Genomic DNA, 55,818 nt, shown 5'->3' on the forward strand with positions numbered 1-55,818 from the left:
GGTTCACGCACCCCGGGAGGTGTCCCGAACCACCAACTCGCCGGTTCCGAACCGTGGACTCGCGGGTTCCGAACCGTGGACTCGCGGGTTTTGAATCGGGGGGCGGGCCGGGGGGTTGGTTCGACCGGTAGTCGGAGCCGTCGGCGGGTTCTCGACATCCCCGCGAGGGATCGTTGAGCCGGTGGCGGGACTCGAACCCGGAACCTTTCGCTTACAAGGCGAATGCTCTGCCAATTGAGCTACACCGGCGGTCGGCCGCGACGCGGCCACGGCAATCCTAGGACACGGTCATTCGAGACGGCGCTTCGTGGGCCGAAGAGGTCCGGCCATTCTTGGTCCGGACAAGCGGCGCTCCAGCCTGCCGAGCCCGTAGCGCACCGGCTGCGCAAGGTACTCGCCCAGCACGACACCCGCGGCCAGCGCGAGCGCGATCGACGTCGCCACCATCAGCGTCGACATCCCGGTGTAGGTGCGCTCGACGGCCAGCTCGAACAGCGCCCGGTACACGGTGAGACCGGGCAGCAGCGGCACCATCCCGGCCACGGCGATCACGAGCGGCGGGATGCGCAGCCGCCGCGAGAGGACGCCACCGGAGAACCCGATCACGGTCGCGGCGACGGCGGACGACGCGATCGAGCCGATGTCGAAGAACCCGAGCAGGCCGTACCCGGCGGCCCCTGCCGCACCCGCGGCCCCGGCCACCACCACGGCACGCGGCGTCGCGTAGCTCGCCAGTGCGAAGCACGCCGCCGCCGCGCCACCGGCCAGGGCCTGCAGCGGCAGCCTGGGCAGCGACGGGGGCAGTGGGTCGGCGAGCGGCACCGACGGCAGTCCCATCTTCACGGCGATGTTCAGCGCGATCACGACGCCGGCGATCAGTCCCGCGGTCATCAGCGACACCTCGACCGTGCGGCCTGCCGCGGTGACGTTGTAGCCGGTGATGGCGTCCTGCACGGTCGACACCAGGGACAGACCGGACAGCAGCACGGTGATCGCGGAGGCGACCATGAGCGTCGGCCGCACCGAGTCCGGCAGCACGTTCGACGCCACGATCGCCAGCGCGCAGCCGGTGGCCAGCGCGCCGCCGACGATCTGCTGGAAGAAGAACGGCAGCGCCCGCTTGTTCAGCAGCCTGCCGATCCGGTCGATGACGGCCGTGATGGCCGCCGCGAACACCGCGACGACCGCGTCACCGCCGATGAGGACCGTGACCGCGGCCGCCATGCCCGCGTAGGCGGCGGTGGCGAGCCAGCGCGGGTACGGGTGCGGCGCGCTCGTGAGCCGGTCCAGCTCGGCGTGCGCCTCGCGGGCGGTGATGCGGCCGAGGGTGATGTCCCTGACCAGCCGCTCGACCAGCGCGAGCCGCGTGTAGTCGAGGCTGCGGGAGCGGACAACGCGCAGTGACGTGACGGGTGGCAGGTCGACGCCGCGGTGGCAGGCGACCGTGATCGACGTGAAGATCACGTCGACCTCGCAGTGCGGCAGGCCGTACGCGTTGGTGACCGCGATGATCGTGGCCGTCACGTCGGACGCGCCCGCGCCGGAGGACATCTGCACCTCGCCGATCCGCAACGCGAGATCGAGTACGAAGTGGACGGTCGACTCCGAGGGAAGGGCGGGACCCTGGACCCCGCCCCCGGGACTTTCCAGGTGTTCCCACCTGCTGATCTCCGGAGTCCGCGCGGACCTGTTCCGCCACACCGTCGTGCCCACCTCCCACATCCTCTCCACGCTATCCCGGGGCGTATCGAACCGCTGAGGATCACCGTTAGGCGAAAGGCACGTGGCGTGCACCACTACCGTTGCCGCCATGGCGGACACCTTCAGGTCGGTGCGGATCGAGCGCGTCTCGACCGGTGAATACGTGGTGCACAACGCGCGGGGCGGCACGCTGCCCGTCGGTGGCGACGCGTTCAGTCCGGTGGAGCTGCTGCTCGCCGCGATCGGCACGTGCACGGCGATGGACACGGACACGGTGACGAGCAGGCGTGCCGAGCCGGAAGGGTTCACGATCACCGTCAGTGGCGACAAGGCCACCGATCCCGAGCAGGGCAACCGGATGACGAACCTCTCCGTGACGTTCGACGTGCGTTTCCCGGACGGGCCGGAAGGCGACGAGGCGCGAAAGGTGTTGCCGCGCACCGTGGCGCTGTCGCACGACAAGCTGTGCACGGTCAGCCGCACGGTCGAAATCGGCACCGAGGTGCGCACCACGATCGTCTGAACGGCGGAAATACCAGTGTGACCGCGCCCTTCCCATCACCCACACCGGCGCATTGCCGACTAACCTCGGAAGCCGATGGGATTCAAGGGAGGCACGCTCGGCGTGAGCAGTGACAGCACCGAGATCACCAACAGTGGCGGAGCCGATTTCATCGTGGTCGCCAACCGGCTGCCGGTCGACCTCGAGCGGCTGCCGGACGGCACAGAGCGGTGGAAGCACAGTCCTGGCGGGTTGGTGAGCTCGCTCGCCCCCTTCCTCCAGCGCAACAGCGGCGCCTGGGTCGGCTGGCCCGGCGTGCCCGACGTCGACGTCGACAAGTTCTCCGACGACGGCATCTGGCTACACCCCGTGCGCCTGTCCGCCGAAGAGGTGCGCGACTACTACGAGGGTTTCTCGAACGCGACGCTGTGGCCGCTGTACCACGACGTGGTCGCCACCCCGGTGTTCGACCGGGGGTGGTGGGACAGCTACGTCAAGGTGAACCGAAGATTCGCGGACGAGTGCGCGAAGATCGCCGCGGACGGCGCGATCGTGTGGGTGCAGGACTACCAGCTCCAGCTCGTGCCCGCGATGCTTCGCGAACAGCGACCCGACCTGCGCATCGGCTTCTTCCTCCACATCCCGTTCCCGCCGACCGAGCTGTTCATGCAGCTGCCGTGGCGCGCGGAGATCATCCGCGGCCTGCTCGGCGCGGACCTCGTCGGCTTCCACCGCCCCGGCGGCGCACAGAACTACCTGTGGCTCGCCCGGCGCCTCATCGGTCTCGAGCCGAGCCGAGGCGCGGTCGGTGTCCGCACCCGGCCCGGCGTGGTCCAGGTCGGCAACCGGTCGGTCCGGGTCGGCGCGTTCCCGATCTCCATCGACGCGTCCGGCCTCGACGCGACGGCCCGCAGCCGCGACGTCATCCAGCGGGCGCGGCAGATCCGCGCCGACCTCGGCAACCCGCGCAAGATCATCCTCGGCGTCGACCGGCTCGACTACACCAAGGGCATCGACGTCCGCCTGTACGCGCTGCAGGAGCTGCTGAGCGAGGGCCGGATCGACCCGTCCGAGGTCGTGATGGTGCAGCTCGCCACCCCGAGCAGGGAGCGGGTCGAGCACTACCAGCGGATGCGCGGTGAGATCGAGCAGGTGGTCAGCCGCATCAACGGCGAGTTCGCCCGCGTCGGCCACCCCGTCGTGCACTACCTGCACCAGTCGATCGACCGCAAGGAGCTGGCGGCGTTCTTCTCCGCCGCCGACGTCATGCTGGTCACGCCGGTCCGCGACGGCATGAACCTGGTCTGCAAGGAGTACGTGGCGTGCCGCCACGACCTTGGCGGCGCGCTGGTGCTGAGCGAGTTCGCCGGCGCGGCGTCGGAGCTGACCAGCGCGTTCCTGGTCAACCCGCACGACCTGGACGGGGTGAAGAACGCCATGGTGTCGGCACTGGAGCTCGACCCCGCCGAGGGCAGGCGCCGGATGCGGGCGCTGCGCAGGCAGGTACTCACCCACGACGTCGACCGCTGGGCCAGGTCCTTCCTCGACGCGCTCCAGCCCCGCCAGGAACAGATCAACTAGCGAACGGCGATCGAGGACACGAGGGGATCCCTCTGTTCGACGGGCGATACAGTTCGGCTCTGCCGCCGTGTGCCACCCTGACGCGAAAGCGCACGAACTCGCACACAACCCCACGCCAGAGAGTCGAAGACGACCGTGACCATGACCGTTGAAGCTCTGCCTGCCGAGCTGCGCAGGGCGATCGTGCAGATCGCGCGCACGCCCCGACTCCTGGTGGCCTGCGACTACGACGGAACGCTCGCGCCGATCGTGGAGAACCCCGACGAGGCACGTCCCATGACCGAGTCGGTCGGGGCGCTGCGCTCGCTCGCGGCACTGCACGAGACCACGACCGCCGTGATCTCGGGTCGAGCGCTGCGTGACCTCGCGACCCTGTCCCGCCTGCCCGCCGAGGTGCACCTGGTCGGCAGCCACGGGTCGGAGTTCGACATCGGGTTCGTGCACGCGCTCGACGGTCAGGCGAAGGCCCTGCACCGGCGCATCGAGGCCGAGCTGGAGCGGATCACCGACGGCACCGAGGGCGTCCAGTTGGAGAGCAAGCCGGCCAGCATCGCCGTGCACACCCGCCGCGCGGAGGCCGACGTGGCCGAGCGGGTCAACGAGCAGGTCCGCCAGGGGCCCTGCACCTGGGATGGGGTGCAGGTCACCGAGGGCAAGGCGGTCATCGAGCTGGCGGTCGTGCAGACCGACAAGGGCCGCGCGCTCGACGTGCTGCGCCACCAGGTCGGCGCCACGGCCGCGGTGTTCGTCGGCGACGACGTGACCGACGAGAAGGCGTTCGCCCGCCTGTCCGGCCCGGACCTCGGCGTCAAGGTCGGTGACGGCGACACGCTCGCCGGTTTCCGCATCAACGATCCGGTCCAGGTCGGCATGGTGCTGGCGTTCCTGCTGGAGGAGCGCCGCAACTGGCTGTACGGCGAGCAGGCGCCACCGATCGAGCGGCTGACCATGCTCGCGAGCGAGCGCTCGGTCGCGCTGCTCACCCCGGACGCACGCCTGACCTGGCTGTGCCACCCCGAGCCGGACTCGGCCGCGGTGTTCGCCGACCTGCTCGGCGGCCCGAACGCGGGCAACTTCTCGATCAACCCGGAGCGCGGTGGCCTGCCGCTCGGGCAGCGCTACCTGCCGGGCACGATGACCGTCGAGACCCGCTGGTCGGGCCTGCTGGTCACCGACTACCTCGACCACTACGCCGACGCGCACCGCACCGACCTGGTGCGTGTCATCTCCGGCACCGCGTCCGCCGTGATCGAGTTCGCGCCGCGGCCGGAGTTCGCGCAGGTGCAGGTGCGGCTGATCCCGTCGCCGGACGGCCTGCGGGTGCTCGGCACCTCCGACCCGGTGTCGCTGCGCGCGCCGGGCATCACGTGGGAGATCTCCTCCGACGGCATGCACGACACCGCCCGCGCGGTGGTCACGCCCACCGCAGAGGCACCGATCGTGCTGGAGCTGCGCTGCGGCACCAACGAGCTCGGCCCGCACGACGTGCCGGAGCAGGAGCGGGCCGTCCGCGCGTCCGCGTACTGGTCCGAGTGGCTGGACGGGCTGATCCTGCCCGCCGTGGAGAAGGACCTGGTGGCCAGGTCCGCGCTGACGCTGCGCGGCCTGTGCCACAGCGAGACCGGCGCGATCATGGCCGCGGCCACCACGTCGCTGCCGGAGGAGATCGGCGGCATCCGCAACTGGGACTACCGCTACTGCTGGCTCCGCGACGGCGCCATGACGGCCAAGGCACTGGTGTCGGTGGGTTCGACAGTCGAGGCGGAGAAGTTCCTCGGCTGGCTGCACGGCGTGCTCGGCACGCTGCCCGGCCCGGAGCTGCTGCACCCGCTGTACACGATCGCCGGGACCACGCTGCCCGCAGAGGCCGTGATCGACACGCTGCCCGGGTACGCGGGCTCGCGGCCGGTGCGCGTCGGCAACCTCGCGAACCAGCAGGTCCAGCTGGACGTGTTCGGCCCGGTCGTGGATCTCGTGGCGGCGCTGTCCGAGGCGCGCGGCAAGCTCACCGACGACGACTGGCGCATGGTGGGCGCGATGGCCGAGGCCGTCGCGCGCCGCTGGCACGAGCCGGACCACGGCATCTGGGAGGAGCGGCACCGGCCGCGCCACCACGTGTACTCGAAGGTCATGTGCTGGCTGACGATCGACCGGGCCGTGAAGCTCGCGGAGGCGTACGGCCGCGAGGTCGACCCCACGTGGCCGGGTCTGCGCGACGAGATCGCGAACGACGTGCTGACCAAGGGCTGGAACGACGAGGTCCGCTCCTTCACCACCGCCTACGACGGCACCGACCTGGACGCCGCGACGCTGCTGGTCGGCATGGTCGGCCTGCTCGACCCGAGCGACGAGCGGTTCCACGCGACGGTCACGGCCACCGAGGCGGAGCTGCGCAGCGGCTCGACCGTGTACCGCTACCACCGCGACGACGGCCTGCCCGGCGACGAGGGCGGCTTCCACATCTGCGCGGCGTGGATGATCGAGGCGTACCTGCTGACCGGCCGCCGCCCCGAGGCGGAGGACCTGTTCGCGCAGATCGTCGACGCCGCGGGCCCGACCGGGCTGCTGCCGGAGGAGTACGACCCGATCGCGGAGCGCTCGCTGGGCAACCACCCGCAGGCATACTCGCACCTCGGCCTGATCAGGTGCGCACAGCTGCTGGCCGCGTGAGCGAAGCGAACCAGCCGCGCTGAACGTCACGCGGGTCATCGGGCAACACGTGATGTGAGGATGATGACCCGGCAGGCCGACGAGCCACTGCCCTCGGACAAGGACCGCCCGTACCTGGGCGGTCCCGAGCCCGCCTTCGAGTTCGGCAGGCTTTTCGACGCCTACGCGCGGCCGCTGCACCGCTACCTCGCGCGCCGCGTCGGCCAGGACACCGCGCACGACCTCGTCAGCGAGACGTTCCTCGTCGCGCTGAACCAGCGGCACAGCTACGACCCGAGACGGGGCGCCGTGCGGCCGTGGCTGTACGGCATCGCCACGAACCTGCTGCGCAGACAGGTCCGCCAGGAGGTGCGGGCACTGCAGGCCACCGCAAGGTCGGCCGGGCACGCGCCCGGCCAGGAGGCGAGCCACGAGTCGCGGGTCGCGGACCGCCTCGACGCGGCCGCCATGGCCGGGCGGCTCGCGGGTGCGCTGGCACAGCTGTCCGAAGGCGACCGCGACGTGCTGCTCCTCACCTCATGGGCGGGCCTCGACTCGACCGAGGTCGCCGACGCGCTGGGCATCCCGGTGGGCACCGTGCGGTCGAGGCTGCACCGGGTCCGCAAGTGGCTGCGTGCCAACGCGCCAAAACCGACGACGAGGGAGGAGGACGGCAATGCCTGAGGACGACAACGTCCGCGACATGTGGTCGGAGGACGAACTGGACGGGGCACTGGCCGCCCTCCAGCCCGCACAGGACGCCGACGACCGGGCCTTCCGGCGCACGAAGGCGGATCTGCTGGTCGCGGCGGGTGCCCACGAACCGGTCCCGGCCCCGAGGCCCGCCGAACCACCACAGAGGCGCCGCCGCTGGGCATGGTGGGCCGCCTCGGTGGGCACGGTCGCGGCGATGGTCGCGAGCGTGCTGGTCGTGCAGACCGTGCAGTTCGACGACACCATCCCCGGCGCGGCGGCCGAGCAGCTGAACTCGGCGGCGGCGAAGATCGGTGCGGTCGACGAGCCGCTGGCCCCCGGCCAGTACCGCTACATCGCCACACACGCGTGGTGGATGGCGAGCATGGACGAGTACGCGTACCTGGCGGAGAACCTGCTCGAGACGTGGGTCCCGGCCGAGCAAGCGCAGGAATGGCTGTGGCGCCGGGACGTCACGGGCGCCCGCAAGTGGGTGTCGGGCACCGAGCAGGAGGCTCGGGAGGCGGGCTTCCCCGTCGACGAGTCGGGCTGGCCGGAAGGCGAATGGCGAGCCCCGTGCGGCGACTGGTTCGCGGAGGAGGAAGGCCGCGAACCCTGCGCGGCGAAAGGCGGCTGGCAGAACCCGACCGAGGAGTTCCTGGCGTCGCTGCCCCGCGACACCGACGCCCTCCACGACCGCCTGCGCACGGACACCGACGGCCGAGGCCATGACCCGGACCTCGAGATGGTCGTGTACGTGGCGGACGTGCTCCGCACCGGCCTGGTCCCGGCCGACCTGCGGGCGGCGCTCTACCGGGCGCTGGCGATGGTCCCGAGCCTGGAGATCACCGAACAGGTGGCGAACCTGGACGGCGTACAGGGCACGGCCTACGGCATCAGCGCGAAGGGCCAGCGCCACGACGTGATCGTCGACCCGATGACCGGCCAGTTCATCGGCGAACGCCAGGTGACGGAACAGAGCTTCGACGACATCCCGGCGGGCACGGTCACCGAGTACACCTCGGTCACCACCGCGGTGGTCCTGGAAATCGGAGTCCGCCCACCGGGCTGAGCGCGGGTGACCCCCGCGACGATCAGGACTTTCCGGCCGACACCGCCTCCATGATGTCCAGCGCCGTCCCGAGGTCCGGGCAGACGCGGGCCCGAACCCCTTCCGGCACCTCACAGTCCGGCGGAATCATCGCCTTGACGAACCCGAGCCGAGCGGCCTCGGCCAGCCGCGACTTGACCCCGTGCACCCGCCGCACCTCCCCGGCGAGCCCGACCTCGCCGAGCACCACGAGATCCGGCGGCAGCGGGCGCCCACTGACCGCGGAGGCGACCGCCAGCATCAGCGCGAGATCGGCGACCGGCTCCTTGATCCGCATCCCACCGACGGTCGCCACGAACACGTCCTGATCCGACAGCCGGATCCCACCGCGCCGCTCCAGCACGGCCAGCGCCATCGCCACCCGCGCCGAGTCGAGCCCGGACACCGCCCGCCGGGGTGTCGGCAGCGCGGACCGGGACACGAGTGCCTGCACCTCACCCACCAGCGGCCGCTTCCCTTCGACCGCGACCGTGACCGCGGTGCCCGGCACCCCTATCTCACGTTTGTTCAGGAACAGCCCGGACGGGTCGGCGACGCCGCGGATCCCGTCGTCGACGAGTTCGAAGCAGCCCACCTCGTCGGCAGGCCCGAACCGGTTCTTCACGCCACGCACCAGCCGCAGCGTCGAGTGCCGGTCGCCTTCGAAGTGCAGGACCACGTCCACGAGGTGCTCCAGCACGCGAGGCCCGGCGATCGAGCCGTCCTTGGTGACGTGACCGACGAGCACCACCGGCAGCCCGCGTTCCTTCGCCAACGCCACGAGCGCCGCCGTCACCGTGCGGACCTGCGTCACCCCGCCCGCCGACCCCTCGACGGCGGTCGTGGACAGCGTCTGCACGGAGTCGACCACCAGCAACCCCGGCTCCACCTGGTCCACGTGCGCGAGGATCGCCGAGACGTCGCTCTCGGCGGCCAGGTACATGGCCTCGTGCACGTTGCCGGTGCGCTCGGCACGCAGCCGCACCTGCCCCGCGGACTCCTCGCCCGTCACGTACAGCGCGGGTGACGACGCCCCGTCCCGCGCGGCCCACCGGAACGCGACCTCCAGCAAGAGCGTGGACTTGCCGACCCCCGGCTCACCGGCCAGCAGCACCACCGCGCCCGGCACCAGCCCGCCGCCGAGCACGCGGTCCAGCTCCGAGACCCCGGTCTTGCGCGCCCTGGCCGCCTCGACGTCCACCTCGCCGATGGGGCGGGCAGGCGCACTCGGCGTACCTGCCACGATCTTGGCCAGCGCGGCCTTGGGCACCCCGACCTCTTCCAAGGTGCCCCACGCCTGGCACTCGGGACAACGGCCATACCACTTGGCCGACTCGTTGCCGCACTCCGCGCAACGCCAGCCGGGTTTCGATCGTACGTTCTTCGCCACGGCACCAACCTAGAGGCAACCACCGACAGTCCCGCCGCTAGTCCGCCACCCCGACATCAAAAGTGTCGGTCCCGACCCAGCGACGCCTGCGGATCGCAGGCGGTTGGTGGCTGGGCGCCGTCGCTAGTCCGCCACCCCGACATCAAAAGTGTCGGTTCCGACCCAGCGACGCCTGCGGATCGCAGGCGGTTAGTGGCTGAGTGCCGTCCCTAGTCCGCCACCCCGACATCAAAAGTGTCGGTTCCGACCCAGCGACGCCTGCGGATCGCAGGCGGTTGGTGGCTGAGTGCCATCACGTTCCCCTGAGGTCACTGTTGGTCAGGTCCAGACCCTCGCGCAAAGATCCATTGGAAGGATCCATTGGTTCGGGGTTTGGGTTCGGGGGTCGGGTGGTGGAGCGGCCTCTAGTGTTCTTCTTCTACTGCTTCTGGTTGCGGGCGTGGGGTGGCCGGGGCGCCGATCGGGAGCTCGATGGTGATCTTGCCCGCGTTGGCGAACTCGAAGGTCACCGGCACCTTCTTGCCGAACGGCAGGTCCGCGGACAGCCCGGTGATCACCAGGCTCATGGTGCCGACCACCGGCGGCGCGACGGCCTCGGTCTCGGCGGGCACCTCGGACGTCACCGACGGCGCCTCGGCACCGGACGTCTCCGTGCCGGGCTCCTCGGCGCCCGAGGTCTCGGAAGCCCCGGTCGTGGTGGTCGTCGTCTCCGAGGAGGTCGCCGACTCGTTCTCGTCCGGCAGGACGATCCGCAGCGCGGTACCCGCCGGGATGGCCGGGTTGCCGATCGGCCTGACCTGGCCCGCCGGGCTCGTCACGTTCACCAGCTCGTCGTCCTCCATGCCGGAGTTGACGATCGAGAGCAGGAGCGGCGCGTCCTCGCCCTCCACGTAGGCCTCGCCGCTCTCCGGGAAGGCGACCTGGACGTTGCGCAGCGCGATCGTGCCGACCTGGCCGCTGTTGCCGTTCACCGCCGGCTCCATGTCGCCGGTCTGGGTGACCTGACCCGCGCTGCAGCCGATGATCCCGAGCAGCGCACTGACACCGATCGCCACCGCGGGCACGAGCTTGCGCAGCGGTCGGGTGGTCTGACGGCTCACCATCGCGCGGGTCCTTCCTCGGGCTTGCCTACCTCACGCGGAAGGGTAGCGGGACTGCTCACCACCGCGTCCGAGTGGTCGGGCCCGCGTGTTCGCACCATCCAATTCGGACCCAGGGAATTCCTGGTGATCGTTATTCGGCATCCGCCCGCCAGCACGTGCCAGTGAGATTTGTCAACCCCCCGCCCCACCCGCACGTGCCCGCTGACCTGCGGTAACCGATTCCGGGTCCGTTACGGGTCCAGCGCGGCTCGTGTTAAGATGGAGTCAGCGAAAGGGGCAGAGGACACATGGTTTTCAAGGTCGGAGAGACCGTCGTCTACCCGCACCACGGTGCCGCACTCATCGAAGCAATCGAGACCCGTGTGATCAAGGGCGAGGAAAAGAAGTACCTCGTGCTCAAGGTCGCGCAGGGTGACCTCACCGTACGCGTCCCCGCGGACAATGCCGAGATCGTGGGCGTTCGGGACGTCGTCGGCCAGGAGGGTCTCAACCGCGTCTTCGATGTTCTGCGTGCTCCTCACACCGAGGAGCCGACCAACTGGTCCCGGCGGTACAAGGCCAACCTCGAGAAGCTCGCCTCCGGCGATGTGAACAAGGTTGCCGAAGTGGTGCGCGACCTCTGGCGGCGCGAGAAGGATCGCGGGTTGTCCGCCGGTGAGAAGCGCATGCTCGCCAAGGCAAGGCAGATTCTGGTCAGCGAGCTGGCGCTGGCCGAGGGCACCGACGAGGGCAAGGCCGAGGTCATCCTCGACGAGGTCCTCGCCACGGCGTCGGTCTGATCGCCGCCTGAGCAGCAGCACACAACGAGATATCGAGTCCACTGTGACGGTCGCACTCGTCCCCGCTGCGGGGCGGGGTGAACGCCTCGGTTCAGCCGGACCCAAGGCCATGGTGTTCCTACATGGCTTGCCTTTGGTCGCACATGCCGTGCGTGGCCTGCTCGCTGCGGGCTGCGTGCGGCATGTCGTCGTCGCGGCTCCATCCAGCCATCAGGCGGAGATGATCGCCGCACTATCGGCGTTCGATCGGGTCTCCGTCGTCCCTGGCGGTGCGGACCGTACCGCCTCCGTGCGGCTGGCGTTGCACGCGGCCCTCGAACACGTGCCGGACGCGCGGATCGTGCTCGTGCACGACGCCGCCAGAGCCTTCACCCCGCCCGCCCTCGTGCGATCCGTGACCGAGGCGGTGGCCGCCGGCGCGCCCGCGGTGATCCCGGTGCTGCCGGTCACGGACACCGTCAAGCGCGTCGACGGCGCCGGTGTCGTCCTCGACACCCCCGACCGGACCCACCTGCGCGCGGTGCAGACCCCGCAGGGCTTCGACGTGGACGTGCTGCGCCGCGCCTACGAGGCCGCCTCCGGCACCGTCGCGACCGACGACGCCGGGCTCGTCGAGCGGATCGGCGTGCCGGTGCACACCGTGCCCGGCGACGTGGCCGCCATGAAGATCACCACCCCGTTCGACCTCGCGGTGGCCGAGGCGGTGTTCGCACCGTGAGGGTCGGCATCGGCACCGACGTGCACCCGGTCGAGTCCGGCAGGGAGTGCTGGATCGCGGGCCTGTTGTGGGAGGGCGTCGACGGCTGCGCCGGGCACTCCGACGGGGACGTGGCCGCACACGCCCTGTGCGACGCGCTGCTGTCCGCCGCCGGGCTCGGTGACCTCGGTGCCGTGTTCGGCACCGGCGACCCGCGCTGGTCCGGCGCGCACGGCGTCGAGTTGCTCGCCGAGGTTCGCGCCCGCGTCGAGGCAGCGGGCTACCGGCTCGGGAACGCGGTGGTGCAGGTCATCGGCAACGCACCCAAGATCAGCAAGCGCCGCGAGGAGGCGCAGGATGCGCTGTCGAAGGCAGCGGGTGGCGAGGTCGCGGTCTCCGGCACCACGACCGACGGACTGGGCCTGACGGGCCGAGGTGAGGGCATTGCGGCAGTGGCCACCGCGTGCCTCATGGTGCGCGACTAACCTGTACCTCTGGTCGGGCAACTTCTGACGAAAGCCGAGCTATTGCCGTGAGCCTCCACCTGTTCGACACCGCGAGCCGGAGTGTTCGGGAGTTCCACCCCGTACGCAGCGGAACGGCGTCGATCTACGTGTGTGGGCCGACACCGCAGGGACCGCCCCACATCGGCCACATGCGTGGCGCCCTGAACTACGACGTGCTGCGCCGGTGGCTCGCCCACCATGGCCTCGACGTCACGCTCGTGCGCAACGTCACCGACATCGACGACAAGATCCTGCGCAAGGCCAACGAGCAGGAGCGGCCGTGGTGGGAGTGGTCGGCGACCTACGAGCGCCAGTTCGAGGCCGCGTACGAGTTGCTCGGCTGCCTGCCAGCGTCGATCGCGCCGCGCGCGACCGGGCACGTCACGCAGATGGTCGAGCTGATGCGGCGGCTCGTCGACGCCGGTCACGCCTACGCGGCGGCCGGCGACGTGTACTTCGACGTGCTCTCCTACCCCGAGTACGGCGCGCTGTCGCGGCAGCACCCCAAGGAGATGCAGCAGGGCGAGACCGCGGCCGAGGGCAAGCGGAACGGGAACGACTTCACGCTGTGGAAGGGCGCGCGGCCGGGTGAGCCGTCGTGGCCGACCCCGTGGGGCCCCGGCCGTCCCGGCTGGCACCTCGAGTGCTCGGCCATGGCGCTGACCTACCTCGGTGCGGAGTTCGACGTGCACGGTGGCGGGCACGACCTCGTGTTCCCGCACCACGAGAACGAGCTGGCACAGTCCCGTGCGGCAGGGGACCGCTTCGCGCGTTTCTGGATGCACAACGGGATCGTCGGCATGGCGGGCGAGAAGATGTCGAAGTCGCTCGGCAACGTCGTGTCGATTCCCGCGCTTGCCGAGAGGTACCGCCCGCAGGAGTTGCGGTACTACCTCGTGGCGCCGCACTACCGGTCGAACGTCGAGTTCTCCGAGGCGGCGCTCGAGGAGTCGGTGCGTGCCTACCAGCGGATCGAGTCGTTCGTGCAGCGCGTCGGCGGCCGGGTCGGCGCGGTGTCGCCCGGTGAGCCGGGCGACGAGTTCGCCGCCGCCATGAACGACGACCTCGGCACGCCATCGGCGCTCGCGGTCGTGCACAACACCGTGCGGCAGGGCTTCACCGCGCTGGACGACGGCGACGAGCAGGGCGCGCTGGTCGCGGCCGCGACCGTGCGCGGGCAGATGGCCGTGCTCGGCCTCGACCCGCTCGCCTGGTCGGCGTCTACAGTGGACACCGGCGCGTTGAAGGCGCTGGACTCGCTCGTACGCGACCTGCTCGAGCAGCGGCAGCAGGCCCGCGCCGCCAAGGACTTCGCGACCGCCGACTCGGTGCGCGACCGCCTGCTGGCCGCGGGCATCACCGTCGAGGACACCCCCGACGGTCCACAGTGGACTTTGAAGGACGGCTGAACCGGTGGCGGGGAACTCGAGGCGCAAGGGCGCCATGCGCAAAACTGGGACGAAGAAGGGGGCGGTCGCCGGCTCCGGGGGCAAAGGGGCCAGGAGCCTGGAGGGCAAGGGCCCGACGCCGCACGCGTCGATGCGGCCCGGCCACCCCGCACAGCGGAGGGCCGCCGCGCAGCAGAAGGCACAGCAACGCCGCGCGGCCTCGAAGGACAAGCCGACGGCCGAGCTGGTCGCGGGCCGCAACCCGGTCGTCGAGTGCCTGCGGGCGATGGTGCCGACGACGGCGCTGTACGTGCAGATCGGCGTGGACGCGGACGAGCGGGTGACCGAGGCGGTGCGGATGACCGCGGACCGGGGCATCTCGGTGCTGGAGGTCAGCAAGCCGGAACTGGACCGGCTCACCGGTGGCGCGCTGCACCAGGGCCTTGCCCTGCAGATGCCGCCGTTCGAGTACGCCCACCCGGACGAGCTGCTCGAGCTGGCCAAGGACTCGGTGGATCCCGCGCTGCTGGTGGCGCTCGACGGCGTGACCGACCCCCGCAACCTGGGTGCGGTGATCCGCTCGGCGGCCGCGTTCGGCGCCGACGGGGTGCTGCTCCCCCAGCGCCGCAGCGCCGGCATCACCGCGGTGGCGTGGCGGACGTCGGCGGGCACGGCGGCGAAGATCCCGGTCGCGGTGGCGACGAACCTGACGCGGACGCTGCGCCAGTACGCGGCGGAGGGCCTGATGGTGGTGGGCCTGGACGCCGACGGATCGATCACGGTCGACGAGCTGTCGCTGGCGACGTCCCCGCTGGTCGTGGTGGTCGGCTCGGAGGGCAGGGGGCTGTCGCGGCTGGTCCGCGAGGCGTGCGACGAGACGGTGTCCATCCCGATGTCCGCGGAAGTGGAGTCGCTGAACGCGTCGGTGGCGGCCGGGGTGGTGCTGGCGGAGGTGTCCCGGCGGCGACGGGTGGCGGGCCGCACGTAGTCGCCGGAGGGCTGGGGGCCGCTCCCCAGGAGTTGCATCAGCGCGGCGATTCGTTCGGGAGGTCGAGGCGTGTCGTTCGCCAGCCCGTTGTTCCTGTGGATCTTCCTGCCACTGGTACTCGGCGCGATCCTGCTCGCGCCGAGGCACTGGCGCAATGGCATCGTCGCCGTCTCTTCGCTGATCTTCTACGCCGTCGGCGCGGGTTCGACCACGTTGTTGCTGCTGCTCACGATGGTCGTGAACTTCGTGGCGGGCCAGAACCTGGAGCCGGACGAGTGGGCACTGGCGGCGCGGCGCAAGCGGGTCGTGCTGATCTCGGTGATCTGCTTCAACGTGACGTCGCTGGTGGTGTGGAAGTACTTCGGCTTCCTCACCGAGCAGCTGAACGGGTTCGCCCAGCTCTTCGGCGGCGACTTCCCGATCACGCACCTGGTGCTGCCGATCGGCATTTCCTTTTATACGTTCCACAACATTTCCTATGTGGTGGACATCTACCGGGGTGAGCGCCCAGGGCTGCGCAACCCGGTCGCGTACGTGACCTACATTTCGATGTTCCCGCAGCTGGTGGCCGGCCCGATCGTCCGGTACCGCGAGATCGCCGACCAGCTCCCGCAGGAGCGCACGCACCGCCTGGACGACATCGCGTCGGGCTTCCCCAGGTTTGCCCTTGGCCTGTGCAAGAAGGTCATCATCGCGGACTCGTTGAGCCCACTGGTGGACGCGTGCTTCTCCACTCCGGGCGACGAGATGACGTTCGCGATCGCGTGGCTGGGCGCCATCACGTACACGCTGCAGCTGTACTTCGACTTCTCCGGCTACTCGGACATGGCGATCGGCCTCGGCCGCATGCTCGGCTTCCGCCTACCGGAGAACTTCGCGAGGCCGTACTCGTCGGTGACGGTGACCGAGTTCTGGCGCCGCTGGCACATGTCGCTGTCACGCTGGTTCCGCGACTACGTCTACATCCCACTCGGCGGCAACCGCCACGGCGCGGCCAGGACGTACCGCAACCTGTCCATCGTGTTCGTACTGACCGGCTTCTGGCACGGCGCGAACTGGACCTACCTCGTGTGGGGCCTCTACCACGGCGCCCTACTGATCATCGAACGCGGCTTCCACACGGACACCACGCCCGCGCTCCGGGGCCGCCGCATCGCCCGCCGGGCACTGACCCTCGCGCTCGTGGTGGTGGGCTGGGTCTTCTTCCGTTCCACCGACCTCCCCCAGGCCCTCACGATGATCGGCAACATGCTGCTGCCGGACTTCACCGGCCTGACCGACGTCGTGAGCCAGGCGTTCACCAACCAGCGCCTGGTGATCCTGCTGTTCGCCCTGGTGATCATCTTCCTGCCGACCCACCCGGTGACCGGTCCGCTGCTGGAGTCCTCCCGCAGCAGACCGGCCACCATCATGCGCATGACCGTGATGACGGTGGGCCTCCTGTACGCCGCCATCCTGGTGGCAACAGGCACCTTCAGCCCGTTCCTGTACTACCAGTTCTGACGGCGGGTCCGGGTGGCCTCGAAGCGAATCGATCATGCCGCTGTGACTTCGTGATCACCGTCATGGACACGTGGTCAGCTTGGCGTTGCGGCCTTGGTTGGGCGTCGACGGGAAGTCCACACGCCCAGCAGGATGACGGCCACGCCCAAAAGGGACAGCGGTGGCACCGACTCGCTGAGGAAGGCGACACCGAACGCCACCGATGCGACCGGGACCAGGTATGTCACTACTGATGCGCCTACGGGTCCTTCTGTTCTGATCAGGGCGTAGTTGATGATGTAGGCGAAGCCGGTGCCGAGTACGCCGAGGATTACGAGGGACAGCCATGGCACCCATGACCACTTCGGTGCCCCGGCCGTATCCAAGGGCAGCGTCAGTGCTGTGAGGACGCTAGCCGCGATCAGTTGGCTCGTCGACAGCACTGTTGGCGTCAGATTCTTCGGCGTCAGGTATTTGCTCATATACAGGTAGCTGATCCCGTAGCTCAGCGCGGCCAGCAGACAGAACAGCGCGCCCAGCGTGTCGATCGAACCTGCGTCCCATGGGGTGAAGATCAGCAGGCTGCCGAGGAATCCCAGCACCAGGCCGAGCACTTGCAGCGCGTTGAGCCGAGACGACTGTCGCACCAGGAAGGCCAGGGCCAGCGTCCACAGGGGTGTCGTCGCGTTCAGGGCTCCCGCGATGCCGGAGTCCACGCGGGTCTCGGCCAGTGCGAACAGCAGGTACGGCGCGACGTTCGCGACCAAGGCTGCCACGAACAGGTGGCCCCACGTCGGCAGGTCCGTGGGGAGCTTGTCCCGGCGGATGGCCACCACTGCCAGCAGGACCAGCGCGCCCAGCACCATGCGGGCGACGGTGAGCTGGATCGGGCTGAACGCGTCCAGGGCCACCTTGATCCACAGGAAGTTGGTGCCCCAGACCAGCGCCAATGTTCCGATCAGGAGCGGTCCTCGGATCGAGGTGCGCATTTCAGGGCTCGATGTCGAAGTTGTAGACCAGGCCCGACCGGTCGGCGCGGTGCACGAAGCGAGTCACCTCGAACGCCTCGCCGTTCTGGTCGAAGCTCGTGTGCAGGACGTCCAGCACTGGCACACCGGCAGGGGTCCTCAGGAAGCGGGTTTCCTCGTGCGTGGGCATGCGGGCGGTGACCTCGTCGCGGCCGGTCTTGAGGGTGTGGCCCTTGTCCTCCAGTCGGCCGTGGATGCCACCCGGTCCTGTCTTTGGCTCGGTCAGCTGTGTGCCTTCGGCGTCTGACCAGCGCAGATATGTTGTGACGAGCTGTACCGGTTCGTCGTCGGCGTGGTACTCGTTCAGGCGGCGTAGCACGGACTCCTCGTCCGCGGGGACGTTCAGGCGTTCGGCTACCTCGGGTGGTGGGATCACGCGGTCGATGGCTACCGCCTGGATGTTCGCTGTCTTGCCCTGGCGCTGCATTTCCAGGCGGAACGGCGTCAGGCCGGTCTCGCGGTAGGCCTTCCTTGAGTAGCGGTCGTTGCCCCACCGGAAGAGGCGTTGGGTTTCGCGGACGAAGACGCCCTTGCCGTGGTGCGGGGTAACCAGCGCTTCCTCGGTCAGCAGGCGGATCGCCTCGCGGGCGGTGTTGCGGGCCGTGCCGAAGCGGTGGGCCAGCTCTCGCTCCGACGGCAGCTTGTCCCCCGGCGCGAGTTCGCCGGACGTGATCAGCTCGCGCACCGCGTTGGCGATGCGGCGGCTGGGTAGCTGCTCGGCCTCGGGACCGTCGGAGGGGCTCATGCCAGTCAGCATATAACTGGCTTAAACCAGTTGGTTGCCGCCGACGGTGAGATGTGCTTCACTGGCTTAAGCCAGCTACTGGCTCAAGCCAGTTGAACACAGGAGGTAACCAATGGCCGTCCTTTTCGGCACCCGCGGCGGGGTGTTCACCGTGACATGCGCTCCTGGTCGCGCGGCTGCGGCCGACGTGCGGCGGGTCGGACCGGGCTGGCTCTCGCTCGTCCTGACCATGGACCCGGGCAGGCTCGTGATCGACGTTCCTGCCGTGAACGGCGGCGGGATCATCCTCGCGCGGTTCTGCCAGGACCTTTCCGTTGCGGCTCAACAGGTTGCGTTTGACCTTGGTCGCAAGCCCCACGGGGGTGGCCGGGGATGACATTCAACGTGACGTGCAGCCCCGGGCGCGACGCCGCTGCCGGCTTCATGCGGGTGACCGAGCACCTTCCAGCGCTCGTGATCTACCTCGACCCGGTGAACCTCGCGATCCAGCTGCCGCCGTTCCCCGGCGGCGGTGTGGTGTTGGCGAAGTTCTGCCGGGAGTTGGCGAGGGAGGCAGCGCGGTTGGCTGCCGAGATCGATCCGGACGACGAACCCGCTCCACCGGAGCGTGGGCCCAGGCATCTGCTGGTGACCGGTGACGACGGTGATTCTGGCGGTGGGTACTGATGGCGCAGCAGATGGCGCGGATCAAGAAGAACCCGTGCAACGCATCGTCGGTGCAGAAGCCGCAGATCCCGGCGAAGAAGGTCGTGCCGTGGCCTGCTGAGCGGGTGCACGTTGTCCGGGAGGCGACGAACCCTCGCTATCGGCTCACGGTCGTGCTCGGCGCGGGGCTCGGGCTCCGGCAGGGTGAGGCGTTCGGCCTGGCCGTGGATGACGTCGACTTCGACGACGCGACGGTGCACGTCGTCCGCCAGGTGAAGCTTGTCAGCGGGAAGCCGTGCTTCGGTCCGCCGAAGGGTGGCAAGACCAGGGACGTGCCGTTGCCCGCGTCGGTGGCCGCCGCGATCCGCGACCACATCGCGGCGTATCCGCCGGTGACGATCACGCTGCCGTGGCAGAAGCCGGACGGGGAGCCGCGGACGGCCCGGCTGCTCGTCACCAGCCGCGAGCACTCGGCGGCGTGGCGGCCGGTCTACAACCAGTGGACATGGATAACCGCCTTGAAGAAGGCCGGGGGCGAGCGGCAGGCCCGGGTGGACGGGTTCCACGCCCTTCGGCACTTCTACGCCTCCACGCTGCTCGATGCCGGGGAGACGGTCACCGCACTGTCGAGCTACCTCGTCGGGCATGCCGATCCGGGCTTCACGCTGAAGGTCTACACGCACCTCATGCCATCGAGTAAGCAGCACACGCGCCTTGCGGTGGACTCAATACTTGGGTGAATCACAGACTGTGACCACTAGTCCACCTTAAGCACAGGTCAGTTCCTGTATCTATTACTGGTACGTAAGGTGACGATGTGGATGGCATCCTCTCGGGAGACGCACTCGACCCGTATCGAACTCCTCAAGCTACGACCTGCTGGTGGTGTGGCAGCACGGAACCGCTGACACATGAGCACAAGTTCAAGAAGAGCGATCTATCGCGGATGGGAAGCGCCGACGAGCTCGTCTGGGGCGGCGACGAGCTCCGAAAAATTCGGAGCATTCGCAAGTCGAAGGATGTTCGGTTCAATGCGAGCCTCTGCGCTCGGTGCAATAACACGGCAAGCCAACCATTCGACAATGCCTACGACGTGTTTTCGGAATTTTCCTGGAGCAACACAAGCCTGAAAGATGCCGAACACGTTGACTGGTGGGACGTATACGGAAGCAACTGGCAGTCCGGATCGCTCAACCTCGCACGGTACGCGGTGAAGCACATGGGATGCCGCATTGTCCACGATGGTTACGCCGCGCCAGATTCGTTAAGGTCCTTCCTCGCTGGCGCACCAACCACTGAGATCAGCTTGGGACTGGTCAAGAGTTCGGAGCACCTCAATCTGTACTTGATGGGTGTGCGCGACGGGATCGAAACACGCGGCCTGTGGAACCCATCCGCCGGAGGGAGTGTGAGTCGATCACGTCAGTGCCTGACCGGCTACTGGAGCGCCACCATCATCGGATTTGTCGGCATCGCTTTCCTCTGGGAGGAAGGACAGTCGGCCGCAGAGTATTTCCACACACAGAGAGTGAAACCGCTTCGTCTGCACTGACATCCACACGCACCACCCCCATCGCTCGATGCCGTGGCCGTCTAGCTCCTGCAGGGACAGCCTGATCACGGCCTAGCGGACATGTTGATCTACATAACCGCTGGTAGAGACCGTGCGCATGCGCTGTACTACCAGTTCTGACGGCCGGGCTCTGCCGCTTTCGCGCCGGGGTGTCGCTGTCAAGAGTGGTCGCTCGCGGCCATGGCGTCAGCGACGCGGAGCACTCTTGATGCTGATGCCCGGCGTCAGTCCGATCGAGGCCGAGGGTCTACCCCTGTGGTGGTGGGCTCCCCGTCGCGGGACGCAGGCTGCGCCGCGCAGGCCGGGCGGCGTGAGCGAAGCGGAAGCCGCCGTGCCGCGATGGATGCAGACCACATCGCCAACGCGACGGGCACAGCGCGCCGCCACTGGCGGCGCACCTTGACGAAGGAAGCCAAGTTCGGCAGGTTCCGTGCACTACTCTTCATCACAAGTGTCGACCGTGCCGTATTGAGAGGTAAAGATGGTCTCGTGGCCATTTCGTCAGCGAGAACGAGACAATCGCCGGGCGTCATCTGTACCGGCGATGCCTACGGTGGAGAAGACACGCCTGACATCGCCGGACCTTCTTGACATTCTGCGTTGGCATATCGACCGATACGACCGTCTACGTGCCTCCACATCCACCCGGGCATCTATTCTGCTGAGCGCAAGTTCAGTAGTGGTGACCGGAATGATTCTTCTCGCCAACTACAGACTACAATTAAAGGAAGTTCATCCAATTGGGCCACTGGACGTCGCCCTTGCGGTCACGCTCGCACTCACTGCCGCCCTGACCCTCGGCTCGATCCAAAATTGCGTGAACGCTATTGCTGCTCGCAAGACAACACGCTCGCTCCACGATGGGGAAATACCGAATCGTTTCTTATTCAACTGGGGCGACACAAGGCGGACTGTCGACGGCTATAGCAGTTTTAAAGAAGAGGTGACGTCACTCAGCATAGAGTCAATGATCGGCAACGCGACAGCCGAACTTTGGTCCGATATTCTACAGCACGCGGACCGACACAAGTACCTTCGACGTGGCATCAGCCTATTTCGATATGGAGTATCGACCTTTCTGATTTTTGCAGCTCTCACGCTGGCGGCATTGCGATGACGCGTTGGTTCAAACCAGAAGCCCACCGCAAAGCGACCCCCAGAATGGGCTCTATCTTCATAAATTATCGCCGGACCGAGGCGTATGCGGCCGCGTTACTCGACGAAAAGATCTCCCCATTTTTCGGAGCAACTAATGTGTTTCGCGCAGGTCGTTCAATCCTGGCCGGCGCGGATTACGAAGTAGCCATCAACCAGGCCATCACGCAGTGTCGTGTACTGTTGGCCATCGTAGGGCCCGGATGGTCTCAGAAGTTTGGAAGTCACACCGACAACAAACCGGACTGGACAATTCGCGAAATCGAGGGAGCCCTTGAACGCGACATTCCGATCATTCCCCTCCTGCTATCAGGAGTAGGCGCGATCAGCGAGCACGACATCCCCGTCAACATTGCCAGAGTCGCCAGAGCACAGTACCTCCGGTTCGACTATCGCAACGTCGAACAGGATGCAAGGAAGATCGCGGACGAACTAACGAGAACGGTTCCTGCATTGGCAGCGCGACGCTTCACTCGCTTCAGTCGGGTTCGCCTTCATGTAAGCAGGCCCCACTAAGCGGCGCCACGCGGTCGACGGCGCGTTCGGCGACGGCCGGAGACGCTGACGGCCTGATCTTGGAGGACACGATGCGCAACGAGGCCATGGCGAAGTTGGACGTGCTGGTCGGGTCGTGGCGAACGACGTTGCGGAACGCGTGGTTTCTGGAGCCGGCCGACCAGGAGGTGCCAGGCTCGGCGATGGGCGAGTGGCTTGGCGACGCCTTTGTGGTCTTCCGCTGGACGATGGGAGGCGAGGTCGGGAAGGCCACGAGTGAGATGGTGCTGGTACTCGGCCGCAGCGACGCGAACGACGCCTATACGGCCCTCTACCACGACGAACGCGGTGTCTGCCGTGTCTACGCCATGACGTTCGACGGCTCCCGCTGGACCCTGGGTCGCGAGGATCCCGACATGTTCCAGCGGTTCGTCGCCGACGTCGGGTCCGACCGGATCGCGGCGCGCTGGGAGGCGTCCGATGATCGCGGGTCGACCTGGCGCAAGGACTTCGACCTCGTCTTCGAGCGGGTGTAGTCCGGCTCGGAATTTTCCTGGTCGACGTTTGTCGAACCGGTGTGGCGGTGTTCGACGCACCGGCGAAGACTCAGATCGGCCCGACCGGAGGAGAAGCCATGCGCACCCTGATCACCACACCGCCTTCGTCTCTCTCGACGGTGTCATCGAGGCGCCCGGCGGGGAAGCGGGCTACCGCAACACCGGCTGGACGTTCAAGGACATCGAGTTCTCGCCTGCGGCCTACGAACTCAAGGGCCGTGAGCAGGGTGAGGCCACCGCGATGTTGATGGGCCGGGTCAGCTACCAGGCGTTCAGCCCGGTTTGGCCGTCGATGACCGAGGATTTCGCCGGGTACAACGCGATGCCCAAGTACGTCGTCTCCTCGACGCTGCGTGACGACGACCTCGTGGACAACTGGGGCCCGACGACCATCCTGCGCTCTCTGGACGACGTCGCGGCGCTGAAGGGGACCGACGGCGGGCCGATCATTGTCCACGGCAGCGCCGCCTTGAACCGCAACCTGTCCGACGCCGGCCTGATCGACCGTTACCACCTGCTGGTGTTCCCGGTCCTGCTCGGTGCGGGCAAGCGCCTGTTCAGCGACGCCGACGTCGACAAGCGCATGCTCACGGTGGTCGAGAGCGAGTCCTACCCCAACGGCATCCAGAAGCTGGTGTTCGACGTCGTCCGCTGACCCCGCCTTACTTGAACGCCGCCGCGTTCTCCTTCGCCCAGTCCGCGAACGGGCGCGCCGGGCGGCCGAGGAGTTGCTCCACCACCGGGCTGACGCGCTCCAGCTCCGGTGACGACAGGAGCGCCAGCGTGCTTTCCGCGATCGGCTCCGGCATGTACCGCAGCATCGTCGCCTTCGCCTCCTCCCTGGTCTGCTCCACGAACCGCACCGGCTCGCCAACCGCGGCCGCGATCGCCTCCGTTTGTGCGCGGGGTGAGATCGGGGCCGGGCCGGTGAGTTCGTAGGTCTTGCCGACGTGCGCCGGGTCGCGCAGTGTCATCTCGGCTACCGCCGCGATGTCGGCCGGGTCGATGGTCGGCAGGGCGACGTCGCCGAACGGGGCCGCCACCTCTCGGCGACCGCGCACGGACTCCGCCCACCGCAACGTGTTCGAGTGGAAGCCGCCGGGGCGCAGCATCGTCCACGGCAGACCCGACGTCCGCACCACGTCCTCGAGCACCGGCGGGTGGTGGCCAGTGCCGACGCCCTGCGACGACAGCAGCACCACCCGCTCGACGCCACTCGACCGCACCACCGACAGCACGGCGGCCAGGTCGCCGCCCGCTCCCATGAAGTCGCCCGAGGTCAGCAGGAACACCACCTTCGCGGTGTCCAGCGCCGGGGTCAGCGACTCCGGAATGGCCAGATCCGCCTGGTGGACCCGTGCGCCGGGCACGTCCACCACCCGCCGGGACACCGCTGTCACCTGTTCGCCCGCCGCCACCAGTGCCGCCACCAGCGGCTGTCCGACATTGCCTGTCGCTCCCGTAACCACGATCATGGTGATGACGCTAATATCCCCGAGATAGTAGGTACCTAGAGGAAAGTACTGGGAACGTGATCGAGGACACCACACCCGAGCTGGCCTGTCCGATCGCACCGGTGGTCGACGTCGTGTTCAGCCGGTGGACCACGCCGATCCTGTGGGCGCTCAACGAGTACGGGCGGCAGCGGTTCGTCGAGCTGTCGCGCCGCATCGCCACCATCACGCCCAAGGTGCTGACCCAGCGGCTGCGGCAGCTGGAACGCGACGGTCTCGTCGTCCGCACCTACCACGCCGAGGTGCCGCCGCGCGTCGAGTACGAGATCAGCGACCTCGGGCGCAGCCTCGGGCCGCTGTTCGCCTCGCTCGCCGAGTGGTCGCCCAACCTCGAGCAGGTCGAGCTGGCGCGTGCCGACTACGACCGGAAGGCTAATGCAGGAACAAGAAGACCTGCAGCTCGCCGATGAGCGCGCCGATCACGGCGCCGACCGCGATCAGCTTCCACTCGTCCTGCCGGAACGCCGGGCGCAGCAGCGCCTCGTACTCGATCCGTGTCAGCCTGCGCATCTTCGTCGCGATCGTGTCGCGAATGTCCAGTGCCTCGTTCGCGTAGCGTTCCGCGGTGAGCATTGTCGTTGGCAGGTAACGGACAGCGTGGTCCGCAGCCGCCTTCTTCAGCTCCGCGAACCTGGTCGCGCCGACCAGCGGGCGGGCCAGGCCTGCCTGCTCGTCGATCGCCTGCTCGACCGTCTCCCGCACCATCGAACGCAGGCGGTCCGCCTTCGGGCCGCTCAGCACGGCTGCCACCAGGTTCGGCACCGTCATCACGTCACGCGCCACGACCGCCGCGTACTGCTTCGCGACCTCGTCCCGCCTTCGCTGGAACACCCCCTGCAGCGGCACACCAAGAATCCTCCTGCGTTCGCGCGGGAAGAACACGAGCTTGATCGCGAGCCAGTCGGTGCACCAGCCGATCGCGGCGCCGAACAGCGGCATCACGATCGGGTTCTTCGTCAGCGCCCAGACGGCCGTCTGCACCAGCCCGAGCACGAGGCCGAAGTAGACACCGCAGCGCGCGATGAACGCCATCTCCGGACGGGAGATGTCGCGGATCAGCTTGAGCAGCAGGCGTCTGTCGCGGTGCAGCGCGTCCACCGCGACCTGCTTGATGTCGAGGAAGTCGTCGACGTTCTCGCCCAGCGCCGCCATGATCCGCCCGACCAGGTCGGGAATCCCGGCCTGCACGCGCTTGATCACCATCTCCTGCGCGATCGGCGGCAGGCTCTGCCACAGGCCCTGCCTGGCCATGACGTCGCGGGTGATCTCGTCGGCCGCCAGCATCAGCGGCAGCTCCAGCTCCTTGGCGAGCCTCGCCGGGTCGAGGCGCTGGAAGATCTCCTTCGGGTCGACGAGCTTGGCGGTCAGCAGGTCGGCGGCGACCGCGATCATGCGTTCCGAGTTGCGCGGCACGACACCCTGCCAGCCGAGGAAGGGCCGGATGCCGACGAACTCGAGCGGCCGGAACATCATCTCGATGGCCGCCCGCTTGGTCAGGTAGCCGATGATCGCCGCGATCACGGGCATGGACAGGTACACCTGCCAGTGCTCGAGAAAGTCGTCGACCATAAGAGCGCAAGTATCGCCGACTCAGCCGCTCACCTGCGACTCCACGGCGCAGCGCGTCTCACCGCGCGGGCATCGGCACCGCGACCACCGAGGCCCCGCGCGCCGACCGGCCCCGCATCCTGCTGATCGTCCAGCACACCAGGTAGATCAGGAACGAGATCCCCGTGACGAACGCGCTCACCGGCGCGCCCGGCGCGAGCGACAGGATGAACCCGCCGAGCGCCGACGCCTCGGCGAACACCACCGCCAGCACCGTCGCGCGCAGCGGGCTCGCCGTCACCCGGGCCGCCGCGGCCGCCGGGGTGATCATCAGTGCCAGCACCAGCAACGCGCCGACCGTCTGCACACCCAGCGCCGTCGCGACGCCGACCAGCACCGCGAACACGACCGACAGCCGGCCGACCGGCACGCCGCGTGCCTTCGCCACCTCCGGGTCCACCGACGAGAACAGCAGCGGCCGGTAGATCACCAGCAACACCAGCATGACCGCGATCCCGCACGCGGACAGCAGCGCGATCGACGCGAAGTCGACCCCGACGACCTGGCCGACCAGCAGCCCGAACTTGTTGTTCGCGCGGCCCGGGTACAGCCACAGCAGCAGCACGCCGACACCGAGGCCGAACGACAGGACCGCGCCGATCACCGAGTCGTGGTCGGAGTTGCGGCGCGACAGCAGCCCCAGCACGAGCGCGGCGATCACGGCTCCGGCGAGCGCGCCGTGGCCGACGTTGATGCCCAGCAGCAGCGCGGCGGCGCCGCCGGTGAACGACAGCTCGGACGTGCCGTGCACGGCGAACGCCATGTTGCGGCTCACGATCAACGGGCCGAGCACCCCGGCCAGCAACCCCAGGATGGCCGCCGCCACCAGCGCCGCCTGCACGTACGGCAGCGCCAGCAGCCTGCCCAGCAGCTCGAAGTCGAAGAGCTTGTCCATCAGGCCGGTTCCTCGTGCAGGTGGTGGGTCTGGTCCTCGCACAACCCGCTCTGCGCACCGACCACGTGGATCTGCCCCCGCACCCGGACGACGTCGATCTTCGTGCGGTACAGCTCGGACAGCGTCGCCGAGGTCATCACCTCGTCCGGCAGCCCGATCCGGAACCGGCCGTCCACGAGGTACAGGACGCGGTCGACGAGCGGCAGGATCGGGTTGATCTCGTGCGTCACGAACAGCACCGCGGTGTCGGCGGTGCGGCGGCGCTCGTTGATCAGCGAGCTGACCACCTGCTGGTTCGCGAGGTCGAGCGACAGCAGCGGCTCGTCGCACAGCAGCACGTCCGGGTCGCTCACCAGCGCCTGCGCCACCCGCAGCCGCTGCTGCTCGCCGCCGGACAGCAGCGAGACCGGCGCCTTCGCGAACGCCTCGGCACCCACCTCGGCGATCGCCTGGTCCACCCGCTGCCGCCGCTGACGGATCCGGGTGACGCCCGTCCCCCAACGGTGTCCGTCCAGGCCGAGGCCGACGAGGTCGCGGCCGCGCACCGGTGCGTCGATGGCGCGCTGCTGCGGGATGTACCCGATCCGCTTGTTGCCGCGGCCCGGCGGCTCGCCCGCGATCCGCGCGGTGCCCGACGACAGTGCCCGCAACCCGAGCAGGACGCGGAGCAGGCTGGTCTTGCCGGACCCGTTGGGGCCCAGCACCGCGATGAACTCACCCGGCTCGATGTCGAGGTTCAGGCCGGACCACAGGACCCGGTCGCCGTAGCCGAGCGTCGCGTCCCGGAGCGAGATCGCGGGAACGTGTCCGTCCATCAAGCCACCGCGCCCGCCAACGCGGCCACCTGCTTCGTCATCCACTCAACGTAGTCGGTCACACCCGGTGGCAGCGTCTCACTCACGCTCACGATCGGGACCCCCGCGGTCGTCGCCGCCTCGGTGAGCCGGTTGGTCACGTTCGACTCGGCCTGGTCGTTGTTGACCAGCGCCACGACCTGCTTGCCGGACACCAGGTCCATGGTGTCGGCGACCGCGGCGACCGGCGGGTCGGTCTCCTCCTCGATGGCCTCGGAGAACTCCGGCGGGGTCACGTCGGTCAGGCCCGCGGCGTCGAGCAGGTACTTCGCGACGGGCTCGGTGGCGACGACCTTGCCGTCCGGGATGGCCGCCGCCTTCGTGGCCACCTCGTCGACCCTGGCGTTGAACGCCTTCGCGTTGGCGGCATAGGTGTCCTTGTTGCCGGGGTCGATGGCACCCAGCTCGGCGGCGACCTTGTCCGCCACTTTCGTGACGGTCGGCAGGTCGTACCAGACGTGCTCGTTCTCGCCCTCCGGGAAACCCGAGACGTCGTAGGCGACGATCCGCTTGGCGTCGGTGCCCGCCGCGTCGGCCAGCTTGGCGAAGAAGTCGTCGTAGCCGCCGCCGTTGTAGACGACGAGCTTCGACTCCGTGAGAAGCGTCGCGTCCTCCGGTTTGTCCGCATAGGAATGCGGGTCCGCCGACGGTTCGTTGATCAGGGAGCGAACGCGCACTCCGTCGCCGCCGACCGCCGCGGCCACGCTGCCCCACACGTTGGTCGACGCGACGACGGCGATCTTGCCGTCCGCCGCGGCGTCGCTCGTCCCGCCGCCGCAGCCCGTGGCCAGCATGGCGACCGCGGCGACCGCGAGAGGAAGGGCGCTTCTCATGGCGTTCCTCCGAACTACTTATGCGTGTCACGCTATAGGTAATGGAAACCGTTTTCGACTACTGCTTGTCGACTATACGACTGGAAACCCGGGGCGCCTCACCAGACCGGGTGAGAAGCGCCACCAGGCCAGGTGGCGGAGACGTGCGTCGCCGGACTTCTGCTTGTGCTTCTGAACCGTTACGGTCAGCACATGGCGAGGCCTATGCACGTTCGTCGGCCGGCGACACTGGCGTCGCTTGCCGCGGAGCTCGGCGTTTCGCGGACCACCGTGTCGAACGCCTACAACCGGCCTGATCAGCTCTCGCCGGAGCTGCGCAGGCGGGTACTGGAGACCGCGCGCCGGCTGGGCTACCCCGGCCCGGACCCGGTCGCGCGGTCGTTGCGCACGCGCAAGGCGGGCGCGGTCGGGCTTCTGTTGACCGAGAACCTCTCGTACGCGTTCCGCGACCCCGCGGCGCTCGGGTTCCTGGAGGGGCTGGCGCTGGCCTGTGAAGGCGCTGGTCAGGGCCTGCACCTGGTGCCCGTGAACCCGGAACGCGAGGACGTCACCGCCGTGCACAGTGCCGGTGTGGACGGTTTCGTCGTGTACTCCGTGCCGGACGACGACCCGCACCTCGCCGCGGTGCTGTCGCGCCCGGTGCCGACGGTGGTGTGCGACCAGCCGAGGGTCGAGGGTGTCGACCTGGTCGGCATCGACGACCACGCGGCCATCGCGCAGCTGGCCGGGCGGCTGATCGGCATCGGCCACCGGAACATCGGCGTGCTGTGCATGCGGCTGGCACGCGACCGCAACGACGGGTTCGCGGCGATCTCGCGGCAGCGGACCGCGCACTTCCACGTGCAGCGGGCCCGGCTGATGGCGCTGGCCGAGTCGTTCGATGCGGCCGGTGTGGACTGGGCGCGGGTGCCGGTCGTGGAGCGCTTCGACCACTCGATCGGGAGCGGCGAGTCGGCGGCCGCGCAGCTGCTGGACGCGAACCCCGAGGTCACGGCGCTGATCTGCACCTCGGACATCCTGGCGCTCGGCGCGCTGAACGAGGCGAAGCGGCGCGGGCTGCGGGTGCCGCAGGACCTGACGGTGACCGGTTTCGACGGGATCATCGAGGCCGAGCGGGTCGGCCTGACGACGATCCGGCAGCCGGTGCTGGAGAAGGGCCGCGCGGCCGGAAAGCTGCTGCTCGCCTCGGCGGAACACAGCAAGCCGCGGCACATCACGCTGGACACGGAGCTGGTCATCGGCACCACGTCGGCGCCGCCCCGCACGACGGAGGAACGCTGGTTCGGCCCGTAACCCGAACGAAAGTCCCACTCGTTCGCCCGCCGGGGGCCCCCCGATTTCAACGCTACCGCGAGGCACCGACAGTTTTGGGCGGGCGCCTAGGCTACGTCAGCACGAGCTGCGTTGGCGCGCCTGCCAGCGGGCCCAGCTTGCCCACCACCTGGTAGGTGCCCGCCGGGACCGGCTTGCGCTCCAGCGGGCAGCCGGGCGCGGACGTCCGGCCCGCCCATTTGACCGAGAACTCGACCGGCTGGTTCGGCGGCAGCACCCGCACGTCCTGCGCGGGCGGCTTGTAGCAGTCATTGCTCGACCACAGCCGCGCGCCGTCGGCACCGAGCAACAGGATCTCCCGCAGCGTGCGGCTCACGTCCCTCGTGCACGGCACCGGGCCCGCGTTGACGACCCGCAGCTTCAGCAGCGGCAGCGCGCCGACCCGGTAGGACGGCACCTCCGGTGCCGCCACGACCTTCGTCACCGCGTCCGGGCACGCGGCGGGCGGGACGGGCGGCGGGGCCGTCGTGGGTACCGGGGACGCGGCGGGGCGTGGCACCTCCGACATCGGCTCCTCCGGCACTGGGCTCGGCGCGGCCGCGCGACGCGACGTGGTGCGAACGCCGCTGGGCACCACCGCGCCACCCAGCTCCGACGCGCTCGTCGCGCCATGAACGGGGTGCTGGTCGTCCGACTCGACGAGCCTGCCGATGACCCACGCCAGCAGCAGCACAGCGAGCACCGAACCGACCGCCGCGACAACGCGGCGGCGCCAGTACACGGACTGGGGCAGCGGTCCGCTCGGTTCGACCATGACCAGAAGGTAGTGCCGCCCCACCGCATGCACCTGGATCTCCGACGGACCCGAAAGGAGGATATTTTCCCAGGTGTGAGCACGGAGAGTTGTTGTCGACGACACGTTGCCCTCGGCTCGCACCCTTGCTCCAATTGGTGTCGAGCGGGTTTCCAGTGCTTGAGCGCAATGTGGGCACGGCGAGACACGGGAGCTGACGAATGACCGCGATCGACGATCTCCTCCACCGGCACGTGACCGGTGTCGACCTCGGCGCGCCCGAGGTGCCGACACCGGTGCCATCGCTGCACCTGGCCGTCGTGACCTGCATGGACGCGCGCATCAAGGTGTTCGACGTGTTCGGCCTGCGCCACGGCGAGGTGCACATCCTGCGCAACGCGGGCGGTGTCGTGACCGACGACGTGATCCGCTCGCTCGCGATCAGCCAGCGCAAGCTCGAGACGCGCGAGGTGATCATCATGCAGCACACCTCGTGCGGCCTCTCGCTGATCACCGAGGACGAGTTCAAGGACGAGCTGGAGCAGGACACGAAGCTCCGCCCGCCGTGGTCGATCGAGGCGTTCCGCGAGGTCAAGGACAGCGTGCGGCAGTCGGTGGAGCGGGTGCGGCGCAGCCCGTTCGTGCCGTACCGCGACAACGTCCGCGGGTTCGTCTACGACGTGCACACCGCGGATCTGACCGAGGTTCACTGAGCGGCACACCGACGAGCTGACCGGGATGTGCTGACGTAGCATCGCGGCGATGACCATCGACGCGACGGTGCTGACGGACTGGTTCGCCGAGAAGGCCCGGGACCTGCCATGGCGCGGCCCCGACTGCTCGGCGTGGGGCGTGCTGGTCAGCGAGATCATGCTGCAACAGACCCCGGTCGCCCGTGTCGAACCGTCCTGGCACGAGTGGATGGCCCGCTGGCCGGTCCCGTCCGCGCTCGCCGCCGCCACCCCCGCCGACGTGCTCCGCGCGTGGGGCAAGCTCGGTTATCCCCGCCGTGCGCTGCGGTTGCGTGACGCCGCGGCCGTGATCGCCGCCGAGCACGGCGACGTCGTGCCATCCGATGTGGACACGCTGCTGGCGTTGCCCGGCATCGGCGCGTACACCGCGCGTGCGGTCGCCGCGTTCGCGTACCGCAGGCGCTGCCCGGTCGTGGACACCAACGTGCGGCGCGTCATCGCCCGCGCGGTGCACGGCGCGGGCGACGCGGGGCCCGCGTCGAACACCCGCGACATGGCCGACGCGGAGAAGCTGCTGCCCGCCGACCACGAGCACGCCGCGCGGATGTCGGCGGCACTGATGGAGCTGGGCGCCATCGTGTGCACGGCACGCAACCCGCGCTGCGCCGACTGCCCGGTGTTCGACGCGTGCGCGTGGCAGCGCAACGGCAGGCCCGCCTACGCCGGACCCGCGAAGCCCGTGCAGAAGTTCGCTGGCACGGACCGCCAGGTGCGTGGTCTGCTGCTGGACGTCCTGCGGGACACCTCGGTCCCGGTCCCCAAGACCCGGCTGGACGTCGTCTGGTCCGACGCGGGGCAGCGGGACAGGTGTCTCGACTCGCTGCTGGTGGACGGCCTGGTCGAACAGACCACCGACGGCTTGTTCGCGTTACCCGGAGAGCACCGCCACTGAGCGGAGCTTCGCCACTGAGAATCGGCAACCAAATTCTCTGGCAATTGGGGAACTCTTGTCTTCGAGGTAGCCACGGCACTACGTTCGGAATGCCAGTCACCGATCTGGGCCGAACGGCCCCAGTCGAGGGAGATCGAGATGGCCGTATCCCGCCGTGCCCTGTTGAGGGGCGGCTTCACCGTCACAGCGATGGGCGCACTGGGCGCGTCGACAGCGCCACTGGCGTTTGGTGAGGTCAGAGCCAGCACCGCCAACGCCGTCGAACGTCCGCGCATCCACACGTGCAACGAGTGGGGCGCTCGCCCGCCGAACGGCACCATCACCGTCGAGAACCACAAACCGACCTACATCGTCGTCCACCACACCGCGGGCGGAAACTCGTCCGACACGTCGCTGGCGCACGCGTACCAGATCTCACGCGACATCCAGGACTTCCACATGGACGGCCGCGGCTGGATCGACACCGGCCAGCAGCTCACCAACAGCCGGGGTGGGCACGTCACCGAGGGTCGCCACCGCAGCGTGGAGATCCTTGACGGCGGCACGAGGCACGTGCAGGGCGCGAACGTCGGCGACCACAACAGCGAGATCATCGGCATCGAGAACGAGGGCCTCTACTCCACAGTGGACGTCCCGAATGCCCTGTGGAACTCGCTCGTGCAGCTGGTCGCGTACATCGCCCAGTCGTACGGCATCTCGCCGGACATGATCCGAGGGCACCGCGACTTCAACGCCACCGAGTGCCCCGGCCAGGTGCTGTACGAGCGCCTGCCGGAGCTGATCGAGGCCGTCCGCGGCGCCCTGGGGGCCTCACCCGCCGCCGCCGCCGCTCCGCAGCTCACCTGGCCCCTGCTGAAGCCGGGCGAGCGGAGCGACAAAGTCCTTGCCGCGCAACACCTCCTGCGCGCACGCGGCGTGGACCTCAAGGCGGACGGCGTGTTCGGTGCCGCGACGTTCGACGCGGTGTCGCGGCTCGCGGCCGAGAACGGCGTGGCGTACGAACCCTGCTACGCCAGCCGGACCGCGGACGAGAGCGGCTTCATCGGCGTCACCACATGGCCGCTGCTGGTGCGCACCGTGCTGGCAGGCGACACCGGTGAGGCCGCGAAGGCCGCGCAGGTGCTGATGTCCGCGCGCGGCCGGCAGATCGGCACCGTCGACACCGCGACCTGGCAGCGGCTGCTCGCCTGACACCTGGCACCCTGCGTGCATGGCGCAGGCGCTGGAGTTCCACTTCGACGGCGACGCGGACGTCGCCGTACGAGGACTGTGGCGGAGGCTGGCGGACAACGGCGTCCCCAGCCCCGCCACATCACCACACGTCACGTTCGCGGCCGCCGGCACGATTCCCGCCGCCATCCGCGGCGCGCTGCGGGAGGACCTGCGGCTGCTGTCGATCCCCTCGTTGTGGCTGTCGATCCTGACCGCCGCCGAGGGTGAGCTGGCACTGACCGCGGTCGTCGACACCGAACTGCTCGCCGTCCACTCCGCGATCCACGACGTGCTGGCGAAACGGGTGAAACAGCCGGTCGCGCGGTATTTGCCGGGTTCGTGGATGCCGCACTGCGTCCTCGCCCGCGACCTCGAGCCTGCTCAGATGACGGCAGGCTTCGCGGCGCTCTACCCGGTAGGGTCGATCAAGGCAAGGATCACCGAGATCGTGGTCGTCGACACCCACACGGGTGAGGCTGACGTCCTGCGCGATCTGGAGGACGGGCATGAGTGAAGAACTGCGCACGGTGCGGGACACCCTCATCGAGGAACTGCGCCGGTCGGACACGCTGACCGTCGCGGGACGGGCCCTCTTCGCCCGCTACTCGGCGATGTGCGAGGCGGCGGCCGGCGCGGCCGCCACACCACCGCCCGCCAACGAACCCGCGCCACCGCCCCGGCCCGTTCGCCGCACGGCCGCGGAGGAGGAAGAGGAGTTCGGCAGCTCGTTCATGGTCCGGCCCACCGCGGCGCAGTCGAAGATCCCCGGCTACCGCGAAACACCCGCCGACCCACCCGCCGACCTGCCACGTTCCCTACGGGAGCGCCGCCGCTAGCAGGACCCACCCCTGCCCGATAGATCTTTGTGCGAGGGTCCGGGCCTGACCAACAGCGACCCCAGGGGAACGTGACGGCACCCAGCCACCAACCACCCACGGGCCGAGGATGCGCTGGGTCGAGACCGACACTTTGAAATGCCGGGGAGGCGGACTAGCACCGACACTTTTAATGGCGGGGAGACGGACTAGCCAGGAACGCCTCTACCGCGCCCCGGTACACGGCGGGCCGGTCGTGGTGCACGACGTGCCCGGCACCCTCGACGACCAGGTGACGCACCTCGCCGCCCGCTCGTTTCGGCAGTTCGGCCATCTGCCCCGGCGGCATGGCACTGTGCCCGGCCTCGATCGCCAGCATCGGGCAGCGGACCCGCCCGACGAACGGCCAGTAGTCGCGGCGCCCCCACTCGCTCGCGATCTCGTACAGGTCCTCGAGGTCGGCGATCAGGTGGTAGCCGTCGGCGCGTTCCTCGACGCACTCCGTGAACCAGTCGCCGAGGTCGCCGAAGAACTCCCGCACGTGTGCCAGTGACCGGAACGGCACCGGCCACGACTCGAAGTACGCCTTCCACGGGTCGACGGTCTTGCCGCGCTGGTCAGGGGCGATGTCCTCGACGACGACCGCGCGGACCAGGTCCGGGTGGGTGGCGGCGAGGCACCACGCGTGCAGCCCGCCCATCGAGTGGCCGATCACGGTCGACGGGCCCAGGTCGCGCAGGACCAGCGCCGCGTCGTCGACGAAGTCCTCGGTGCGCCAGCCGCCGCCCCGGTGCGGGCTGCGGCCGTGGCCCCGCGCGTCGAGCCCGACGACCCGGCCGTAGGCGGTCAGCCACCTCGCGGTGGACCACCAGGTGGTCGCGCGGCCCATCAGGCCGTGGAGGAGCAGGATGCCGGGGCCTTCGCCGCCGAACTCGACGATGTGCACGCCTGATGGATACACCGAGCCAACCCACGCATCACATCCGGTCGGTCATGATGTCCGGGTCGCCGACGATCGGGAGCTGTTCACCATGCACCACCGCACGGCCATGCGCGTTGTCTGCCTCACGCTGGCCGCGACGGGTCTCGCCGCCTGCACGGTCTCGCGGTCGAACGAGTCGTCGCCGGCCCAGGACGAAGCGCCACCCGCGGCCGAGGCCCCCAGCGGCGACGGTGCTGGCGATCCGTACTACCCGGAGGACGGCAACCCCGGCTACGACGTGACCGCCTACCACGTGCAGATCAGCTACGACCCGGGGAAGAAGACGCTGCAGGGCGACACGCTGGTCACGGCGAAGGCGAGCGCGGCGCTGCCGAAGTTCAACCTGGACCTGCTCGGCCTGGACGTCTCGTCGGTCTCCGTCGGCGGCGCAGAGGCCAAGTTCACCCGCGAAGGCGACCACGAACTGGTGATCACCCCGGCGAAGCCGGTGGCGAAGGGCGACTCCTTCGAGACGCGGGTGAAGTACGACGGCACTCCGGACGGCGCCCAACAGGGTTCGCTCGGCGAGAACGGCTGGCAGCCGTCGGCCTCCGGCGGCGCGTTCGTGGCGGGCGAGCCCCACTCGGCGACGTACTGGTTCCCGGCGAACGACACCCCGAAGGACAAGGCGACGTTCAAACTGGACGCACGCGTCCCGAACGGGTGGAGCGTGATCTCGAACGGTGTCGAGTCCCCCGCCACGCCGGGTAACGACGGCTGGACCACGTACCACTGGAACGAGCCCACCCGCATCGCGACGTACCTGACCACGGTCGGCATCGACAAGTGGACCTTCGAGCGGTCCACACTCGACAGCGGCACCCCGGTGGTGAGCGCGTACGCGCCGGGCGCGGAGGACAAGATGTCGGTCGAGTCGAGGCTCCCCGAGATCCTGACGTTCCTTGAGTCGAAGTTCGGCCCGTACCCCCAGTCGGCGGCGGGCGGGATCTACATCAACGAGAACATCGGGTTCTCGCTGGAGACCCAGGGCAGGCCCATCTACGCGGCGTGGGCGGAGGAAGCGGTGGTGGTGCACGAGAACGCGCACCAGTGGTACGGCAACTCCGTTTCGGTGTCCGAGTGGAAGGACATCTGCCTGAACGAGTGCTTCGCGAGCTACGCGCAGTGGCTGTGGGACGAGGCGAAGTACGGCGTCAACCTCGACGAGCAGTACCGGACCGAGGTCGCGAGCGGGCATGAACTGTTCGCGGAGAAGCTGTACGACATGGGCGCGGGCAACGAGTTCGGCGCCGTGTACGAGAAGGGCCCGCTCGCACTGCACGCACTGCGCCGCGAGATCGGCGACGACGCGTTCAACCGGGTGCTGAAGGAATGGCCGGCGAAGCACCGCGACGGCAACGCGTCCTGGCCGGACTTCGAGAAGTTCGTGTCCGAGACGGCGGGCAAGGACCTGACGGCGTTCTTCGAGGCCTGGTTCCGGACCGACACGGTGCCCGGGGACGAGTTCCTGTACCCGGGACCGCTGCGACGGTAGCGAGTTGTCCACAACGGCCTGACCTGTGCACAGCACGCGTCGACGGCCCCGGAAACTGTCACCCCTCGCCGCTACGCTGGATATCGGGGGGCCGACGGCCGCGCCCGCGCTGGGCACGCCCTACGGGAGGATCACCTCGGCCATGATCGCGCGGTGGTCGCTGTTGGGCAGGTCGAAGACGGCGTAGCTGCTGATCGCGCAGCGGGCGTCCGTGACGATGTGGTCGATCGTCAGCGGCGGGCCCGTCGGCCATGACGACCACGTCGCGAGCAGGCCCTTGCCCGTCTCCTCCCCCGCGTCGGCGTAGCCGTGGTCGACCAGGTCGCGGAACGCGGCGTGGTCGAGTGTCGCGTTGAAGTCGCCCGCCAGGATCCGTGGCCGACTGTCCGATGTGGACTTAGGCAGGTCGGCCAGCTCGGTTCGCCATGTGCGGGCGTCGCCGTCCGTCATCGGCGGCTGGACGTGTATCGCGGTCACTTCGAGATCGTCGTTGCCCGGCAGGTCGACGACCGTCGACGGTTGCGACAACGTGCTGTCCTCGACGAGAACGATCTGGCGCAGCGGCACGTTCGACGCGATGCCGGCGCCATCGCCGCCGGGCCGATCGTCGAACACCCGGTACGGCAACGCTTTCGCCAGCCCCGCACTGTCCAAAGCGGACACCGCGGTGGGGGTCAGTTCCGGCATCGCGAGAATGTCGACCTTGTGCCGCCGGACGAGGTCGACGAGCGTCCGCGCGTCGGCCTGGCCGAGGTGGAGGTTCGCGGCCATGATCCGCAGGTGCGGGCCCTTCGCGGCCGGTTGCTCCTCCGCCAGGAACCGCGGCCCGAGGAGCGACGCCAGCGACAGGGTGACGACGAGGACCACCAGCCCCAGCACCCACCGCCGCAGCAGGAGGGTGAGGAACGTGAGCATGACGGCGCCGGCGACCACGTACGGCGTGAGCGTCATGGCGCCGACGAGGAACACGTTGTTCTCGAGGCTGAGCACGCGGACGACCCCGTATCCGAGGATCGCCAGCGCGAGGAGGGTCAGCAGGAACGTGACCTTGCCGCTCCGGCGGCGCGGTTCGGGTTCCGTTGGGTAGTCGACGGGGTCGTAGTCGACGTCGGCGGTGGCCTGGCTCCACCTAACCATGGCGTTCGTTGCCCCGTTTGTAGTTGCCGGTGGCGCGGGCGAGAAGGTGCTGAGTCTCGTCGTCGGCTGCGTGTTCGAGGCGGCCGAGGAGCTTGGCGGCGGTGGCGCCGCGGACCGTCGTGACGACCCGGCCGCCACGGGAGACGTGCAACTGCCCGTCCTTGGTGACCCGCCAGTCGAACGGGTCGTCCTCAAGCCCCATGGGTACAGCTTGCCTGAGGTTGGGTGGGACGCGCCGCTGGTTTGCGCCGTGTCGCGGGCCTCCGCCCCCCGGAATCCAGCGTAACGGGCTGGGGCGACGGTTCCGGGTTGTCCCCAGGCTGACTGTGGACAACTGCGTCGGCTGTGGATAACTGGGGTCACTGAGCGTTCGGGCGACCCGTTGTGTCGGTGCCATGCCGTAGCGTGGTTCGAGGGGGCCGGAGGCCGGCCAGCCACCGCGCCAGGCGCAGCTGGGCGGCGTGGAACCCTTACAGGGCTTGAAATTCGAGAGGCGCGGATGCGCGTGCGCGTCCGGCGGCGGGGTTGGCCTCCGGCCCCGGTTGCCAGCCTACGGGAGGGCACCGACAGTCACTGCGGGTTGTGGGCAGAGCTGTGGACAACTGCCTTGGCTGTGGACAACCCCTCGGGTTCGGACAAAGCAGAAGGCCGCGCCCCTCTCGGAGCGCGGCCTTCCGTTTGCCTCAGATCAGATCAGGCGGTCTCAGCGTCGTCGCTACCGGCTTCGGCACCGCTCGACGCGGCCATGTCGACCGGCGGGGCGTCCGGAACGTTGGCGGGCTTGGGCTCACCGCGGAAGGTGAACTTCGCCTTGTCCGTGGACGTGCCTTCCTCGCCGTCCCAGCCTTCGACGTCGACGATGATGATCTGGCCGGCCTGGATCTCGCCGAACAGGATCTTCTCCGACAGCTGGTCCTCGATCTCGCGTTGGATCGTGCGGCGCAGCGGCCGGGCGCCGAGGACCTTGTCGAAGCCGCGGGTCGCGAGCAGCTTCTTCGCGGCCGGGGTCAGCTCGATGGCCATGTCCTTGTTCTTCAGCTGCGTCTCGACGCGGGTGATCATCAGGTCCACCATCTTGACGATCTGCTCTTCGGTGAGCTGGTGGAACACGATGATGTCGTCGATACGGTTGAGGAACTCCGGCCGGAAGTGCTTCTTCAGCTCGTCGTCGACGCGCTGCTTCATCCGGTCGTAGGTCTGGCCCTCACCACCGCTGGAGAAGCCCAGGTTCACCGCCTTCGAGATGTCCTGCGTGCCCAGGTTCGACGTGAAGATGATGACGGTGTTCTTGAAGTCGACCGTGCGGCCCTGACCGTCGGTGAGACGACCATCCTCGAGAACCTGCAGGAGCGTGTTGTAGATCTCCTGGTGCGCCTTCTCGATCTCGTCGAACAGGACCACCGAGAACGGCTTCCGGCGGACCTTCTCGGTCAGCTGACCACCCTCCTCGTAGCCCACGTACCCGGGAGGGGCACCGAAAAGCCGCGAGGCGGTGTACCGGTCGTGGAACTCACCCATGTCGATCTGGATGAGCGCGTCGTCCTCACCGAACAGGAAGTTCGCCAGCGCCTTGGACAGCTCGGTCTTACCGACACCGGACGGGCCGGCGAAGATGAACGACCCGGACGGGCGCCTCGGGTCCTTCAGGCCGGCGCGGGTGCGGCGGATCGCCTGGGACACGGCGCGGACCGCGTCCTCCTGACCGATGATCCGCTTGTGCAGCTCGTCCTCCATGCGGAGCAGACGCGTGGTCTCCTCCTCTGTGAGCTTGAACACCGGGATGCCGGTCCAGTTGGCGAGGACCTCGGCGATCTGCTCGTCGTCGACCTCCGCGACGACGTCCAGGTCACCGTCCTTCCACTGCTTCTCCCGCTCCGCCTTCTGGCCGAGCAGCGTCTTCTCCGAGTCACGCAGCTTGGCGGCCCGCTCGAAGTCCTGCGCGTCTATGGCGCTTTCCTTCTCACGGCGCACGTCGGCGATCTTCTCGTCGAACTCGCGCAGGTCCGGTGGCGCGGTCATGCGGCGGATCCGCATCCGGGCGCCTGCCTCGTCGATCAGGTCGATCGCCTTGTCCGGCAGGAACCGGTCGTTGATGTACCGGTCGGCGAGCGTCGCCGCGGCCACCAGCGCCGGGTCGGTGATCGTCACACGGTGATGCGCCTCATACCGGTCCCGCAGGCCCTTGAGGATCTCGATCGTGTGCTCCAGCGTCGGCTCACCGACCTGGATCGGCTGGAAACGGCGCTCCAGCGCGGGGTCCTTCTCGACGTACTTGCGGTACTCGTCGAGCGTGGTCGCGCCGATCGTCTGCAGCTCACCACGAGCGAGCATCGGCTTCAGGATCGACGCCGCGTCGATCGCGCCCTCCGCGGCACCCGCACCGACGAGCGTGTGGATCTCGTCGATGAACAGGATGATGTCACCGCGGGTCCGGATCTCCTTGAGGACCTTCTTCAGCCGCTCCTCGAAGTCACCGCGGTACCGCGAACCGGCGACCAGGGAGCCGAGGTCAAGCGTGTACAGCTGCTTGTCCTTCAGCGTCTCCGGCACCTCGCCCTTGACGACCATCTGCGCGAGACCCTCGACCACAGCCGTCTTACCGACACCGGGCTCACCGATCAGCACAGGGTTGTTCTTGGTGCGGCGGGACAACACCTGCATGACCCGCTCGATCTCCTTGGCCCGCCCGATGACCGGGTCGAGCTTGCCCTCCCGCGCCGACGCGGTCAGGTTGCGACCGAACTGGTCGAGCACCAGCGAGGAGGACGGGGTGCCCTCGCCGCGGCCGCCGGTCTCCGCGGGCTCCTTGCCCTGGTAACCGGACAGCAACTGCAGCACCTGCTGGCGCACACGATTCAGATCGGCGCCGAGCTTGACGAGCACCTGCGCGGCGACACCCTCGCCCTCCCGGATCAAACCCAGGAGAATGTGCTCGGTACCGATGTAGTTGTGACCGAGCTGCAGCGCTTCCCGCAGCGACAGCTCGAGGACCTTCTTGGCCCGTGGGGTGAAGGGGATGTGCCCGCTCGGCGCGTGCTGGCCCTGGCCGATGATCTCCTCGACCTGCTGCCGCACGCCCTCCAGGGCGATTCCCAGCGACTCGAGCGCCTTGGCGGCGACACCCTCACCCTCGTGGATCAAACCCAGGAGGATGTGCTCGGTGCCGATGTAGTTGTGGTTGAGCATCCTGGCCTCTTCTTGGGCCAGCACAACCACCCGCCTCGCGCGGTCGGTGAACCTCTCAAACATCTGCACTCCTGACTGCTGCGCCGGCGGCCCTTAAACCACCGCTCGTACCCGGGCGGTGGGTCAGCACCGTGAAGACCACTGTAGTCGTCCAGCTTGTTGCTCTCAGTACCACTTGCGGCTATCCGTGAGCTTCTCAGGGAACAACGTGCGACAACGAGGTCGGATTCCGCCAGAGCCGGATGTCCGCTGAGCGCGAACACACATGAGGCCAGTTCGCGATGATCTTGTTAGTGGGTTAAAGTTAGGGAAGGCTCACCTAACGAAGCACCCGGAGACGCCCATGCGGACCAGTTCAAGCCTACGGCTTGTGACTGACGCGCGCGCGCCCTCCCTTGTCGAATCCGTCACACGGGCCGCTTCGCGCCAGGTCAGGACCGAGGTCCGCGTCGGCCTCCCGGAGGACTCCGCCGGCTGGGTGAACTGCGCGGAACTACTCTCCGCACCCGACGGCTTCACCATGTGGCGCCAGGAACTCGCAGGTTGGCTGCATGACCGGTACAGCGAGGCCCCCGAACGGACCACAGCGGGTTACGTGATGTCGTGGTACTTGGGCGTGCCCGGATACCTCGCGACACTGCTCTTCCACCATGAGCGCCGGGTGCCGTCACTGCGGCCGGAGCACCTCGCCTTCCACAAGGCTCGACCGAGACCCCACCCAGACTCCATCGCCGTTCTGGACGAGAGCTTCGTGTGCCTGCCAGACGACCCGGCAGCGGGCACGCCCAACGCGACGGTCGTGCCGTCGGAGAAGGCGCTCGCCGCGGTTCTGCGCGGCCGGTTCACCGCGCACGCGGCCCGGTTCGTTGCCGCGTTCAGCGGGACCGTGCGCTTCGGCAGGCACACGCTGTGGGCGGCCGCGACGGACGCGCTCGACCACTCCATGTGGCTCGTCGGCCGGTACGCGGGCGATGAGACGGCCGGGGTGCTGGACGCGAACCTGCTGCTGCCGGACCGCTACGCGCCACTGACGTCGGCGTCGACGCTGCGCCCTGTGGTCGGCGACGACGGCAGGACGGAGTGGACGCGGCGGCGGGAGGCCTGCTGCTTCCACTACCTGATGGAGGCCGGGCAGGGCGTGTGCGGAACGTGCCCCCGGGTCTGCGCCAAGCGCTAAAAGTCGAACACGACGGTCACGCCGGTCGAACACGACGGTCTCGGCGGTCGTGCCGGTTGAACGCGCCGGTCGCGCCGGTTGAACGCGCCGGTCGCCGGTCGAACACGGCGGTCGTGCCGGGTTGAACACGGCGGTCGTGCCGGTTGGACACGGCGGTCGTGCCGGTTGAACACGGCGGTCACGCGGGTCGAACTCGACGGTCGTGCCGGTCGAACACGGCGGTCGCGCGGGTCGAACTCGACGGTCGTGCCGGTCGAACACGACGGTCACGCCGATTGAACGCGCCGGTCGCCGGTCGAACACGGCGGTCGTGCCGGTCGAACACGACGGTCACGCCGGTCGAACTCGACGGTCGCGCGGGTCGAACACGGCGGTCGTGCCGGTTGGACATGGCGGTCGTGCGGGTTGGACTCGCGGGTTTTCATGGGGTGGCGCCGGTCAGGGCGTCGCCCAGTGGGGTTCTGCGGTAGAGCACCGAGCGGCCGGAGCGGGCCCTTGTGACCAGGCCCGCGTTGCGTAGTACCGCCAGGTGGTCGCCGACCGCGCCCGTGGCCATGCCCAGTGACGTCGCCAGCTGGGTGGTGCTCGCCGGGTCCGCCAGGGCCGACAGCAGCCGCGCCCTGGAGTTGCCCAGCAACGACGCGAGCGCGTCCGGTGGGGTCGCCGGGCCCGGATCCCACAGCGCTGCCGTGCCGCGTGCCGGGTAGACGAGTGTCTTCGGCCACGGCGGGTCCGTGTACGCGCCGATGTGCGGCCACACGAACACCGCGGGCACCAGCAGCAGGCCGGCGCCGTCCAGCTCGTGCGTGCTGTCACCGAACCTGCTCAGCTCCAGCGCGCCGTCGCGCCACCTCAGGCGTTCGTGCAGACCCGCGAACGCGGCCTGCCAGCCGCCGGTGCTGAGCAGGCCGCCCCGGTACACGACGTCGCGCTCCAGCACCGCACGCAGCGTCGGCCAGTCCGGGGCGACCAGCTCATGCCATGCCGCCTCCATCGCGTCCGCCAGGATCGTGGCCACGTTCTTGTCGGCCAGCACGGCAAGCACCCTCGGATCGCTGGTCGGGCGGCGGGAAAGGCAGTCGGCGATCTCCTTTCGTGCCTGCGCCAGCGGCGTCATCCTGATCGCGGCGACGTCGTCCCCGATGGTCTGGGCCATGCTCGACGGCGGCTGCGCGACGAACGCCGGGCCGTAGCGCTCGCTCTGCAGCGCCAGCACCGCGTCCAGCGCCGTCTCCGCGCGCAGTCGGTGGAAGGCAGGCGTCAGGCGGGCCGCCCACGCCGGTGGCAGCGCCGCGCGTCTGCGGCCGACGAGCTTGCGCAGCAAGTTCTCCAGCTCGGTCACAGGGGACAACGCGAACCTGCTGTTCAGCAGGTCGTCTCGGCCGGCCACGAACCTCAGCACGCCGTGACCTTACGCCGGTGCACGAAAAAATGGAGACAAGATCCCCCACGGCAGAAGCTGTGCCGGTGAGCGAACGAGCTACCTTCCGTCAGGTCCTTTCCGTGCCCGTCTTCCGCACGGTGTTCTTCACCAGGGCCCTCGCGATCGGCGCCGACACCCTGCGCACGGTCGCCCTGTCCGTGCTGGTCTTCACGACCACCGGGTCGGCGCTGCTCGGCGCGATGACGTTCGGCGCATCGTTCCTTCCCCAGGTCATCGGCGGCCTCTTCCTCGGCGCCCTGCCAGACCTGGTCCGGCCGCGGCTGTTGATCGTCGCCGGCTACGCGCTGGAGGCGGCAGCCGCCATGGTGCTGGCGATCGGCGGCATGCCCGTGTGGGCGAGCCTGCTGCTGGTCGCCGGCGTCGGGTGTCTCGCGCCGGTGTTCAACGGGACCGCGGGGCGGCTCACCGCGGACGTCCTGTCCGGCGACGCGTTCGTCGTCGGGCGGGGGCTGTTCCAGCTCGCCTCGTCGGGGGCGCAGGTCATCGGCATGGCGGGCGGCGGGCTCGCGGTCGCGTTCGTGGGGCCGGAGACCGCGTTGCTGGTGACCGCCGGGTGCCACGCCTCGGCCGCCCTGTGGGCCCGGCTCGCGCTGCCCGACCTGCCCGCACCGGGGCGGCAGAGTGAGCGGTCGCTGGTGCGGCAGAGCATCCACGGCGCACGTGAGCTGCTCGTCGACCCGGTGGTGCGGCGGCTGATGTTCGCGAGCTGGCTGCCGCCCGCACTGGTGATCGGCGGGGAGAGCCTGCTGATCCCCTACGCGGCCCTGGTGGACTTCCCCGACGGCGCGGCGGGTGTGGTGCTCGCGTGTATCCCCGCCGGGATGTTCGTCGGCAACCTGCTGGTGACGAGGATGCTCGCGCCGAGGACAAGGGAACGGGCCGTGCCGCTGCTGGTCGCGTTGCTCGGGGCGCCGCTCGTCGCGTTCGTCGTCGACCTGAACGCCGTGACCGCCGGGGTCCTGATGGCCGTCATGGGCGCCGGGTTCGCGTTCGGGATCGGCCTACAGGGCCGGTTCCGGGACGCCCTGCCCGACGACGCGCGTGGGCAGGCGTTCGGGTTGCTGTCCACCGGGCTGATGACGTTCCAGGGCGTCGGGCCGCTGGTGTTCGGCGGGTTGACCGAGGTCGTGCCGGTCGGCGTCGCGATGGCGCTCGCCGGTGTCGCGACCGTCGGCAGCGCGGCGTGGATCGCCGTGGCGGTTCGTCCCGCCGAAGCGAAAACGCCGGTTCCCGCCTAATGCAGGAACCGGCGCCGCACGATTGTGTGAATCTCAGGCCTGAGCGTTGTACGCCTCGGCTACTTCCTTCGGGATTCGGCCTCGATCGGAGATGTTCATGCCCTGCTTGCGGGCCCACTCCCGCATTGCCTGGTTCTGTTCCCGATCCGCGGACGCGGTGCGCGGTGCGCGGCCCGCGACGGCCACCCGGCCACCCGTGCGCTTACGGCCACCGGACCTGCGCGCGTGCTCGACGTAATCGGCCAGCGCGTCCCGCAACCGCTCCGCATTGTCATCGGAGAGGTCGATCTCGTAGAACGCACCGTCCAATCCAAACTCGACCGTCTCTCCCGCCACGGAACCATCGAGGTCGTCGACCAGGCTAACCGTAACCTTCTGCGCCATCTGCGCCCTCCTCAGGATTGCGACACGGGGACCAAGCGAACGTGCATGAGCACAGATACAAATACTCCCACTAACCAGCTTAACGCAAATCCGTGATTAGGTTAGTGGTTCCCGTGCCACGAGTTGCTCATTCTGGGCGCACCAGCGGAAACAGGATCGTCTCCCGGATGCCGAGACCGGTGAGTGCCATGAGCAACCGGTCGACACCCATTCCGACGCCGCCGCTGGGCGGCATTCCGTACTCGAGTGCGCGCAGGAAGTCATCGTCGAGACGCATCGCCTCGGCGTCACCACCGGCGCGCAGACCGGCCTGTTCGGTGAGTCGCTCACGTTCCACGACCGGGTCGACAAGCTCGGAATATCCGGTGGCGAGCTCAAAACCCCGGACGTAGAGATCCCATTTTTCGGCGACGCCGTCGATACTGCGGTGCTGGCGGGTCAGCGGTGAGGTCTCGACCGGGAAATCACGAACGAACGTCGGCGCGTACAGCTTGTCGCCGACCAGGTGCTCCCACAGCTCCTCGACCATCTTGCCGTGGCCCAGCTTCGGATCCACCTCGAGTTCCAGGTCGCCGGCGTGCTTGTGCAGCAACTCGGCTGGGGTTTCCGGGGTCACCTCGGAGCCGAGCGCCGCCGACAGCGACGAGTACATCGACAGGTTTTCCCACTCGCCGGAGAAGTCGTACTCCTCACCGTTCGCGAGCGTGACCACCTGCGTACCGAGCGCTGCCTGCGCGGACTCCTGGATGAGTTCGCGGGTCAGCACGGCCATCGAGTCGTAGGTCTCGTAGGCGGCGTAGAACTCGAGCATCGCGAACTCGGGGGAATGTGATGAATCGCTGCCCTCGTTGCGGAAGTTACGGTTGATCTCGAAGACCTTCTCGATACCGCCGACCACGCAGCGCTTCAGGAACAGCTCCGGCGCGATGCGCAGGTACAGGTCCATGCCCATCGCGTTCGAGTGTGTGACAAACGGACGCGCGGTGGCGCCGCCGTGCTGGGTCTGCAGCATCGGCGTCTCCACCTCGGTGAATCCCCTGCGGTGGAAACTCTCACGCAATGCGCGGACCACCCCCGCGCGGGTACGCACGGTTTCCCTGGCCTGCGGGCGCAGGATCAGATCGACATACCGCTGCCGAATCCGGGTTTCCTCGTTCAGGTCCTTGTGCGCGACCGGGAGCGGCCGCAGCGACTTGGCCGCGATTCGCCACTCGTCGGCGAGAACGGACAGCTCGCCACGGCGTGAGGTGATTACCTCGCCGAGGACGAAAACGTGATCACCGATGTCGACGATGGTCTTCCAGTCCGAAAGGGCTCCCTCACCCACCTTGTTCAGGCTCAGCATCGCCTGCAGTTCGGTGCCGTCGCCCTCCTGCAACGTCGCGAAACAGAGCTTGCCCGTATTGCGCAGAAAGATGACGCGGCCAGTGACACCCACCACATCACCGGTCGAGGTGTCGGAGGCGAGGTCCGAATACGTCTCACGAATCTGTCGCAGGGTGTGGGTGCGCGGCAGCTCGACCGGATATGGATCCACGCCGTCGGCAAGCAGCCGGGCCCGCTTCTCGCGACGGACCCGAAGCTGCTCAGGAAGGTCGTCGGGCTCCGGTACCTGCGTTTCGTCGGTCACAGTCGAACAGAGTAATGCGTGTGTTAACGGGTTAGTTTGGGTGCCATGGCGGACGAGTTGTACCTCGCGCGGGCACGTTCCTTCGGGTCCCACGCGGCCGACTACGCAGCGCACCGGCCGGACTACCCGGTGGACGGCATCCGCTGGGCGCTCGGTGCCGCGGACGAAGGCCGGGGAGTTCGACGTGCCGTTGACTACGAAGATCGTGCGCGCCGGGCGGCGATGAGGCCCGGCGGTCGCGGTCAGAGTCGCCGGGCCATGAGCACGTCGTCGACGAGCTTGCCGTCCAGCATGAACTCGCCGCGCAGCACGCCCTCGACGACGAACCCACAGCGCTCGTAGAGTCGCCGGGCGCCCGCGTTCTCACCCAGCACCCGCAGCGTCACCTTCTTGGCGCCCCGCCGGACCGCCTCCGCCACCGCGCCCTTGACCAGTGCCAGACCGACGCCCCGGCCCTGCGCCGACGGGTCGACGGCCAGCCCGTTGATCTCCAGCACGTGGGCGTGCGAGGGCAGCGGGATGCTCTGGTGCAACGACACGTACCCGCTGACCTTCCCGTCGATCTCGGCCACCAGGTAGCTGTCCGGGCCTCGGCCGTCCACAAAGAACGACGAGCGTTCCTCCCTGGTCGGCGCCGGCGCCGGGGAGACCACCGGCGTCCACGTCACGAAGTCGATCTCCAGCAGGGCGGCGCCGTCGCCATCGCGAGCCGCGCGGATGTCCACGGTCACCTCGTGTTGCGTTCGAAGACCAGGCGCAGCCCCAGCAGCGTCAGGTCGGGGCGGTGGTCGGTGATCGTCTCGGAGTCGTCGACCACCAGCGGGGCGAGACCGCCGGTCGCGATCACCGTGACCTCGCCGGGGTGGGCGGTGCGGTGCAGCTCGTCGACGATGCGGCGCACGAGCCCGTCGACCTGGGCGGTGAAGCCGTACATGATGCCGGACTGCAGGCACTCCACGGTGTTCTTGCCGATCACCGACTTCGGCCGGACCAGCTCCACCTTGCGCAGCGCGGCAGCCCGCGACGCGAGCGCGTCCACCGAGATCTCGATGCCGGGCGCGAACACGCCGCCGAGGAACTCGCCCTTCGCGGAGATCACGTCGATGTTGGTGGACGTACCGAAGTCGACGACCACACACGTCGTCTCGTGCAGGTGGTGGGCCGCGAGCGTGTTGATCACCCGGTCGGCGCCGACCTCCTTCGGGTTGTCCACCAGCAACGGGACGCCGGTCCGCACCCCTGGCTCGACGATCACGCGCGGCACCACGCGGTAGTAGCGGCCCAGCATCACCCGCAGCTCACGCAGCACCGCGGGCACCGTCGACAGCGCGGAGACGCCCGTGACCTCGTCCGCGTGCTCGCCGAGCAGCCCGCGCATGGTCAATGCCAGCTCGTCGGCCGTCATCTGCGGGTCGGTGCGCATCCGCCAGTCACGGACCAGCTCGGTCCCCGCGTACAGGCCCAGTGCGATGTTGGTGTTGCCGACGTCGATCGCGAGCAGCACCGGGGTCAGCTCTCCGAAGCCAGCAGCGCGTCGAGCATCGCCGCGTCCGCGGTCTCCGCCGGTGTCGTCATCGGCATCGCGCCGCTGACCAGACCGTGCCCGTCCGGCACGTGTGCGGGCACGGAACCCTTGTCGACGATCGTGTTCGCCTCGTCGACGAACACGACCCTCGGCCGGCAGGCGGCGGCCTCGGCGTTGTCCATCAGGCCGTACGCGATCAGGATGACGATGTCGCCGGGGTGCACGAGGTGCGCGGCCGCGCCGTTGATGCCGACGACGCCGCTGCCCCGCTCGCCGGTGATCACGTACGTCTCGAGGCGGGCGCCGTTGGTGACGTCGACGATCGTCACCTGCTCGCCCTCCAGCAGGTCCGCGGCCTCCATGAGGTCCTGGTCGACGGTCACCGAGCCGACGTAGTGCAGGTCGGCCTGTGTGACGGTCGCGCGGTGGATCTTGGACTTGAGCATCTTGCGGAACATGTCAGTCCTCCCCCTGTCCAAGCAGAACCTGGGTGTTGTCGATGAGCCGCGTCGAGCCGACCCGCGCCGCCACCAGCAGCCGGGCGTCACCGCGCTCCGGCGCCGGACCGAGGTCGGCACCACGCAGCTCCAGGTAGTCGACCGACAGGAGCGGCTCCTTGTCGAGCACCGCCCGCGCGGACTCCAGCACGATCGCGGCACCACCCGCGCTGACCCGCGCACCCGCCGCGAGCGCCGAGGACAGGGTGATCGCGGCCGCGCGCTGGTCGTCGTCGAGGTAGGCGTTGCGGGAGGAACGGGCGAGCCCGTCTGCGTCCCGCACGATCGGCACGCCGATGACCTTCACGTCGAGGTTGAGGTCGCGCACCAGCTTCCTGACGAGCGTGAGCTGCTGGTAGTCCTTCTCACCGAACACCGCGTAGTGCGGCTGGATGATCGTGAACAGCTTGGTCACCACGGTCAGCACCCCCGCGAAGTGACCGGGCCGGGACGCGCCCTCCAGCTCACCGCCCAGCGGGCCGGGGTCGACCATGATCTCCGGGCCACCCGGATACATGTCCTCGCGCGACGGCGTGAACGCCAGCTCTACGCGTTCGTCCCCGCAGATCTTCAGGTCGGCTTCGAGCGGGCGCGGGTAGCGGTCGTAGTCCTCGTCCGGCCCGAACTGCAGCGGGTTGACGAAGATCGACGCGGCGAGCACGGTGCCCGGCAGCCTGCGTGCGGTGCGCATCAGCTGACGGTGCCCGTCGTGCAGCGCGCCCATCGTGGGCACCAGCGCGATCTTGCGGCCGACGGCACGCAACGCGCGCGCGGTGGCCACCATGTCTTCCAGTCCACTGTGGACGTGCAGCTGGCCGGGGGTGAACCTCGGCGTCATCGGCGATCCTCTCCAGTGCCGGTATCCGGGCTGGGCCGGAGTGCGGCGAAGACGTCGGGGGCGAGGTCGGCGCGCAGGAGGCCGCTCTCCTCGGCTCGTTCCGCGGTCCGCTCGGCGAGCGCGCGGTAGGTGGTCAGCATGTCCGGGGCGTGCTCGGTCAGCACCCGGAGGTGGGCCCGCACGGTGCCGACGTCACCGCGGGCGACGGGACCGGTGAGCGCGCGGTCGCCGTGGCGCAGCGCGTTGTCGAGCGCGGCGGACAGCAGCGGGCCGAGCATCCGCTCCGGGTTGTCGACACCGGCGCCACGCAACAGGTCCGCGGCCTCCGCGACCAGCGTGACCAGATGGTTCGCGCCGTGGGCAAGGGCCGTGTGGTACAGCGGGCGGGCCGAGTCCGGGATGCGGACCGGCTCCGCCCCCATCTCCACCACGAGCGCCTCACCGACGCTCCAGGCCGCCTCGTCCGAGTCCCCCGCGGTGATGCCGAAGCAACAGGTCGCGAGGCGTTCGAGGTCCTCAGCGCGGCCGGTGAACGTCATCACCGGGTGCAGCGCGAGCGGCAGCGCGCCGTGCGCCTGAGCGGGGGCGAGGACGTCGACGCCGTGCGCGCCGCACGTGTGGACGACGATCTGGCCCGGCCGCAGCGCGTCGGCGGCCGCGAGCCCGCGGACCATGCCGGGCAGCGCGTCGTCGGGCAGCGCGAGGAGCACCAGATCAGCGGCGCGGACGACGTCGTCCGGCGGGAGCAGCGGGACGCCGGGCAGCAGTTCCTCCGCGCGCAGAACGGATTCGCGGGAGACCCCGGACGCGGCGACGACCGTGTGACCGGCGCGTGCGAGGGCCGCACCGAGCACCGCCCCGACGCGTCCGGTGGAGACCACACCGACGGCAAGGCGCGCGGGCCGGTTCATACCGCCTCCCTCAACATCTCCCGGCGAAGCGTAACTTCACCTGGCTGGGTGCCGCTCCGGGGCTCGTGCGGGCAGGCCGGCCTTGGCCGCGTGCAGAACCGTGACGAGACGAGCCTCCCGGTCCGGGGCGTCCGAGCCCGCGAGTCCGAGGTGGACGGCATGCCACAGGAAGGCCAGCTCGGTGACCGCGGCCTGGTAGGCGGCGACCGCGCGGGAGGCGGCGCGGCCCTGTTTGCGCCCGGCGCGGACCCGCCAGCCGCGGCGCGCGGTCAGCGTGACGAGCCGCTTCACGTTGGCCGGGTCGACCCAGCCGCGGTCGACCATCACGGGCAGCGCGCGGGCCACGATCCGCTGCTCGCGGCGGCGGTGCCAGCTGACGAGGAACACACCCGCGATGAAGATCGGGACCATGACGAGGAAGTACACGTTGAGGAAGGTCTGCGGCGTGCCGAGCGTGGCGGCCGCGTTCCACAACGCGTGCAGCAGCACCGCGACGAGGTAGCCGGCGAGCGGTGCCACGATGCGCAGCCAGCGGCTGGACGTCCGCACCGCGACACCGATCCCGATGCCGATCATGGCCGTGAACAGTGGGTGCGTGAACGGCGACAGCACACCGCGCAGGATGAACGCGGTGACCACGCCACCCGTGCCGGGGTCACCGAAGCCGTGGTCGGCGAACGCGCGGCCGAAGTAGTAGATGTTCTCGGTGAACGCGAAGCCCGCGGCGACGAAGCCCGCGTAGACGACGCCGTCGATCACGCCGTCGAACTCGTCGCGCAGGAAGTACATGATGCCGAGGACGAACACGCCCTTGAGCGCCTCCTCGAACAGCGGCGCGGAGATGATCGCGCTGATCTTGTCGCCGCTGCCGTGGCCGAGCAGCGCGTCCCCGACGGCGGCCGCGGTGTTGTTGACCAGCAACGCGGTGATCGCGGCGACGCTCGCGCCCCACCCGAACGCGAGCCAGAGCATGCGTGCGGGCTCCGGCTCCCAGCGGTCGATCCAGAGCAACGCGGCCACGATTGACCCGACGGGCACCAGCGCGGCGACGATCCCGACCAGCTCCGCGAGCAGGCCGACGCGGGCCGTGGACATCGCGAGGAGGGTGAGGCCACACCCCGCGAGAGCCACGAGCGCGGCAACGGGCAACAACACGGTCTGCCGACGCGGTGTGTGCCGATGCGGCGGCCGGGCAGGGTGCACGGGGGTCACCCTAAGGCCTGCCCGGTTTGCATGGTCCACACACCGTTTGTCCACAACACGACCGGTTGTCCACAGGCAAGATCGACATCAGCCCCTCCGTCGGTGAGTGCCGGTAGACTGGCAAGGCGGGACGCCCCCGGGAACGGGTGGGGGTTGGCATCCGGGCAATTCGCGAATTTTCGCAGGTCGGGCGGAGTTTTCGTCGGGTGCGCCGGGGATCTCGGCAGCGGCGGGCTCGGTCACCGACGCATGTGATCGGCCGTCCAGCGGTCAGTCCTCGCGGCGACGCCTGCGGCGCGGGCTCGAGTCCAGGCCGTGGCTGGCGAGCAGTTCGCTCACCGAACGACCCGCGGCGTGGGAACCGGTCGGCTCCTCCGTCCTGCCAACGGTCTCCTGCCACGACGGCTGGCCCTCCGCGCGGCGCCTGCGCCCACCACCGGACTCCTCGACGGGCTCGGCCCGGTGGTGGCGGCGGCCCGGCGGCTCCTCCGCCCGGTACTCGGCGCCACGCCTGCTCGGCCGGTCGTTCAGCGCCTGGCCCGGCGTGCTGTCCGGCTCCGTCCGGATCGGCGGCACGTACGCGCGGCCCGAGTACGTCGACTCGGCAGACTGCGGCTGGTTGTACTGCGCGAGCCAGCTGGTCTGCTCGGCCTTGGTGCCGAACGGCACGCCTTGCTCGAACGCCTTCTGCGCGGCTTCCTCGTGCCGCGTCTCCCACGACGGGCCCCACTCCGGCTCGCTGTCGTCCCACCCTGGCGCGGGCCTGCGCGGCGGCGTATCGGCCGGACGCTGCGGCTCGGGCCTGCGCGGCTGCTCGACGCGGCGCTGCGGTTCCTGGCGGCGCGACGCTGGCGCCGACTGGGCACCGGTTTCGGCTAGCCCATCCGACACGAACCAGCGGTCGGACATCTCGGCCGGGTGCTCCACGAACCGCGGCGGCCGCTCCTGCTGCCGCGCCGCGGCGGGCTGGACGGACTCCGGCCGCTTCACGGGCATCACCGGATCGGGTGTCAGCCGATCAGGATGGGGCGAGCGCTCGGGACGGCGGGGCGCCGACGACGGACGAGCGTCGGTGACCTTCGGCTCCTGGCGGCGCGGCTGGGGCTCGCGGCGCGGCACCTGGTGCACCTCGCGGATCCGCTCGATCAGCTCGGTCTCGGCCTCACGCACGATCGGCGGGACGACGATGTCGGGCTGCCCGGAGCGGGCGGCCGGCAGGCGCTTGAGGTCGCCGGGCACGGCGAGAGAACGGTCGTCGCCAAGCGAGCGCATGCGGGTCGACTCGGCGCGCAACGCGTACCGCTCGACCAGGAACTCGCCGCCGAGCAGACCTTCCAGGGTCTGCCGCATCTTCTGCAGTTCGTCGCGCAGCGCCGTGATGTCGTCGCGCGAATCCTCCTCGGCCTGGCGTTTCGCCTCCGCGGCGACCTCGAGCTCGTACTCGCGGCGGGCGGCGACCTCGCGCTCGAGCTCCAGCTCGTAGATCTTCTGCCGCTCGGCCGCGGCGTCCCGATGGTCGGCCACCTGCCTGCGGTACCGCGCGGCGACGAATGCACCGCCGAGCGCTGCCCACAGTGCGGCGACGATGCCGAGACGCAGCCATTTCTGCTCGTCGGTCAGCACCAGTAACCCGGTGGCCACGACAGCGAAGAGCACGGCGCCCGCGAGTAGCACGCGCCCGCCGAATGAGCCGGCCTCAGGCTCGTGGGAGGAGTCTCGGCGGGCGGTCATGGCACATACCGTACCGGTCCGTTATAAGGACGAGACCATTACGTTTCGCAAAGAGTGTCAGCCGGTTGAACCGGAATGCCGCTCGGGAGGCTGATTGTCCTGGTCACGCGGTGTGCGGCAACACCACTCCAGCCACAACGCCGCGGCGATCAAGAGTGCGGAACAGATCACACCGACCACCGTGCTGGGCAGATCGTCGGCCGCGGCCGTGACCTCCGCCCGCCTCGGGAGGACGTAACCGAGCACGCCGAGCCACGCGCCGAACATGATCGCGCCGAGCAACGAGGAGGCCTTCGCGAGCGCGACGGCCCGTGCCGCGGTGAGCGCCTGCACCGGGCGGTCACCACGTGGGTTGTGGATGCGGGAGCGGAGCGAGAACGCGAGCACGGCCTCCACGACAGCGAGCACGAGGAGCGTGACACCGGCGAAGGTCGGCAGCGACGGCATCTGTCCATAGAGGACACGCACCAGCAGGTAGACCAGCGCGGCGGTGACGAGCCCGGCGGTGACCAGATCGCGGGCCCTGGTGAAATGCATGACGCCACGGTACCGGCGAGGATTGACTCTCCAGTTACTGGAAGGTTCAGCATGACGGGCATGGGGTTCCTGACGATCGGCGAGCTGGCCAGGCGTACCGGCCTGACCACGCGCACGATCCGCTTCTACTCGGACGAGGGGCTGCTGCCGCCTGCGGAACGCACGCACGCCGGCTACCGGCTGTACGACGGCGAGTCGCTGGCCAGGCTCGAGCTGCTGCGCACACTGCGCGAGCTCGGGCTCGGCCTGCCGGAAGCGTCGGCGGCGCTGGCCGGCCGCTCAACGGTGGCGGAGCTGGCACGCAGGCACGTGGAGCTGCTCGACGAGCAGATGCGGGTGCTGCGGGTGCGGCGGGCCGTGCTGCGCGCGATCGCGAGAACCGAACCCGAACTGGATGGGGTGCGACTGATGAAGAACCTGGCGACGATGACCGACGCGCAGCGGGCGGCGCTGATCGACGACTTCTGGAACGAGGTGAACGCGGGGCTGGACATCAACCCCGACTTCGACGCGGGGATGCGCTCTGCGAAGCCGGTGCTGCCAGACGACCCGAGCCCCGAGCAGCTGGAGGCATGGCTGGAGCTGGCGGAGTTGGTGCAGGACAAGGACTTCCGGGCCAGGATCCGCGCGATGAGCGAGGCCCACGCGGCGGCGCGGGAGGCAGGCGAGACGATGGACGAACCGTCCTCGGCGGCCAAGGAGCAATGGCTGGGCTGGACGGCCAGGGCAACAGCCGCACGAGAGGCGGGCGAGGAGCCGGCGTCGGCGGCCGGCCAGGAGCTGGCGGCGGAGATCACGGCGGAGTTCGGCGTGTCGCGAGCGGCGGCGGCGGAACGGATCGAACTGAACACCGACACCCGCGCGGAGCGCTACTGGCAACTGATGGCGACGATCAACGGCTGGCCCCAGTGGCCGGCACAGGTCCCCGCCGCGGAGTGGCTGGCGGCAGCCCTACGAGTCCACAGCTGACAGTTCACCACCGTCGCATGGCGACTGAAGTCGCTGGTCAGGCCACAATCAGCAGCGCGAACGCGCCGTCCATTTCGCAAACCGCCGGATGCCAACCCCCACCCGTTCCCGGGGGCGTCCCGCCTTGCCAGTCTACCGGGGACTGGGTGGAAAAGGGCTGGTTGCGGTGGTGAGGGCGGGCGAAAGGGACAGTCGTTCGAGGAGTGCGAGCGAATGGGACTGTCGCGCCGTTTTGGGGACCGGCTGAGGACTTGCGTCGTGACTGTCTCGTCGGTACACGGCATGCGTCCTGTGTGGACGGGACCGTCACTGGGTGAGGAGCAGATCCTTGCGTTCGTGGACCGCTGACCTGTCCTCTTCCGACAGTGTGGCCAGCACGTCGGCGACTCGGCCGTGGCCCGGGAGTTCGGCGTCCGGGTCCATCGCCAGCCACGGGATCAGCACCGTCGCGCGGTCCGGCGTGCCGGGGTGTGGCAGCAGGAGGTCGGGGTGATCACTGGTCACCCCGGCCACCGTCACCACGTCCACGTCCAGCGTTCGCGGGCCCCAGCGTTGCTCACGCACCCGGCCCGCCGCCTGTTCCAATGCCTGGCCGCGCCGCAGCCAGCCCCACTCGTCGATCTCCGGGGACGACACCACCAGCACCGCGTTCAGGAAGTCGGGCTGGTCCGTCACGCCCCACGCCGCCGTCTCGTACACCGGGGACGCCTTCTCCAGCACGTCCCGGAAACCGTCCACCGCCAGGCG

General features: G+C 69.2%; 56 protein-coding genes, 1 tRNA gene and 1 pseudogene (1 of these 58 only partly in view). 30 read left to right on the forward strand and 28 right to left on the reverse strand.

Annotated features, from left to right (window positions below; all coding sequences use genetic code 11):
- Nucleotides 1-176: 176 nt before the first annotated feature.
- Both WBA97_RS29920 and WBA97_RS29925 read right to left on the reverse strand, forming a co-directional pair.
- Nucleotides 177-249: transfer RNA gene (locus WBA97_RS29920), tRNA-Thr, on the reverse strand.
- A 39-nt stretch (nt 250-288) separates the two neighbouring features.
- On the reverse strand, nt 289-1,722 hold the full coding sequence (locus WBA97_RS29925; RefSeq protein ID WP_424234305.1) for a threonine/serine ThrE exporter family protein: 1,434 nt from the start codon (nt 1,720-1,722) through the stop codon (nt 289-291).
- A gap of 88 nt (nt 1,723-1,810) precedes the next feature.
- Between WBA97_RS29925 and WBA97_RS29930 the strand changes: the two genes are divergently transcribed.
- The 5 genes from WBA97_RS29930 to WBA97_RS29950 all read left to right on the forward strand — a co-directional run bounded on the left by WBA97_RS29930 (nt 1,811) and on the right by WBA97_RS29950 (nt 8,198).
- Complete coding sequence (locus WBA97_RS29930; RefSeq protein ID WP_424234306.1) at nt 1,811-2,224, forward strand: OsmC family protein; 414 nt, start codon at nt 1,811-1,813, stop codon at nt 2,222-2,224.
- A gap of 75 nt (nt 2,225-2,299) precedes the next feature.
- Complete coding sequence (locus WBA97_RS29935; RefSeq protein WP_424234307.1) at nt 2,300-3,784, forward strand: alpha,alpha-trehalose-phosphate synthase (UDP-forming); 1,485 nt, start codon at nt 2,300-2,302, stop codon at nt 3,782-3,784.
- Between the two features lie 141 nt (nt 3,785-3,925).
- The gene (otsB, locus tag WBA97_RS29940; protein WP_424234308.1) at nt 3,926-6,454 is read left to right on the forward strand and encodes a trehalose-phosphatase; all 2,529 of its coding nucleotides are present in this window, start codon (nt 3,926-3,928) and stop codon (nt 6,452-6,454) included.
- Between the two features lie 63 nt (nt 6,455-6,517).
- Entirely contained in the window at nt 6,518-7,117 is a 600-nt protein-coding gene (locus WBA97_RS29945; protein ID WP_424234404.1) for an RNA polymerase sigma factor, read from the forward strand.
- Nucleotides 7,110-8,198, forward strand: a complete 1,089-nt coding sequence (locus WBA97_RS29950; RefSeq protein WP_424234309.1) for a CU044_5270 family protein — start codon at nt 7,110-7,112, stop codon at nt 8,196-8,198. The genes WBA97_RS29945 and WBA97_RS29950 overlap by 8 nt, the downstream gene beginning before the upstream one ends.
- A gap of 22 nt (nt 8,199-8,220) precedes the next feature.
- Here the strand turns inward: WBA97_RS29950 and radA are convergent, their stop codons facing one another.
- Together radA and WBA97_RS29960 are read right to left on the reverse strand one after the other, a co-directional pair.
- Nucleotides 8,221-9,606, reverse strand: a complete 1,386-nt coding sequence (gene radA, locus WBA97_RS29955) for a DNA repair protein RadA (protein WP_424234310.1) — start codon at nt 9,604-9,606, stop codon at nt 8,221-8,223.
- 404 nt (nt 9,607-10,010) lie between these two features.
- Nucleotides 10,011-10,709, reverse strand: a complete 699-nt coding sequence (locus WBA97_RS29960; protein ID WP_424234311.1) for a hypothetical protein — start codon at nt 10,707-10,709, stop codon at nt 10,011-10,013.
- 287 nt (nt 10,710-10,996) lie between these two features.
- Here WBA97_RS29960 and WBA97_RS29965 point away from each other — a divergent pair, with 287 nt between their 5' ends.
- From WBA97_RS29965 to WBA97_RS29990, 6 genes are all read left to right on the forward strand, one after another.
- Entirely contained in the window at nt 10,997-11,488 is a 492-nt protein-coding gene (locus WBA97_RS29965) for a CarD family transcriptional regulator (protein ID WP_075129788.1), read from the forward strand.
- Nucleotides 11,489-11,531: 43 nt separating this feature from the next.
- Nucleotides 11,532-12,206 carry a 2-C-methyl-D-erythritol 4-phosphate cytidylyltransferase gene (gene ispD, locus WBA97_RS29970; RefSeq protein WP_424234312.1) on the forward strand — a complete coding sequence of 225 codons (675 nt, stop codon included), beginning with the start codon at nt 11,532-11,534 and terminating at the stop codon, nt 12,204-12,206.
- Nucleotides 12,203-12,670 carry a 2-C-methyl-D-erythritol 2,4-cyclodiphosphate synthase gene (gene ispF / locus WBA97_RS29975; protein WP_424234313.1) on the forward strand — a complete coding sequence of 156 codons (468 nt, stop codon included), beginning with the start codon at nt 12,203-12,205 and terminating at the stop codon, nt 12,668-12,670. The genes ispD and ispF overlap by 4 nt, the downstream gene beginning before the upstream one ends.
- Before the next feature lie 47 nt (nt 12,671-12,717).
- A complete protein-coding gene (cysS, locus tag WBA97_RS29980; RefSeq protein WP_424234314.1) occupies nt 12,718-14,100 on the forward strand; it encodes a cysteine--tRNA ligase in 1,383 nt (460 codons plus the stop codon).
- 4 nt (nt 14,101-14,104) lie between these two features.
- The gene (gene rlmB / locus WBA97_RS29985) at nt 14,105-15,067 is read left to right on the forward strand and encodes a 23S rRNA (guanosine(2251)-2'-O)-methyltransferase RlmB (RefSeq protein ID WP_424234315.1); all 963 of its coding nucleotides are present in this window, start codon (nt 14,105-14,107) and stop codon (nt 15,065-15,067) included.
- Between the two features lie 69 nt (nt 15,068-15,136).
- A complete protein-coding gene (locus WBA97_RS29990) occupies nt 15,137-16,570 on the forward strand; it encodes an MBOAT family O-acyltransferase (RefSeq protein ID WP_424234316.1) in 1,434 nt (477 codons plus the stop codon).
- Between the two features lie 74 nt (nt 16,571-16,644).
- On the opposite strand, the gene WBA97_RS29995 is transcribed toward WBA97_RS29990, so the two are convergent.
- Together WBA97_RS29995 and WBA97_RS30000 are read right to left on the reverse strand one after the other, a co-directional pair.
- Nucleotides 16,645-17,538, reverse strand: coding sequence for a DMT family transporter (locus WBA97_RS29995; protein ID WP_424234317.1), 894 nt, complete (start codon nt 17,536-17,538; stop codon nt 16,645-16,647).
- Between the two features lies 1 nt (nt 17,539).
- On the reverse strand, nt 17,540-18,322 hold the full coding sequence (locus tag WBA97_RS30000; RefSeq protein ID WP_424234318.1) for a GntR family transcriptional regulator: 783 nt from the start codon (nt 18,320-18,322) through the stop codon (nt 17,540-17,542).
- A gap of 112 nt (nt 18,323-18,434) precedes the next feature.
- Between WBA97_RS30000 and WBA97_RS30005 the strand changes: the two genes are divergently transcribed.
- The 8 genes and pseudogenes from WBA97_RS30005 to WBA97_RS30040 all read left to right on the forward strand — a co-directional run bounded on the left by WBA97_RS30005 (nt 18,435) and on the right by WBA97_RS30040 (nt 23,402).
- Complete coding sequence (locus WBA97_RS30005; RefSeq protein WP_424234319.1) at nt 18,435-18,698, forward strand: hypothetical protein; 264 nt, start codon at nt 18,435-18,437, stop codon at nt 18,696-18,698.
- Nucleotides 18,695-18,988 carry a hypothetical protein gene (locus WBA97_RS30010; RefSeq protein WP_424234320.1) on the forward strand — a complete coding sequence of 98 codons (294 nt, stop codon included), beginning with the start codon at nt 18,695-18,697 and terminating at the stop codon, nt 18,986-18,988. Before WBA97_RS30005 ends, WBA97_RS30010 begins: the two co-directional genes overlap by 4 nt.
- Nucleotides 18,988-19,707 carry a tyrosine-type recombinase/integrase gene (locus WBA97_RS30015; RefSeq protein WP_424234321.1) on the forward strand — a complete coding sequence of 240 codons (720 nt, stop codon included), beginning with the start codon at nt 18,988-18,990 and terminating at the stop codon, nt 19,705-19,707. The genes WBA97_RS30010 and WBA97_RS30015 overlap by 1 nt, the downstream gene beginning before the upstream one ends.
- Nucleotides 19,708-19,784: 77 nt before the next feature.
- A complete protein-coding gene (locus WBA97_RS30020) occupies nt 19,785-20,519 on the forward strand; it encodes a hypothetical protein (RefSeq protein WP_424234322.1) in 735 nt (244 codons plus the stop codon).
- 574 nt (nt 20,520-21,093) lie between these two features.
- A complete protein-coding gene (locus WBA97_RS30025; protein WP_424234323.1) occupies nt 21,094-21,657 on the forward strand; it encodes a hypothetical protein in 564 nt (187 codons plus the stop codon).
- Complete coding sequence (locus WBA97_RS30030) at nt 21,654-22,211, forward strand: TIR domain-containing protein (RefSeq protein WP_424234324.1); 558 nt, start codon at nt 21,654-21,656, stop codon at nt 22,209-22,211. Before WBA97_RS30025 ends, WBA97_RS30030 begins: the two co-directional genes overlap by 4 nt.
- Nucleotides 22,212-22,282: 71 nt before the next feature.
- On the forward strand, nt 22,283-22,726 hold the full coding sequence (locus WBA97_RS30035; protein ID WP_424234325.1) for a hypothetical protein: 444 nt from the start codon (nt 22,283-22,285) through the stop codon (nt 22,724-22,726).
- A 98-nt stretch (nt 22,727-22,824) separates the two neighbouring features.
- A pseudogene (locus tag WBA97_RS30040) lies at nt 22,825-23,402 on the forward strand (dihydrofolate reductase family protein).
- Nucleotides 23,403-23,409: 7 nt separating this feature from the next.
- On the opposite strand, the gene WBA97_RS30045 reads toward WBA97_RS30040, so the two are convergent.
- Complete coding sequence (locus WBA97_RS30045; RefSeq protein WP_424234326.1) at nt 23,410-24,222, reverse strand: NAD(P)H-binding protein; 813 nt, start codon at nt 24,220-24,222, stop codon at nt 23,410-23,412.
- A gap of 59 nt (nt 24,223-24,281) precedes the next feature.
- Here WBA97_RS30045 and WBA97_RS30050 point away from each other — a divergent pair, with 59 nt between their 5' ends.
- On the forward strand, nt 24,282-24,671 hold the full coding sequence (locus WBA97_RS30050) for a winged helix-turn-helix transcriptional regulator (RefSeq protein WP_424234405.1): 390 nt from the start codon (nt 24,282-24,284) through the stop codon (nt 24,669-24,671).
- Here WBA97_RS30050 and WBA97_RS30055 read toward each other — a convergent pair.
- The 4 genes from WBA97_RS30055 to WBA97_RS30070 are packed head-to-tail and all read right to left on the reverse strand — an operon-like array spanning nt 24,634 to nt 28,451.
- Complete coding sequence (locus WBA97_RS30055; RefSeq protein WP_424234327.1) at nt 24,634-25,830, reverse strand: DUF445 domain-containing protein; 1,197 nt, start codon at nt 25,828-25,830, stop codon at nt 24,634-24,636. The genes WBA97_RS30050 and WBA97_RS30055 overlap by 38 nt on opposite strands.
- Before the next feature lie 58 nt (nt 25,831-25,888).
- A complete protein-coding gene (locus tag WBA97_RS30060; protein ID WP_424234328.1) occupies nt 25,889-26,764 on the reverse strand; it encodes a metal ABC transporter permease in 876 nt (291 codons plus the stop codon).
- Nucleotides 26,764-27,579, reverse strand: a complete 816-nt coding sequence (locus tag WBA97_RS30065) for a metal ABC transporter ATP-binding protein (protein ID WP_424234329.1) — start codon at nt 27,577-27,579, stop codon at nt 26,764-26,766. Before WBA97_RS30065 ends, WBA97_RS30060 begins: the two co-directional genes overlap by 1 nt.
- Entirely contained in the window at nt 27,579-28,451 is an 873-nt protein-coding gene (locus WBA97_RS30070) for a metal ABC transporter solute-binding protein, Zn/Mn family (protein WP_424234330.1), read from the reverse strand. Before WBA97_RS30070 ends, WBA97_RS30065 begins: the two co-directional genes overlap by 1 nt.
- A 192-nt stretch (nt 28,452-28,643) precedes the next feature.
- Between WBA97_RS30070 and WBA97_RS30075 the strand changes: the two genes are divergently transcribed.
- Nucleotides 28,644-29,744 (forward strand): LacI family DNA-binding transcriptional regulator, encoded by a 1,101-nt coding sequence (locus WBA97_RS30075; protein WP_424234331.1) that lies wholly within the window; start codon nt 28,644-28,646, stop codon nt 29,742-29,744.
- A gap of 91 nt (nt 29,745-29,835) precedes the next feature.
- Here the strand turns inward: WBA97_RS30075 and WBA97_RS30080 are convergent, their stop codons facing one another.
- Nucleotides 29,836-30,537, reverse strand: a complete 702-nt coding sequence (locus tag WBA97_RS30080) for a hypothetical protein (protein ID WP_424234332.1) — start codon at nt 30,535-30,537, stop codon at nt 29,836-29,838.
- Nucleotides 30,538-30,737: 200 nt separating this feature from the next.
- Between WBA97_RS30080 and WBA97_RS30085 the strand changes: the two genes are divergently transcribed.
- From WBA97_RS30085 to WBA97_RS30105, 5 genes are all read left to right on the forward strand, one after another.
- Entirely contained in the window at nt 30,738-31,229 is a 492-nt protein-coding gene (locus WBA97_RS30085; RefSeq protein WP_424234333.1) for a beta-class carbonic anhydrase, read from the forward strand.
- Nucleotides 31,230-31,278: 49 nt separating this feature from the next.
- The gene (locus WBA97_RS30090) at nt 31,279-32,160 is read left to right on the forward strand and encodes an A/G-specific adenine glycosylase (protein WP_424234334.1); all 882 of its coding nucleotides are present in this window, start codon (nt 31,279-31,281) and stop codon (nt 32,158-32,160) included.
- 138 nt (nt 32,161-32,298) lie between these two features.
- Nucleotides 32,299-33,351: an N-acetylmuramoyl-L-alanine amidase gene (locus WBA97_RS30095; RefSeq protein WP_424234335.1), complete on the forward strand. Its 1,053-nt coding sequence runs from the start codon at nt 32,299-32,301 to the stop codon at nt 33,349-33,351.
- Between the two features lie 19 nt (nt 33,352-33,370).
- Nucleotides 33,371-33,886 (forward strand): 2'-5' RNA ligase family protein, encoded by a 516-nt coding sequence (locus WBA97_RS30100; protein ID WP_424234336.1) that lies wholly within the window; start codon nt 33,371-33,373, stop codon nt 33,884-33,886.
- On the forward strand, nt 33,879-34,208 hold the full coding sequence (locus WBA97_RS30105; protein ID WP_424234337.1) for a hypothetical protein: 330 nt from the start codon (nt 33,879-33,881) through the stop codon (nt 34,206-34,208). Before WBA97_RS30100 ends, WBA97_RS30105 begins: the two co-directional genes overlap by 8 nt.
- A gap of 169 nt (nt 34,209-34,377) precedes the next feature.
- On the opposite strand, the gene WBA97_RS30110 is transcribed toward WBA97_RS30105, so the two are convergent.
- Complete coding sequence (locus tag WBA97_RS30110; RefSeq protein ID WP_424234338.1) at nt 34,378-35,133, reverse strand: alpha/beta fold hydrolase; 756 nt, start codon at nt 35,131-35,133, stop codon at nt 34,378-34,380.
- An 85-nt stretch (nt 35,134-35,218) separates the two neighbouring features.
- Between WBA97_RS30110 and WBA97_RS30115 the strand changes: the two genes are divergently transcribed.
- On the forward strand, nt 35,219-36,664 hold the full coding sequence (locus tag WBA97_RS30115; protein ID WP_424234339.1) for a M1 family metallopeptidase: 1,446 nt from the start codon (nt 35,219-35,221) through the stop codon (nt 36,662-36,664).
- A 120-nt stretch (nt 36,665-36,784) separates the two neighbouring features.
- On the opposite strand, the gene WBA97_RS30120 is transcribed toward WBA97_RS30115, so the two are convergent.
- The 3 genes from WBA97_RS30120 to WBA97_RS30130 form a co-directional block, all read right to left on the reverse strand.
- Nucleotides 36,785-37,801: an endonuclease/exonuclease/phosphatase family protein gene (locus WBA97_RS30120; RefSeq protein ID WP_424234340.1), complete on the reverse strand. Its 1,017-nt coding sequence runs from the start codon at nt 37,799-37,801 to the stop codon at nt 36,785-36,787.
- Nucleotides 37,794-38,003 carry a hypothetical protein gene (locus tag WBA97_RS30125; RefSeq protein ID WP_424234341.1) on the reverse strand — a complete coding sequence of 70 codons (210 nt, stop codon included), beginning with the start codon at nt 38,001-38,003 and terminating at the stop codon, nt 37,794-37,796. Before WBA97_RS30125 ends, WBA97_RS30120 begins: the two co-directional genes overlap by 8 nt.
- Nucleotides 38,004-38,494: 491 nt before the next feature.
- Nucleotides 38,495-41,050, reverse strand: a complete 2,556-nt coding sequence (locus WBA97_RS30130; RefSeq protein WP_424234342.1) for an ATP-dependent Clp protease ATP-binding subunit — start codon at nt 41,048-41,050, stop codon at nt 38,495-38,497.
- Nucleotides 41,051-41,330: 280 nt separating this feature from the next.
- Here WBA97_RS30130 and WBA97_RS30135 point away from each other — a divergent pair, with 280 nt between their 5' ends.
- Nucleotides 41,331-42,164, forward strand: coding sequence for a (2Fe-2S)-binding protein (locus WBA97_RS30135; protein WP_424234343.1), 834 nt, complete (start codon nt 41,331-41,333; stop codon nt 42,162-42,164).
- A gap of 421 nt (nt 42,165-42,585) precedes the next feature.
- On the opposite strand, the gene WBA97_RS30140 is transcribed toward WBA97_RS30135, so the two are convergent.
- Nucleotides 42,586-43,566 (reverse strand): DUF5937 family protein, encoded by a 981-nt coding sequence (locus tag WBA97_RS30140; RefSeq protein WP_424234344.1) that lies wholly within the window; start codon nt 43,564-43,566, stop codon nt 42,586-42,588.
- 65 nt (nt 43,567-43,631) lie between these two features.
- Here WBA97_RS30140 and WBA97_RS30145 point away from each other — a divergent pair, with 65 nt between their 5' ends.
- Entirely contained in the window at nt 43,632-44,846 is a 1,215-nt protein-coding gene (locus WBA97_RS30145) for an MFS transporter (RefSeq protein WP_424234345.1), read from the forward strand.
- A gap of 33 nt (nt 44,847-44,879) precedes the next feature.
- On the opposite strand, the gene WBA97_RS30150 is transcribed toward WBA97_RS30145, so the two are convergent.
- The 10 genes from WBA97_RS30150 to WBA97_RS30195 form a co-directional block, all read right to left on the reverse strand.
- Nucleotides 44,880-45,230 carry a histone-like nucleoid-structuring protein Lsr2 gene (locus WBA97_RS30150; protein WP_424234346.1) on the reverse strand — a complete coding sequence of 117 codons (351 nt, stop codon included), beginning with the start codon at nt 45,228-45,230 and terminating at the stop codon, nt 44,880-44,882.
- Between the two features lie 127 nt (nt 45,231-45,357).
- Nucleotides 45,358-46,860: a lysine--tRNA ligase gene (lysS, locus tag WBA97_RS30155; RefSeq protein ID WP_424234347.1), complete on the reverse strand. Its 1,503-nt coding sequence runs from the start codon at nt 46,858-46,860 to the stop codon at nt 45,358-45,360.
- A 242-nt stretch (nt 46,861-47,102) separates the two neighbouring features.
- The gene (locus WBA97_RS30160) at nt 47,103-47,591 is read right to left on the reverse strand and encodes an N-acetyltransferase family protein (protein ID WP_424234348.1); all 489 of its coding nucleotides are present in this window, start codon (nt 47,589-47,591) and stop codon (nt 47,103-47,105) included.
- Nucleotides 47,588-48,364 (reverse strand): type III pantothenate kinase, encoded by a 777-nt coding sequence (locus tag WBA97_RS30165; protein ID WP_424234349.1) that lies wholly within the window; start codon nt 48,362-48,364, stop codon nt 47,588-47,590. The genes WBA97_RS30160 and WBA97_RS30165 overlap by 4 nt, the downstream gene beginning before the upstream one ends.
- A 5-nt stretch (nt 48,365-48,369) precedes the next feature.
- Nucleotides 48,370-48,843, reverse strand: a complete 474-nt coding sequence (gene panD, locus WBA97_RS30170; RefSeq protein ID WP_424234350.1) for an aspartate 1-decarboxylase — start codon at nt 48,841-48,843, stop codon at nt 48,370-48,372.
- A gap of 1 nt (nt 48,844) precedes the next feature.
- Nucleotides 48,845-49,720 (reverse strand): pantoate--beta-alanine ligase, encoded by an 876-nt coding sequence (panC, locus tag WBA97_RS30175; RefSeq protein ID WP_424234351.1) that lies wholly within the window; start codon nt 49,718-49,720, stop codon nt 48,845-48,847.
- Entirely contained in the window at nt 49,717-50,631 is a 915-nt protein-coding gene (locus tag WBA97_RS30180) for a Rossmann-like and DUF2520 domain-containing protein (RefSeq protein WP_424234352.1), read from the reverse strand. Before WBA97_RS30180 ends, panC begins: the two co-directional genes overlap by 4 nt.
- 36 nt (nt 50,632-50,667) lie before the next feature.
- A complete protein-coding gene (locus WBA97_RS30185) occupies nt 50,668-51,786 on the reverse strand; it encodes a PrsW family intramembrane metalloprotease (protein WP_424234406.1) in 1,119 nt (372 codons plus the stop codon).
- Between the two features lie 318 nt (nt 51,787-52,104).
- A complete protein-coding gene (locus tag WBA97_RS30190; RefSeq protein WP_424234353.1) occupies nt 52,105-53,565 on the reverse strand; it encodes a DUF6779 domain-containing protein in 1,461 nt (486 codons plus the stop codon).
- 57 nt (nt 53,566-53,622) lie between these two features.
- The gene (locus WBA97_RS30195) at nt 53,623-54,102 is read right to left on the reverse strand and encodes a DUF3180 domain-containing protein (RefSeq protein ID WP_424234354.1); all 480 of its coding nucleotides are present in this window, start codon (nt 54,100-54,102) and stop codon (nt 53,623-53,625) included.
- Between the two features lie 60 nt (nt 54,103-54,162).
- Here WBA97_RS30195 and WBA97_RS30200 point away from each other — a divergent pair, with 60 nt between their 5' ends.
- Complete coding sequence (locus WBA97_RS30200; RefSeq protein WP_424234355.1) at nt 54,163-55,071, forward strand: MerR family transcriptional regulator; 909 nt, start codon at nt 54,163-54,165, stop codon at nt 55,069-55,071.
- 306 nt (nt 55,072-55,377) lie between these two features.
- On the opposite strand, the gene folK is transcribed toward WBA97_RS30200, so the two are convergent.
- Nucleotides 55,378-55,818: the 3' portion of a 2-amino-4-hydroxy-6-hydroxymethyldihydropteridine diphosphokinase gene (gene folK / locus WBA97_RS30205; RefSeq protein ID WP_424234356.1), read on the reverse strand. 57 nt of this gene lie beyond the right edge of the window; only the last 441 of its 498 coding nucleotides appear in the window; its start codon lies beyond the right edge, outside the window; it ends in the stop codon at nt 55,378-55,380.

The sequence above is a fragment of the Actinophytocola sp. genome (assembly GCF_049647105.1).
GTDB lineage: Bacteria > Actinomycetota > Actinomycetes > Mycobacteriales > Pseudonocardiaceae > Actinophytocola.

What these genes read in the sequence shown, in the direction of transcription:
- WBA97_RS29925 (WP_424234305.1), bottom strand. Translation starts at nt 1,722, where the DNA reads ATGTGGGAGGTGGGCACGACGGTGTGGCGGAACAGGTCCGCGCGGACT.
- WBA97_RS29930 (WP_424234306.1), top strand. Translation starts at nt 1,811, where the DNA reads ATGGCGGACACCTTCAGGTCGGTGCGGATCGAGCGCGTCTCGACCGGT.
- WBA97_RS29935 (WP_424234307.1), top strand. Translation starts at nt 2,300, where the DNA reads ATGGGATTCAAGGGAGGCACGCTCGGCGTGAGCAGTGACAGCACCGAG.
- otsB (WP_424234308.1), top strand. Translation starts at nt 3,926, where the DNA reads ATGACCGTTGAAGCTCTGCCTGCCGAGCTGCGCAGGGCGATCGTGCAG.
- WBA97_RS29945 (WP_424234404.1), top strand. Translation starts at nt 6,518, where the DNA reads ATGACCCGGCAGGCCGACGAGCCACTGCCCTCGGACAAGGACCGCCCG.
- WBA97_RS29950 (WP_424234309.1), top strand. Translation starts at nt 7,110, where the DNA reads ATGCCTGAGGACGACAACGTCCGCGACATGTGGTCGGAGGACGAACTG.
- WBA97_RS29960 (WP_424234311.1), bottom strand. Translation starts at nt 10,709, where the DNA reads ATGGTGAGCCGTCAGACCACCCGACCGCTGCGCAAGCTCGTGCCCGCG.
- WBA97_RS29965 (WP_075129788.1), top strand. Translation starts at nt 10,997, where the DNA reads ATGGTTTTCAAGGTCGGAGAGACCGTCGTCTACCCGCACCACGGTGCC.
- WBA97_RS29995 (WP_424234317.1), bottom strand. Translation starts at nt 17,538, where the DNA reads ATGCGCACCTCGATCCGAGGACCGCTCCTGATCGGAACATTGGCGCTG.
- WBA97_RS30000 (WP_424234318.1), bottom strand. Translation starts at nt 18,322, where the DNA reads ATGAGCCCCTCCGACGGTCCCGAGGCCGAGCAGCTACCCAGCCGCCGC.
- WBA97_RS30005 (WP_424234319.1), top strand. Translation starts at nt 18,435, where the DNA reads ATGGCCGTCCTTTTCGGCACCCGCGGCGGGGTGTTCACCGTGACATGC.
- WBA97_RS30010 (WP_424234320.1), top strand. Translation starts at nt 18,695, where the DNA reads ATGACATTCAACGTGACGTGCAGCCCCGGGCGCGACGCCGCTGCCGGC.
- WBA97_RS30015 (WP_424234321.1), top strand. Translation starts at nt 18,988, where the DNA reads ATGGCGCAGCAGATGGCGCGGATCAAGAAGAACCCGTGCAACGCATCG.
- WBA97_RS30030 (WP_424234324.1), top strand. Translation starts at nt 21,654, where the DNA reads ATGACGCGTTGGTTCAAACCAGAAGCCCACCGCAAAGCGACCCCCAGA.
- WBA97_RS30035 (WP_424234325.1), top strand. Translation starts at nt 22,283, where the DNA reads ATGCGCAACGAGGCCATGGCGAAGTTGGACGTGCTGGTCGGGTCGTGG.
- WBA97_RS30045 (WP_424234326.1), bottom strand. Translation starts at nt 24,222, where the DNA reads ATGATCGTGGTTACGGGAGCGACAGGCAATGTCGGACAGCCGCTGGTG.
- WBA97_RS30055 (WP_424234327.1), bottom strand. Translation starts at nt 25,830, where the DNA reads ATGGTCGACGACTTTCTCGAGCACTGGCAGGTGTACCTGTCCATGCCC.
- WBA97_RS30060 (WP_424234328.1), bottom strand. Translation starts at nt 26,764, where the DNA reads ATGGACAAGCTCTTCGACTTCGAGCTGCTGGGCAGGCTGCTGGCGCTG.
- WBA97_RS30065 (WP_424234329.1), bottom strand. Translation starts at nt 27,579, where the DNA reads ATGGACGGACACGTTCCCGCGATCTCGCTCCGGGACGCGACGCTCGGC.
- WBA97_RS30070 (WP_424234330.1), bottom strand. Translation starts at nt 28,451, where the DNA reads ATGAGAAGCGCCCTTCCTCTCGCGGTCGCCGCGGTCGCCATGCTGGCC.
- WBA97_RS30075 (WP_424234331.1), top strand. Translation starts at nt 28,644, where the DNA reads ATGGCGAGGCCTATGCACGTTCGTCGGCCGGCGACACTGGCGTCGCTT.
- WBA97_RS30080 (WP_424234332.1), bottom strand. Translation starts at nt 30,537, where the DNA reads ATGGTCGAACCGAGCGGACCGCTGCCCCAGTCCGTGTACTGGCGCCGC.
- WBA97_RS30085 (WP_424234333.1), top strand. Translation starts at nt 30,738, where the DNA reads ATGACCGCGATCGACGATCTCCTCCACCGGCACGTGACCGGTGTCGAC.
- WBA97_RS30090 (WP_424234334.1), top strand. Translation starts at nt 31,279, where the DNA reads ATGACCATCGACGCGACGGTGCTGACGGACTGGTTCGCCGAGAAGGCC.
- WBA97_RS30095 (WP_424234335.1), top strand. Translation starts at nt 32,299, where the DNA reads ATGGCCGTATCCCGCCGTGCCCTGTTGAGGGGCGGCTTCACCGTCACA.
- WBA97_RS30100 (WP_424234336.1), top strand. Translation starts at nt 33,371, where the DNA reads ATGGCGCAGGCGCTGGAGTTCCACTTCGACGGCGACGCGGACGTCGCC.
- WBA97_RS30105 (WP_424234337.1), top strand. Translation starts at nt 33,879, where the DNA reads ATGAGTGAAGAACTGCGCACGGTGCGGGACACCCTCATCGAGGAACTG.
- WBA97_RS30115 (WP_424234339.1), top strand. Translation starts at nt 35,219, where the DNA reads ATGCACCACCGCACGGCCATGCGCGTTGTCTGCCTCACGCTGGCCGCG.
- WBA97_RS30120 (WP_424234340.1), bottom strand. Translation starts at nt 37,801, where the DNA reads ATGGTTAGGTGGAGCCAGGCCACCGCCGACGTCGACTACGACCCCGTC.
- WBA97_RS30125 (WP_424234341.1), bottom strand. Translation starts at nt 38,003, where the DNA reads ATGGGGCTTGAGGACGACCCGTTCGACTGGCGGGTCACCAAGGACGGG.
- WBA97_RS30130 (WP_424234342.1), bottom strand. Translation starts at nt 41,050, where the DNA reads ATGTTTGAGAGGTTCACCGACCGCGCGAGGCGGGTGGTTGTGCTGGCC.
- WBA97_RS30135 (WP_424234343.1), top strand. Translation starts at nt 41,331, where the DNA reads ATGCGGACCAGTTCAAGCCTACGGCTTGTGACTGACGCGCGCGCGCCC.
- WBA97_RS30150 (WP_424234346.1), bottom strand. Translation starts at nt 45,230, where the DNA reads ATGGCGCAGAAGGTTACGGTTAGCCTGGTCGACGACCTCGATGGTTCC.
- panD (WP_424234350.1), bottom strand. Translation starts at nt 48,843, where the DNA reads ATGTTCCGCAAGATGCTCAAGTCCAAGATCCACCGCGCGACCGTCACA.
- panC (WP_424234351.1), bottom strand. Translation starts at nt 49,720, where the DNA reads ATGACGCCGAGGTTCACCCCCGGCCAGCTGCACGTCCACAGTGGACTG.
- WBA97_RS30180 (WP_424234352.1), bottom strand. Translation starts at nt 50,631, where the DNA reads ATGAACCGGCCCGCGCGCCTTGCCGTCGGTGTGGTCTCCACCGGACGC.
- WBA97_RS30190 (WP_424234353.1), bottom strand. Translation starts at nt 53,565, where the DNA reads ATGACCGCCCGCCGAGACTCCTCCCACGAGCCTGAGGCCGGCTCATTC.
- WBA97_RS30195 (WP_424234354.1), bottom strand. Translation starts at nt 54,102, where the DNA reads ATGCATTTCACCAGGGCCCGCGATCTGGTCACCGCCGGGCTCGTCACC.
- WBA97_RS30200 (WP_424234355.1), top strand. Translation starts at nt 54,163, where the DNA reads ATGGGGTTCCTGACGATCGGCGAGCTGGCCAGGCGTACCGGCCTGACC.